The organism is Bradyrhizobium ottawaense, from assembly GCF_002278135.3.
Lineage (GTDB): Bacteria > Pseudomonadota > Alphaproteobacteria > Rhizobiales > Xanthobacteraceae > Bradyrhizobium > Bradyrhizobium ottawaense.
Genome location: NZ_CP029425.2, coordinates 5,341,597 through 5,399,267 on the forward strand (window position 1 = coordinate 5,341,597; position 57,671 = coordinate 5,399,267).

General features: G+C 61.0%; 50 protein-coding genes (2 of these 50 only partly in view). 12 read left to right on the plus strand and 38 right to left on the minus strand.

All coding sequences use genetic code 11. From position 1 onward, the window contains the following. From CIT37_RS25615 to CIT37_RS25645, 7 genes are all read right to left on the minus strand, one after another. A protein-coding gene (locus tag CIT37_RS25615; RefSeq protein WP_028143647.1) for a DegT/DnrJ/EryC1/StrS family aminotransferase crosses the window boundary here: on the minus strand, positions 1-50 show its beginning. Its footprint begins 1,129 nt before the window's first position; the window shows 50 of its 1,179 coding nt (coding positions 1-50); it begins with the start codon at positions 48-50; its stop codon lies off the left edge, out of view. Between the two features lie 97 nt (positions 51-147). After that, positions 148-669 (minus strand): acyltransferase, encoded by a 522-nt coding sequence (locus CIT37_RS25620; RefSeq protein ID WP_038970400.1) that lies wholly within the window; start codon positions 667-669, stop codon positions 148-150. Between the two features lie 31 nt (positions 670-700). Further along, positions 701-2,191: an oligosaccharide flippase family protein gene (locus CIT37_RS25625; protein ID WP_038974204.1), complete on the minus strand. Its 1,491-nt coding sequence runs from the start codon at positions 2,189-2,191 to the stop codon at positions 701-703. Between the two features lie 31 nt (positions 2,192-2,222). Next, entirely contained in the window at positions 2,223-3,284 is a 1,062-nt protein-coding gene (locus tag CIT37_RS25630; RefSeq protein WP_038974205.1) for a Gfo/Idh/MocA family protein, read from the minus strand. Between the two features lie 70 nt (positions 3,285-3,354). Further along, positions 3,355-4,617: a UDP-N-acetyl-D-mannosamine dehydrogenase gene (gene wecC / locus CIT37_RS25635; RefSeq protein WP_038970402.1), complete on the minus strand. Its 1,263-nt coding sequence runs from the start codon at positions 4,615-4,617 to the stop codon at positions 3,355-3,357. Further along, positions 4,610-5,734 (minus strand): non-hydrolyzing UDP-N-acetylglucosamine 2-epimerase, encoded by a 1,125-nt coding sequence (gene wecB, locus CIT37_RS25640; RefSeq protein WP_095426581.1) that lies wholly within the window; start codon positions 5,732-5,734, stop codon positions 4,610-4,612. The genes wecC and wecB overlap by 8 nt, the downstream gene beginning before the upstream one ends. Positions 5,735-5,737: 3 nt before the next feature. Further along, positions 5,738-6,532: a WecB/TagA/CpsF family glycosyltransferase gene (locus tag CIT37_RS25645; RefSeq protein ID WP_038974206.1), complete on the minus strand. Its 795-nt coding sequence runs from the start codon at positions 6,530-6,532 to the stop codon at positions 5,738-5,740. 178 nt (positions 6,533-6,710) lie between these two features. Here CIT37_RS25645 and CIT37_RS25650 point away from each other — a divergent pair, with 178 nt between their 5' ends. Continuing rightward, positions 6,711-7,598, plus strand: a complete 888-nt coding sequence (locus tag CIT37_RS25650; RefSeq protein WP_095426580.1) for a glycosyltransferase family 2 protein — start codon at positions 6,711-6,713, stop codon at positions 7,596-7,598. Here CIT37_RS25650 and CIT37_RS25655 read toward each other — a convergent pair. The 9 genes from CIT37_RS25655 to rfbC form a co-directional block, all read right to left on the minus strand. Then, a complete protein-coding gene (locus CIT37_RS25655) occupies positions 7,595-8,815 on the minus strand; it encodes a hypothetical protein (RefSeq protein WP_244611278.1) in 1,221 nt (406 codons plus the stop codon). The genes CIT37_RS25650 and CIT37_RS25655 overlap by 4 nt on opposite strands. A gap of 26 nt (positions 8,816-8,841) precedes the next feature. Next, positions 8,842-10,269: an HlyD family type I secretion periplasmic adaptor subunit gene (locus tag CIT37_RS25660; protein WP_038970405.1), complete on the minus strand. Its 1,428-nt coding sequence runs from the start codon at positions 10,267-10,269 to the stop codon at positions 8,842-8,844. After that, positions 10,266-12,470, minus strand: a complete 2,205-nt coding sequence (locus tag CIT37_RS25665; protein ID WP_095426579.1) for a peptidase domain-containing ABC transporter — start codon at positions 12,468-12,470, stop codon at positions 10,266-10,268. Before CIT37_RS25665 ends, CIT37_RS25660 begins: the two co-directional genes overlap by 4 nt. Beyond that, on the minus strand, positions 12,448-12,783 hold the full coding sequence (locus tag CIT37_RS25670; protein WP_038970406.1) for a hypothetical protein: 336 nt from the start codon (positions 12,781-12,783) through the stop codon (positions 12,448-12,450). Before CIT37_RS25670 ends, CIT37_RS25665 begins: the two co-directional genes overlap by 23 nt. Before the next feature lie 10 nt (positions 12,784-12,793). Beyond that, positions 12,794-19,459, minus strand: coding sequence for a DUF4082 domain-containing protein (locus tag CIT37_RS25675; protein ID WP_095426578.1), 6,666 nt, complete (start codon positions 19,457-19,459; stop codon positions 12,794-12,796). 87 nt (positions 19,460-19,546) lie between these two features. Then, a complete protein-coding gene (gene rfbA / locus CIT37_RS25680; RefSeq protein ID WP_081494267.1) occupies positions 19,547-20,449 on the minus strand; it encodes a glucose-1-phosphate thymidylyltransferase RfbA in 903 nt (300 codons plus the stop codon). Continuing rightward, positions 20,358-21,347 carry a dTDP-4-dehydrorhamnose reductase gene (gene rfbD, locus CIT37_RS25685; RefSeq protein WP_049801695.1) on the minus strand — a complete coding sequence of 330 codons (990 nt, stop codon included), beginning with the start codon at positions 21,345-21,347 and terminating at the stop codon, positions 20,358-20,360. The genes rfbA and rfbD overlap by 92 nt, the downstream gene beginning before the upstream one ends. A 7-nt stretch (positions 21,348-21,354) precedes the next feature. Next, positions 21,355-22,413 (minus strand): dTDP-glucose 4,6-dehydratase, encoded by a 1,059-nt coding sequence (gene rfbB / locus CIT37_RS25690; protein ID WP_028143637.1) that lies wholly within the window; start codon positions 22,411-22,413, stop codon positions 21,355-21,357. Between the two features lie 10 nt (positions 22,414-22,423). After that, a complete protein-coding gene (gene rfbC, locus CIT37_RS25695) occupies positions 22,424-22,981 on the minus strand; it encodes a dTDP-4-dehydrorhamnose 3,5-epimerase (RefSeq protein ID WP_028143636.1) in 558 nt (185 codons plus the stop codon). 298 nt (positions 22,982-23,279) lie between these two features. On the opposite strand from rfbC, the gene CIT37_RS25700 reads away from it, so the two are divergent. The 3 genes from CIT37_RS25700 to CIT37_RS25710 all read left to right on the plus strand — a co-directional run bounded on the left by CIT37_RS25700 (position 23,280) and on the right by CIT37_RS25710 (position 29,424). Then, on the plus strand, positions 23,280-25,613 hold the full coding sequence (locus tag CIT37_RS25700; RefSeq protein WP_095426577.1) for an AAA family ATPase: 2,334 nt from the start codon (positions 23,280-23,282) through the stop codon (positions 25,611-25,613). 95 nt (positions 25,614-25,708) lie between these two features. After that, positions 25,709-27,808 carry a hypothetical protein gene (locus CIT37_RS25705; RefSeq protein ID WP_095426576.1) on the plus strand — a complete coding sequence of 700 codons (2,100 nt, stop codon included), beginning with the start codon at positions 25,709-25,711 and terminating at the stop codon, positions 27,806-27,808. Between the two features lie 146 nt (positions 27,809-27,954). Further along, positions 27,955-29,424 (plus strand): exopolysaccharide biosynthesis polyprenyl glycosylphosphotransferase, encoded by a 1,470-nt coding sequence (locus tag CIT37_RS25710; RefSeq protein WP_028143634.1) that lies wholly within the window; start codon positions 27,955-27,957, stop codon positions 29,422-29,424. Positions 29,425-29,478: 54 nt separating this feature from the next. Here the strand turns inward: CIT37_RS25710 and CIT37_RS25715 are convergent, their stop codons facing one another. Then, the gene (locus tag CIT37_RS25715) at positions 29,479-29,853 is read right to left on the minus strand and encodes an H-NS histone family protein (protein WP_095426575.1); all 375 of its coding nucleotides are present in this window, start codon (positions 29,851-29,853) and stop codon (positions 29,479-29,481) included. A gap of 679 nt (positions 29,854-30,532) precedes the next feature. On the opposite strand from CIT37_RS25715, the gene CIT37_RS25720 reads away from it, so the two are divergent. Next, on the plus strand, positions 30,533-30,916 hold the full coding sequence (locus CIT37_RS25720; protein ID WP_028143632.1) for an H-NS histone family protein: 384 nt from the start codon (positions 30,533-30,535) through the stop codon (positions 30,914-30,916). A 128-nt stretch (positions 30,917-31,044) separates the two neighbouring features. Here CIT37_RS25720 and CIT37_RS25725 read toward each other — a convergent pair whose 3' ends face one another. The 3 genes from CIT37_RS25725 to CIT37_RS25735 form a co-directional block, all read right to left on the minus strand. Then, on the minus strand, positions 31,045-32,121 hold the full coding sequence (locus tag CIT37_RS25725; RefSeq protein ID WP_240536270.1) for a nucleotidyltransferase family protein: 1,077 nt from the start codon (positions 32,119-32,121) through the stop codon (positions 31,045-31,047). Next, entirely contained in the window at positions 32,108-33,319 is a 1,212-nt protein-coding gene (locus CIT37_RS25730; protein WP_244429138.1) for a serine/threonine protein kinase, read from the minus strand. The genes CIT37_RS25725 and CIT37_RS25730 overlap by 14 nt, the downstream gene beginning before the upstream one ends. Positions 33,320-33,433: 114 nt before the next feature. Further along, positions 33,434-33,655 (minus strand): hypothetical protein, encoded by a 222-nt coding sequence (locus CIT37_RS25735; protein WP_240536271.1) that lies wholly within the window; start codon positions 33,653-33,655, stop codon positions 33,434-33,436. Between the two features lie 679 nt (positions 33,656-34,334). Here CIT37_RS25735 and CIT37_RS25740 point away from each other — a divergent pair. Together CIT37_RS25740 and CIT37_RS25745 are read left to right on the plus strand one after the other, a co-directional pair. Beyond that, a complete protein-coding gene (locus tag CIT37_RS25740) occupies positions 34,335-34,550 on the plus strand; it encodes a hypothetical protein (RefSeq protein WP_038948928.1) in 216 nt (71 codons plus the stop codon). 773 nt (positions 34,551-35,323) lie between these two features. Beyond that, positions 35,324-35,521, plus strand: coding sequence for a hypothetical protein (locus CIT37_RS25745; protein WP_240536272.1), 198 nt, complete (start codon positions 35,324-35,326; stop codon positions 35,519-35,521). A gap of 31 nt (positions 35,522-35,552) precedes the next feature. Here the strand turns inward: CIT37_RS25745 and CIT37_RS25750 are convergent, their stop codons facing one another. From CIT37_RS25750 to CIT37_RS25795, 10 genes are all read right to left on the minus strand, one after another. Continuing rightward, positions 35,553-36,554, minus strand: coding sequence for a formate dehydrogenase subunit gamma (locus CIT37_RS25750; RefSeq protein ID WP_038948932.1), 1,002 nt, complete (start codon positions 36,552-36,554; stop codon positions 35,553-35,555). A gap of 39 nt (positions 36,555-36,593) precedes the next feature. Then, on the minus strand, positions 36,594-37,190 hold the full coding sequence (gene fdh3B, locus CIT37_RS25755) for a formate dehydrogenase FDH3 subunit beta (RefSeq protein ID WP_028143626.1): 597 nt from the start codon (positions 37,188-37,190) through the stop codon (positions 36,594-36,596). A gap of 13 nt (positions 37,191-37,203) precedes the next feature. Continuing rightward, a complete protein-coding gene (locus CIT37_RS25760) occupies positions 37,204-40,146 on the minus strand; it encodes a formate dehydrogenase subunit alpha (RefSeq protein WP_028143625.1) in 2,943 nt (980 codons plus the stop codon). Positions 40,147-40,158: 12 nt separating this feature from the next. Continuing rightward, positions 40,159-40,368: a twin-arginine translocation signal domain-containing protein gene (locus tag CIT37_RS25765; protein ID WP_028143624.1), complete on the minus strand. Its 210-nt coding sequence runs from the start codon at positions 40,366-40,368 to the stop codon at positions 40,159-40,161. Between the two features lie 29 nt (positions 40,369-40,397). Next, positions 40,398-41,177, minus strand: a complete 780-nt coding sequence (locus tag CIT37_RS25770) for a molecular chaperone TorD family protein (RefSeq protein WP_028143623.1) — start codon at positions 41,175-41,177, stop codon at positions 40,398-40,400. A gap of 145 nt (positions 41,178-41,322) precedes the next feature. Next, positions 41,323-41,958: a DUF3306 domain-containing protein gene (locus CIT37_RS25775; RefSeq protein ID WP_095426574.1), complete on the minus strand. Its 636-nt coding sequence runs from the start codon at positions 41,956-41,958 to the stop codon at positions 41,323-41,325. Further along, on the minus strand, positions 41,955-42,470 hold the full coding sequence (locus CIT37_RS25780; protein WP_028143621.1) for a DUF3305 domain-containing protein: 516 nt from the start codon (positions 42,468-42,470) through the stop codon (positions 41,955-41,957). Before CIT37_RS25780 ends, CIT37_RS25775 begins: the two co-directional genes overlap by 4 nt. Next, positions 42,467-43,474, minus strand: coding sequence for a DUF6352 family protein (locus CIT37_RS25785; protein ID WP_095426573.1), 1,008 nt, complete (start codon positions 43,472-43,474; stop codon positions 42,467-42,469). The genes CIT37_RS25780 and CIT37_RS25785 overlap by 4 nt, the downstream gene beginning before the upstream one ends. After that, entirely contained in the window at positions 43,471-44,010 is a 540-nt protein-coding gene (locus CIT37_RS25790; RefSeq protein ID WP_028143619.1) for a DUF6505 family protein, read from the minus strand. The genes CIT37_RS25785 and CIT37_RS25790 overlap by 4 nt, the downstream gene beginning before the upstream one ends. Next, positions 44,007-44,729 (minus strand): biotin/lipoate--protein ligase family protein, encoded by a 723-nt coding sequence (locus CIT37_RS25795; RefSeq protein WP_240536273.1) that lies wholly within the window; start codon positions 44,727-44,729, stop codon positions 44,007-44,009. Before CIT37_RS25795 ends, CIT37_RS25790 begins: the two co-directional genes overlap by 4 nt. A gap of 182 nt (positions 44,730-44,911) precedes the next feature. On the opposite strand from CIT37_RS25795, the gene CIT37_RS25800 reads away from it, so the two are divergent. Then, entirely contained in the window at positions 44,912-46,882 is a 1,971-nt protein-coding gene (locus CIT37_RS25800; protein WP_038970428.1) for a 4Fe-4S binding protein, read from the plus strand. Positions 46,883-46,934: 52 nt separating this feature from the next. Next, positions 46,935-47,234 (plus strand): hypothetical protein, encoded by a 300-nt coding sequence (locus CIT37_RS25805; RefSeq protein ID WP_038948941.1) that lies wholly within the window; start codon positions 46,935-46,937, stop codon positions 47,232-47,234. Between the two features lie 7 nt (positions 47,235-47,241). Here the strand turns inward: CIT37_RS25805 and CIT37_RS25810 are convergent, their stop codons facing one another. Then, complete coding sequence (locus tag CIT37_RS25810) at positions 47,242-48,531, minus strand: c-type cytochrome (protein WP_167456577.1); 1,290 nt, start codon at positions 48,529-48,531, stop codon at positions 47,242-47,244. Between the two features lie 483 nt (positions 48,532-49,014). Between CIT37_RS25810 and CIT37_RS25815 the strand changes: the two genes are divergently transcribed. The 3 genes from CIT37_RS25815 to CIT37_RS25825 all read left to right on the plus strand — a co-directional run bounded on the left by CIT37_RS25815 (position 49,015) and on the right by CIT37_RS25825 (position 51,192). Next, on the plus strand, positions 49,015-49,251 hold the full coding sequence (locus tag CIT37_RS25815) for a hypothetical protein (protein WP_244611279.1): 237 nt from the start codon (positions 49,015-49,017) through the stop codon (positions 49,249-49,251). A gap of 92 nt (positions 49,252-49,343) precedes the next feature. Next, a complete protein-coding gene (locus tag CIT37_RS25820; protein ID WP_275937768.1) occupies positions 49,344-49,466 on the plus strand; it encodes a hypothetical protein in 123 nt (40 codons plus the stop codon). 565 nt (positions 49,467-50,031) lie between these two features. After that, on the plus strand, positions 50,032-51,192 hold the full coding sequence (locus CIT37_RS25825; RefSeq protein ID WP_028143614.1) for an iron-containing alcohol dehydrogenase: 1,161 nt from the start codon (positions 50,032-50,034) through the stop codon (positions 51,190-51,192). A 92-nt stretch (positions 51,193-51,284) separates the two neighbouring features. On the opposite strand, the gene CIT37_RS25830 is transcribed toward CIT37_RS25825, so the two are convergent. The 7 genes from CIT37_RS25830 to CIT37_RS25860 form a co-directional block, all read right to left on the minus strand. After that, the gene (locus tag CIT37_RS25830; protein ID WP_049806587.1) at positions 51,285-51,896 is read right to left on the minus strand and encodes a TetR/AcrR family transcriptional regulator; all 612 of its coding nucleotides are present in this window, start codon (positions 51,894-51,896) and stop codon (positions 51,285-51,287) included. Between the two features lie 117 nt (positions 51,897-52,013). Continuing rightward, positions 52,014-53,018: an NAD(P)H-dependent flavin oxidoreductase gene (locus CIT37_RS25835; RefSeq protein WP_038970430.1), complete on the minus strand. Its 1,005-nt coding sequence runs from the start codon at positions 53,016-53,018 to the stop codon at positions 52,014-52,016. A gap of 22 nt (positions 53,019-53,040) precedes the next feature. Beyond that, entirely contained in the window at positions 53,041-54,228 is a 1,188-nt protein-coding gene (locus CIT37_RS25840) for an acetyl-CoA C-acyltransferase (protein ID WP_095426570.1), read from the minus strand. A 15-nt stretch (positions 54,229-54,243) separates the two neighbouring features. Continuing rightward, positions 54,244-55,374 (minus strand): acyl-CoA dehydrogenase family protein, encoded by a 1,131-nt coding sequence (locus CIT37_RS25845; RefSeq protein WP_095426569.1) that lies wholly within the window; start codon positions 55,372-55,374, stop codon positions 54,244-54,246. A gap of 24 nt (positions 55,375-55,398) precedes the next feature. Then, positions 55,399-56,580: an acyl-CoA dehydrogenase family protein gene (locus CIT37_RS25850; protein ID WP_095426568.1), complete on the minus strand. Its 1,182-nt coding sequence runs from the start codon at positions 56,578-56,580 to the stop codon at positions 55,399-55,401. Positions 56,581-56,593: 13 nt separating this feature from the next. Beyond that, positions 56,594-57,331 carry an SDR family oxidoreductase gene (locus tag CIT37_RS25855; RefSeq protein WP_038970433.1) on the minus strand — a complete coding sequence of 246 codons (738 nt, stop codon included), beginning with the start codon at positions 57,329-57,331 and terminating at the stop codon, positions 56,594-56,596. Positions 57,332-57,374: 43 nt separating this feature from the next. Continuing rightward, positions 57,375-57,671: the 3' end of a 2-hydroxychromene-2-carboxylate isomerase gene (locus CIT37_RS25860; RefSeq protein WP_095426567.1), read on the minus strand. The gene runs 333 nt beyond the window's last position; only the last 297 of its 630 coding nucleotides appear in the window; its start codon lies beyond the right edge, outside the window; its stop codon occupies positions 57,375-57,377.

Genomic DNA, 57,671 nt, shown 5'->3' on the forward strand with positions numbered 1-57,671 from the left:
TCCGGCTTGATTTGACAGTATTGGGCTTTCAGATCCAGGAAGGGTATCAAGATTCAAACCTTGGATTGGAGCAACCGTTATTAAATAATTAACTCGAATTATAATATTTAATCAAGCGCCATTTTCAAGAAAATAAATTCGGTTAATTCAATCTAGCCCGAAAGACCGGCGGACGGAGGCACGATCGGCGGTGGCCCTGCTTCCGACTGCGGACATGGTCCGAGCGGGTACTCCGGCGACGGTGGCACCCGGGGCAACATCCCTCGTCACGACGGAGCCCGCGCCGACGGTCGCTCCCGCGCCGATCGTGACACCACATAGGATTGTGGCGTTGGAACCGATGGCAGCCCCCCTGCCGACACGAGTGCGCTCCAATGTCCAGTCAGAAGCTTGCTGAGGGCGACCATCCGCGGTCGTTGCCTTCGGATATTTGTCGTTCGTGAACACCACGCCATGACCGATGAACACTTCGTCCTCGATTGTGACGCCTTCGCAGATGAAACTGTGCGATGATACTTTGCACCGCGCGCCAATCTTTGCTCCCGCCTGGATTTCGACGAAAGCTCCGATCCTGCTCTCATCACCCACCGTGCAACCGTACAGATTGACCAGTTCCGGGTGAACGATGCGGACATCGCGACCAAGTTCTACGTCTTGTGTGATAGGCATATCGCGCACTCCGAATGATGTCGTAGAACCGCTATGGCGCCGTCCGCGAGGGCCACAGCCCCGGCGCCATTCTCGCCAAGCCGGCTGCGGCGTAGTGAAACTGCTGCAGGAGCGGGTGCCCAGTGACCATCAGTCCAAGCCAACAACAGAGCACAGCGACGGAAAAGGCTGACGCCAGCCCAGCACCCGAGGTAAGGCCTCCAGCTTCCGTCAGCGCCGCGCAAATAGACACACCGGCAATCACCAGAACCGTTACAGCTCCGCTTCTCCATAGGGTGCGTACAAATTCGGCGGGCCGAAGGCCGAGTTGTCGTCCCAGAAAATAGAACGCAACCAACGCCTGAAATGGCAATGTCACAAGAGCGGATGCAGCAACGGCGTGCACGCCAAGGAACGAGGCGCCCAAGATGACCAGAAGTGATGGTGGCAGCGAAATCAACGACGAGATCAGCGCATCCTGAACCCTTCCGACCGCAACAAACATCGGGTAGGTCAGGCACGCCGCGAAAAGCGCAAGGTTTCCGATACAGAGCAGCTGCACCAGCGGGACGATCTCCAGCCACGTCGGGCCGAGCCAGATCAGAATGATCGGCCGCGCCATGATCGCCATAAAGACCAGGAACGGCCACTGCACGGCGGAGAGCAGCTGGATGGCCTCGAGATAGACGGCCTTGAGATCACCACCCGCTTTGCTTCGCGCAACAATTGCCGGCATGACGACCGGACTAATCACCTGCGTGACCAGCTTGTCGAATATCTGTGTCGAGGCGGTCGCGCGGCTGTAAAGGCCGACAGCGGTGAAGTCGAGCACTCTGGCCAGAAACAGCTGCGGCGCCAGGCCAAAAAACACATTTACGACGCTCACCGCGCCCGAGTAGAGGCCGAAACCGACGATCTCTCGGCAATCGATCAAGGATGGCCGCATCGCACCGAAATCTCTCCGCCATATCAGCAGCATCACGGCCAGCACCCCGTTGCCGGCCACCCCTCCCCAGAGCGGGGCCATGTAGCTGAAGTGGGCCATTGCGAGGCCGACCGAAACGACAGCGATCGTCGTACCAGCCGCCAGATTGCAGATTGCGAGCACGCCAAACTGCATCTCACGACGGAACAATGCGGCTATGGTTCCGGAGAACGGCAGCAAGAGAAGATTTAGCGAGGAAACCTCGATCCCTCGGCCCAAGCGGTCCAGCTCGAAGAAGCGCGCGATCGGCTGGGCAGACACGAACAGCACGAAAGCCGTGGCAGCCGAAATCATGAGGGTAATCGTGAACGTGGTCTGCACGCTCGCGCGCGACAACTCTCGCTTCTGAATCAGATAGCTTGCGCCCGCAAATTCCTGGAAGCAGGCCGCAATGATGGACGTGACGGCGTTCGCGACGGCATAGATGCCAAACTCTTCCGGGGACAGCAAACGGGCAAGCACGGCGGTCACAACAAAGACCAGCAGCAGGCCGACGTAACGGTCGAGCGCCGAGAACAGAATGGAGCGCTGCACGGACTTCATTGCGTCGTCTGTCATGTCGGTCAGGTGAGCTGGATCGCCGCGCGCGTCATGCTATCGCTCTGGCGCGCTGCCGGGTTCCGTAAGGCTCGCGCAGCAAGACGGGCGCACCCTGCTTTGCGATCGAGCACGATGCCGCCTCCAGAACCTCGATCACGTGGAGTCCCGAGATGCCGCTGGAAATCGGCTGGCCACCGGTGCGGATGCAATCGACAAAATGATCGACCTCGGTCTGTAGCGCCTCCATAGTCGAGATATGCGGAGCCCACATGTCGCCGGCGCGATATCCGATCCGGAATTGATGTGCATCTTCGGGAGGCGCGTCGAGCGTAATTCCCTTGTCATAGACCTTGATCTTTTCGGTCGGCTCGAGATCGTCGTAGACGATCATCTTCTTGCTGCCACCGATGAAAGTCTGGCGCACCTTGACGGGCGACAGCCAATTGACGCTGACGTGGGCCACGCATGCGTTGGCAAAGAACAGCGTGATATGCGCCATATTTTCCGGCGAGCCGACAACGTGGCACGAGCCGGTTGCCGAGACCGCGATCGGCGCTTCATCGAGGATATGGTGGATGATCGAGATATCGTGCACCGCCAAGTCCCAGATCACATTTACGTCCTTTTGGAACAACCCGAGACTCGCGCGCGTGCTGTCGTAGTAGTAAATGTCGCCAAGTTCTCGGCTCAGCAGGAGCTCCCGGATCTTCTGGACCGCCGGCGTGTAGAGGAAGGTATGATCGACCATGAGCGTCAACCCACGCCGATCTGCCTCTTCGATCAAGCGGGTCACGAGCTCAGCGCTCGGCGCGAGGGGCTTTTCGACCAGAACGTGCTTCCCGGCTCTCAACGCCGCAATTGCCAGCTCGTAGTGCGTATGCACCGGCGTGGCGATAGCGATTGCATCGATACGGACGTCCTTCAGCAAATCTTCGTAGCGAGAGGTCGTCTCTATCGCCGGGTAAAGCTGCTTCATCGCGCCGAGCCTGCCTGGGTGCAGGTCGCTCACGCCGACGACGCGGGTGGCAGGATTGATGGAGAAATTGCGAACGAGATTGGGTCCCCAATAACCGCAGCCCACGACGCCGATTCCCAGTTGACTGTCTCGCATGCTAACCTCGATGCATCCAGGTGATACGCCTCAAATCATCCCATTGCCGACGATCACTTCACGCCGGGCACTAGGTCCGCGCTGGCATGTCCTGCCATATGCCCCGGGTATCTATGACGTCGAGATGTCGGCGCTCCGATAGGGGCACCATCTTGAATTCGTCATGATCGACGAGGAGAACCGCGATTTCGCAACTGCGCAGAGCCTCCTCGATGTTCACGAAAGCGACACGGTGATCGGCCAACTGAGGCGGCAGGCGGCGAAGGTTCGGCTCAACGACCTTGACTCGTTCTCCGTACTTTGCCGCGAGATGCGTGGCGATCTCCATGGCGGGACTCTCACGCAAATCGTCGACATTGGCCTTGAAGGTCAATCCACAACAAGCGACGTTTGCATAGGGATGATCGTCGATCAGCGCCTCTGTACGTTCGATGATCTTCTGAGTTTTGGCGTTGTTGACTTCCCGGCTCGTTCGCATCACCCGAGCGAGGTCTGGTGCGGAGTCGATGATGAACCAGGGATCGACCGCAATGCAGTGCCCGCCTACTCCCGGTCCTGGCCGCAATACGTTTACGCGAGGATGGCGGTTGGCGATGTCGATCACCTCCCAGACATTGATGTCGAACCTGTCGCAAATCAACGAGAGCTCGTTCGCGAATGCTATGTTGGTATCGCGGAACGCGTTTTCCGTCAGCTTGACCAATTCGGCTGCCCGCGCTGTGGTCCCGACGCAGGCGCCGCGAACGAACATTTTGTAGAAGCGTTGAGCACGCCGCGTGCATGTTGGCGTAATTCCCCCAATGCACCTGTCGTTGTTGATAAGCTCTGTCAGGATCCGTCCCGGCAACACGCGTTCTGGACAGTAGGCGACGTAGATCGCTCCGTCTTCCTTGCCGTTGACGCCTATGTGCAGATCCGGCCTGCGTTCGACGATACGTTTTGCTATGGCCTCGGTCGTCCCGATCGGCGATGTCGATTCGAGGATGACGAGATTACCCGGCGCAAGGATGTCGACGATTTGGTCGACTGCAGCATTAACGCTTGAAAGGTCTGGACGGTTTTCGCGGTCGATCGGCGTCGGCACTGCGATGATGAAGACGTCCGCAGGCTGCGGCTTGGTGGCGGTCGTCAGGGCACCGCTCGACACGACCTTGGAAACGAGACCATCGAGATCGGGCTCCGCGATGTGAATCTTTCCGGATGCGACCGTATCGACGATACGCTCGTTTGTGTCGATGCCGACCACCTGCATTCCCCGGCTCGCAATCAGCGCTGCGGTCGGGAGCCCGATATAGCCAAGTCCAACGACATTGATCTTCTGAAATTCAGGCATCGAGAAGCACCTTCACGATACGCTCGCTCGCGTGCCCGTCACCGAACGGATTATGCGAACGGGCCATGGCGGCATAAGTCTCGTCATCGTCGAGCAAGCGAAATGTCTCGGCAACGATCTTGTCGTAGTTCGCGCCGACCAGGCGCGCCGTCCCGGCCTCCACCCCCTCAGGACGCTCGGTCGTATCGCGCATCACCAGGACTGGTTTGCCAAAGGTGGGGGCCTCCTCCTGCACGCCACCTGAATCCGTCAGGACCAAATGGGACAACGAGAGCAGACTCACGAAGTCCGTGTATTCCTGAGGAGAAATGAGGACGACCCTCGGGTGATCCGACAATCGGGACGCGAACAAGTCGCGGACGTTCGGATTCGGATGCACTGGGAGCACCACAGCAACGTCTTCCCTTTGCAGGATCGTCTCCAACGCGTTCACGATGTTGACGACACCGCCGCCGAAATTCTCCCGGCGGTGGCAGGTCACCAAAATGATGCGCCGATTGCCGTGTCGCTTCTTGATGCCGTCCCAGCGGCACGAAAGCCCCGGATCGGATTCGACCATGGCTTTCGCGAAGATGAGCGCGTCCACCACCGTGTTTCCGGTGACATGGATGCGGTCGTCCGAGACGTTCTCAGAGCGCAGCGCGCGGGCAGCGCGCTCTGTCGGCGCGAAATGCTGATCGGCGATCGACCCGACGATCTTGCGGTTCACCTCCTCGGGCCACGGAGCGAAGATGTCGCCGCTGCGCAGTCCCGCCTCGATGTGCGAGACCGGTATCCGGTGGTAATAGGACGCCAGCGCGCCGACCATGGCAGTCGCCGTGTCGCCTTGGACGATAACCCTGGTAGGCTTCACCTTGTCGAGGAGCTCACCGACTTCTCCGAGCAACCGGGCCGTTAGATGATCCAGCGTCTGATTGGCCGTCATGACGTTCAGATCAAAATCCGGAACTACCTTGGCAAGCTTGAGGACCTGATCAAGCAGCTGTCGATGCTGTGCCGTCGCACAGATCGTTAGCGAAATGTCCTTGCGATTCTCGGCCTTGAGTCGGTTGATGACCGGAAAGAGCTTGATGGCTTCTGGTCGGGTTCCCAAAAGGATGAAAAAATGCTTGCGCACGTCTCACCCTCCGATCCGGCTCGGGCCGGGCGGCACGGCGCCCGGCGTGCCAAATGTATGCCCTATCGCTTGCTTGGCGAGCGCTTGCAGCAGGATGCCCGCAAACAGCGTGTTCGTTGTGGCGTATCGCCACCACATCCGCCCGGGCTCTTGATAGATGCGGTAAAGCCATTCGAGGCCCAGCCCCTGAATCCGCGCCGGCGCGCGCCGAACGGTGCCTGCAAGGATATCGAACGCACCGCCCACGCCCATGATAAAGGGTACGCCGAGCTCGTCACGATGGGCGGCGAGAAAGCGCTCTTTCCGTGGTGTCGGCATGCCAATGAAGAGACAATCGGCCGCGCTGGACTGGATGTCCCGCACGACCTCCCTTTCCTGCTCCGGCTTGAAGTAACCATCGTGCCAGCCGGCGAAGACGAGTGAGGGATATCTCTCTCGCGCGCGCTGCATTGCCTGCTGCAGGACGGCGGGGGTGGCTCCCAGGAAGTAGGGCTTGTAACCTTCCCGCGCACATACCGCGAGCAACTCGGCCAGGAGATCGACGCCGGCGACTCGGGAGGTTGCCGGCAGCCCTAGGGCTCGGGCACCCCAGAGAATCCCCATGCCGTCGATGCTGACGATGTCGCTATTGGCGACATCGGCCGCGAGCATGGGATCCGATCGCATATTGACAAATTTGGCAACGTTCAACGCGACATGCTGCAGCCGTCGGCGGCAACGCATGGCGCCGCGCGCGAGCTCGACGGTTTCCGCCATTGTCAACAGGTCGATGGGGCAGGCCAGGAACGATGCACGCATTTGAACCGACCCTCCGAAACGCAATTTGTTTAAGTTGCATTTAAGATTATAATAACGATAATAATTGGCTACCATTTAATTGCAAGGATTAAATGCATCAACCTCCTTCAGAGACGCCAAAATAGCGCGCCGACAGATATGCCGCAGGCCAACGTGAATTAAATAGGGAATCACCAAAATGATCTCGGTCATTATTCCCCACCTCAATCAGGCTGACGCCCTGGAAGCCTGTCTGCGAAGCCTGGATGCGCAGACCCTGTCACGGGATTTGTTCGAGATCATCGTGGTGGACAACGGCTCGACCGTACCGCCGATAGACGTCATTGCCGACCATTCCGGCGTCAGGCTGGAGCACGAAGCGCTTCCCGGTCCGGGCCCGGCGCGAAACACAGGCGCAGCTTGCGCGAGAGGCGATATCCTCGCTTTTGTGGATGCCGACTGCCGGGCTCATCCGGACTGGCTGACCGCGATCCGTGAGGCGTTCCAGCAAGCCAGGGCGGCGACGATCCTTGGCGGAGAGGTTCGCATCAGGCCTGCCGCCGAAGGGCGTTTCACCGCGATCGAAGCCTATGAAAGCGTTTTTGGCTTTCGCAATCGCTTGTACGTCACCAAGCACGGCTACTCCGTCACGGCAAATCTGGCGGTTCGCCGCGCCGACTTTGCGAGGATCGGACCTTTCCCGGGCATACAGTTCGCGGAAGATATGCAATGGGGACAAATGGCCATCCGCGCCGGCTGCGAATTTCGCTACATTCCCGGGATGATCGTGTTCCACCCTGCGCGCCGCTCGCTTCGAGAGCTGTATGCGAAATGGGACCGCCAAATTGCGCACTACCGCAACACCGCACAGGCCGCGCGCGGCTGGCAGCTGCGCTGGTTTGCCACGGCCCTGCTCGTCCTGGTATCACCGGCGGTCGGCGCCATCACTGTACTGACGAGCGGACGCCTCCATGGGATAAGCGCGCGCCTCAAAGCGATTGCCGTTCTCTGCGCGGTTCGCAGCCATCGAACGACCAGGATGCTGGCCCTGCTCCGGAGAGAGGGCACGGTTGTCTGGAATCGCTAGCCGAGCGCGCTGCCGTTGCGCTGCGGCACGCCGCCGGCCGGGCCGGCTGGCTGTTCGAACGCGACGTTGTGACTGAGATCCTGCAGGTCGGTACGCCGACCGAATGACCACAAAATCCAACCGAGCTCGTAACTGCGGCACTCGAGCCGAACGCCCACATTTTGGCGGTCGATCAGCTCTCCCCCGCTCTCGCGCCAGACGTTCTTGATCGCGCGCAACACCCGCGGCGCCTTGGTCGTCAGTTCACCCTTGCGGACCTGCGAGCGGATCGTCAGGTTCAGTTCAGGCACGAGCATGGTCCGGCCCAGCTGGTTCTGACCGAGTACCCAGTTGAATCCCTTGACCAGCGCTTCCCGCGCTCCCCGTCGTCCAAAGCGCTCGGCCCATTCCAGCAGCGCAGGGGCCATTCCATACTGATGGACCGAATAGATCTCGTAGAAATCGAGGATGCGGCCGCTCGTCGCATCGAAGAACCACGGCCATTCACCTTGGGGACCTTGCAGCGCAATCAGATCGCGCACGCAAGTATCAGCCATGACGAGCGCGGACGCATCGCCGGTGAATTCGCCGTACTGATAGCAGGCGATGGAGAGATAGGTTTGCGTCGCAAATGATGCGAAACGGCGACGAAAACCGGACGGCGCGTCGAAGAACAATCCGGAATCGCCATGGAAACGTTCCTTCAGGAAACGGTAGAGCGGGCCGGCGAAGCATAGCCACTCCTTCTCGCCCTCCCTCGCCTGGGCGATGACACCCGTCAGCAGCATGCCCAGATCCTGCGCCCGGAAAGCGTGCCACCGCGACTGATCCGAGAGAACCGCTTTCAACTCTCGCCTGACTGGCTCCGGAATCGGGAGGCGGAGCTCGGCGGCGGCCCACAGCGCCATGCCGAATGCATATTTGCGCACGGGGAGCGCGGTAAGCTTCATGGCATTTCGATAGAAGATCTCCGGGAGATCAATATCAGCCGGAAGTTTCGCGACCCGCGACATCCCAAGCAAGACGTTGAGAGTGTAGAACACGTCGCTATGCGGCAGCGACTCGTGCGGCGAAGCGGGCCGGTCGAGGTGATAAACATGCGACCAACGACGCTCCGCAGGCAACCAGCAGCGTTCAAGCCCCTGCAACGCGTAGTTCACCAGGGGCGAGTTTGATAACGGCGCCTTCGCTCCAGCGGGCACTATGAATTTCACACCAGAATTCGGACTGATCATCATTTCCAGTACACCATTGTAAATTCGGCTCAGTACTCCCGGATGCTTTCATCCAAGCCGCGAAGCAGGGGATAGAGAAAATATGAAATCACCGTTCGCTGTCCGACCTTCATCTCGGCGGTGACCGCCATACCAGGCATCAACTGAACGCGCTCGGACGGCAGCCGAAGGTGCGTGTCCCGCAGATCGATCAGTACGCGGTAATAGGGAGCTGACGACCGGCGCACACCTTCGGCCTTCGCCTCTGGCGAGAATGAGTCCTGACTAATGACTCCGACCTCGCCAGTAGCGGTGCCGTACTTCTGAAATGGAAATGCCTCGAACTTCACTCGTACGGCCTGCCCGACCGCCACCTGCCCGATATCCCTACCCTCCACGTTGACCTCCGCCCGGAGCGTCTCGTCCCGTGGAACCAGCACAAACAAAGTCTCGGCCTCGCGGACCACCGAACCCACCGTCCGATTGGCAATGTCGAGTACCACCGCATCCGCCGGTGCATTCAGCACGATCAGCTGCCGACGGAGCTCCGCCTTTTTGAGCTCTTCGGCAGTGCCATCCCGCTTTGGCAACGTCTCGACAAGTTCCTGATAGGCGCCGCGGCGAAACTCGGCAGCGAACACCTTCTGGTCTGCACGGGCCTTGTCCAGACGATGCGTGTTGTCGACGATGCTGCCACGGACTCGCGCCAGGTTGCTTTCGACCTCCAACCGCGCATCCCGTGATAGCAGGAAGTTCAGTCTTGAACCGACCTCCTTGGCCATCAACGCGCTTCGCATGGCTTCAATGGACTGCATCGTGTCCAGCCGCTGGGCCAGGACCAACTCCTCGCTCTGAGCCGTTTTTAGATTGGCCTGTGCGGACGCAATCTGTGCGTCATAGTTCTGGATCTGAAGGTCGTAAGCCGCCTTCCTCTGGAGGAATACCCTTCTCTGCAGAGCTTGGTCGGCGTTCGCCGCCTCATCGAGGCCGTAGTCCGTGCCGTCCAACTCGGCTCGAAGCCGGCCGATGGAGGCGTCGAGACCCGCCAGGCGACCGCGCAGTTGAGCAAGATCGGCTTGAGAGAATGTCGGATCGAGGACCGCAAGCACGTCGCCGCGATTGACGGCGTCGCCGGCCTTGACGCGAATCTCCCGAATAACCGACGTTTCCAGCGGCTGTACGACCAGGTTCGGACGCGTCGTGATCAACTTACCCTGCGCAGTCACAATCATATCAACGCGAGACACGCATGCGAATGTGATCGCCGCAGCGATCAGGGCGACGACGCAATAGAGCGTGATCCGTCCCACACGCGGTGGCGTCTGCTGCTCGATCTCGGCTGCGTCTGATTGAAATTGCGCGACAAAGCGAGGATCTGTGGGCGCGGACCTCATGAGCCGGCGTCTCGTCCGTGAACCGGACGGAGACCCGGATCTGCCTGAGGCTGCTTCAGCTCTGATCTTTTCAGCCGCAGTCATGCGACCTGCCTCGTCTGCTGGTTCCAGAGATGCCTGTAGAAGCTGCATTTCGACAGCAGCGCGTCATGACGATCTACATCGACGACCCGTCCACGGTCGATCACCAAGATCTGGCTTGCGTCCGACAACATCGAAAGCCGATGCGATACGATGACGACGGTCCGTCCCTCCGCAATACGTCGCAGATTGCGCCGAATGATCGCCTCGCTCTCGGAATCCAGTGCGCTGGTGGCCTCATCGAGGATCAGGATACGCGGGTTGACGATCAAGGCCCGCGCGATCGCAAGCCGCTGCTTCTGCCCGCCTGACAGGTTCGATGCCTGCTCCTCGAGCATGGTGTCGAACCCCCTCGGCAACCGCTCTATGAACTCGTCCGCACCGGCGAGCTGAGCCGCCCGGACGACCTCCTCGAACGTGGCGTCGCGCTTCACGCATGCGATATTTTCGCGCACTGTGCCCCGGAACAGGAAACTGTCCTGGAGCACGATCCCTAGATTCCGTCGCAGATGGGCGAGATCGATCTCGCGCGAATCGTGACCGTCGATGCGCACCAACCCCTGCTGCACCGGATACATTCCCGCGATCAGGCGTGTCAGCGTTGTCTTGCCCGAACCGCTCCGGCCGACAATTCCGAAGATCGAGCCGGGAGCGATCGAGAACGACACGTCGTCCAGCGCCGGCGTTCCCTCCCCATAGCGAAACGTGACGTTTTCAAACTCGATCTGCCCGGCGAAGTCGGGCCGCACGCCTTCGCGACGACCGTCGCGTTCCAGCTCCGTGTTCATGACCTCGCCGAGCATCTTAACGGCGAGCGCAACCTCTTGATATTCATGCACCATGGTCACCATCTGCACCAGCGGCCCCGAAACGCGTCCCGCCAGCATGTTGAAGGCGACAAGTGCGCCGATCGTCATCTCGCCGCCGAAGACATCGAGCGCACCAAGTGCGACGATGCCGAGCGTCATCATCTTCTCGAGGAAACCGGTCAAGGCCTGAGCGCCCGCCGAGATTTTTTCGACGCCAAACCGCATCGATACCGACTGCGCGCAACGATCGTCCCATGTCCTGTTCTGGCCGGGCTCCATGGCCAACGACTTCACGGTACGCATGCCGTGCACGGTCTCAACGAGGAGCGCCTGGCGCCCGGCTTCGGCCTGATAAAGCTGGTAGAGCCGCCGTCGGAACGGTCCCATCAGAATAGCAATCACGCCCGCGCTGATGGCGGTGAATGCCAGCACGACGCACGTCAGCTTGATGCTGTAAAGCGCCAGAACAGGCAGAAAGACGAAAAGCGAAAGCGCGTCCAAGGCGGTCAGGAACAGTCGGCCGGTCAAGAACTCACGGATTCGTCCGGCCTGCTGCATGTGCTTCACCAACACGCCGGCCGAGATGCGCTCGAAGAAGGTTACCGGAAGTCCCAAAAGATGCCGAAACGTCCTGGTCGCGACCCGGATGTCGATCTTGTTCGTGGCATAGAGCAGCAGGTAGCGCCGCAAGAAGCTGAAGACGGCGTCGAAACAGAGCGCAAGGATCGCGCCAGCCGAGAGCACGTAGAGTGTCGTGAGGCTCTCATGGACAAGAACCTTGTCGATCACGAGCTGAAAGAAGATCGGAAGCGCCAGCCCGAGCGCATAGAGGAACACCGCAGCAATTGCGACGTCGGAAAGGAGCCGCCACTCCCGCAGCATTTCGGGTATGAACCAGCGCAGCCCGAAGGGCCTGTGGCCCTGCGATGGGGAACTCTCGCGCTTGAACAGAACGACCTTTCCGGTCCACCTGGCACAGAAGCGGTCCGCATCGACCAGCAGGTGCTCTCCCGTCCGCTCGGCCAGAGGATCAAAGACCGTTACAGCGTCGCATTCCGGGCCGGCGCCGACCACGAGGACCCAGTTGAGGTTCGAGAGCTGGACAAGAGCCGGATAGGCCTCGCCGAGCTGGCATATCGCCTTCCAATCGAGCTGCGCCGTGCGGGCGCGAAGGCCCGCATCATGAGCCATGCGGAGCAAGAGATCGGTCGAGATGCCGGTCTCGTCGACGGCATAGGCGTGCCGCAACCGATCAGAAGGCAGATCGATACCGTGATGGGCAGCGATCCTTGACAGGCATTCAAGGGCCGTTTGAGCAGCCCGACGCGGCTCGTCCTCAGACGACGGCGGTTCTGGTTCGAACCTCTCGATTTCAACGGAAGTTGGTTGAGGCATTGGAAGATCGCGGATTGTCCGAAACTGACGAGGCTGGCTCGACGCGCACACTCGCCTGTGGCGCGGCCATCGGCGTCCTGGGCCGAGAGCGCTGGACGACGCCGGCGTCGACCAGACCCTGAAGCGCGTTCTGCATCACCTCCACGGAGTTCGCGAACGACTCCGCCGAAAAGATCAGCCTTTGCCGAAAGACCTTCTTGGGCGCGTTGTTGGCATCACGTTCCGTGGGCGAGAGACTGACCAAGTCGACCCGCACGATCGACCCGCCAATTGTGACCTCGTCAATCCCGTCAGTATAGAGCTCTGTATGCATTGCGGTTCTCCTATGCTGCTAGCTGCGGCCTGAAGAGGACGTCAACCGCGTAGCTCGTCGCGTTGAAGGTGTTGGTGGGGAAGAGACTTCCGGATCCGTATGCATAGACGCCGTTTCCGCCACTGGACGCGGATGACGGAGCGGTCAATGGTCCGTTGGTTACCGAACTGGCAAATAGATTCGGATCGTCCGAGTAGTTTCCCGCAGTGTGGTAGGAGGCGACATAGGTCGTGCCCGCCGTGATCGTGACCGGCGTCGCGAAATTGACCTGCTGCCAGCCGCTCGCCGTCTCATTGGTAAATGTGGCCGTCGCTAGCAGGGTCCCGGTGCTGCTCCAAAGATCGGCGACGTGAGTGCCGGTATTGGATGGTCCCTTGTAGAAGCGCAGCCCCATGACGTCGCCAGTGGTGGACGCCTGGAACTTCATACCGAGCTCAACCGAATTCGGATCATTCACCGTCACCACGCTGGGCGTTGGATTCGAGCTGAACAGGCTTACGGTGCTTGCTGACGGCGCGTGAACGGTCACGGTCGCACTTGCGCTCGCCGTCCCGCCTCGACCGTCCGAGATCGTGTAATTGAACGAGGCCGGTCCGGTGTAATTGCTCGCCGATGTGAACGTCACCGTATTGTTCTGGGTGCTGAAGCTAGCGGTCCCGTTGACGGCCCCGCTGACCCCGGTGATTGTTAGCGCATCCCCGTTAGGATCGGTATCGTTTGCGAGGAGTGCCGAACCAGAAATGCTGAGTGGCACGTTTTGGGTGGCGTTGAAGCCGCTGTCGTTGCTGGCGATCGGCGGCTGGTTCGTGCCGCCACTCCCGTTGCTGAACAACACATCGACCCAATAGTTTGTCGCGCTGAATGTACTGGTTGGAAACAGATTGCCTGTTCCATAAGTGTACACACCATTGTTGCTCGCGGGAGCCGTGAGCGGCCCGTTCGTGCGTGCGGCGGTAAAGTAGTTTGACGTCGTCGCATAGCGTCCGTTGCTGTGGAAGCTCGCCACGTAGGTGGATCCGGCCGCAATCGAGACGGGGCTGCTGAATGTGAGGGTTTGCCAACCGCTGCTGGTCTCGTTGGAGAAGGTTGCGCTCGCGAGAAGCGTTCCCGTGCTGCTCCACAGTGAGCCGGTGTGAGAGCCGGTGTCGTTTGCACTCTTGTAGTACTTGATCCCGGTAATCGTGCCGGCAGCGGAGGATGTGAACCGTACGCCGAGATTGACCTGAGATGTGTCGGACGTCGAGAGCACCGAAGGCGTATCGGACGCCGAGAACAAGCTGACCGTCGAGGAGGCCGTGCCCACTGCTATGTTGAACGTCTCGCTGGCCGTGAGTCCGCCGAGATCAGTCGCGGCGGCCTTCACACCGAGCGTGCCGACGTCGGCCGACGCCGGCGTGCCACTGAAAGTCCGGGTCGACGCATTGAAAGCCAACCAGGCGGGAAGCGCCGAGCCGTCGGCCGCAGTTGCCGTATAGGCGAGTGAATCCCCGGAATCCACATCGGTGAAGGTGCCGGCCGGCAGCGTCAGCGAGAAGGCCGAACCAACCGTTGCAGTCTGGTTGCCGGTTTGGGCCGCCAGGACCGGCGCATCATTGGCGCCATGAATGGTGACTGTGAGCGTAGTCGACGATGTTGCGCCGGCGGCGTCACGCATCGTGTAATTGAACACGTCCGTCAGCGTGGTAGTCGATAGCCGCAAGGCTTGGACGGCAGAGTCAGTTTCATTGACGGTATAGGTGAAAGCACCCGAAGCATTGAGCACGAGACTTCCGTGCGCTCCATTCAGCGCCGAGCCCAGCGTGCCGGAAGTCGAACCGAAGCTGACCGCAGTCACGGCCTTCGTATCGCCTGCGTCCGGATCCGTGTCGTTGGTCAGAACGTTTCCCGTGGCGGGTGAGCCGCCGCTGCCGTTACTGACACCGCCCTTCTCGGTCGCGTCACCCGTGTCGGCGACGGCGGTTGGCGGGGCGTTCGCGGTCGTTGTCACGACAATATTGAACGTTTCGCTCGCGGTGAGGCTGCCGAGATCCGTCACAGCTGCCTTCACACCCAGCGTGCCGACATCCGCTGACGATGGCGTACCGCTAAAGGTTCGAGTTGATGCGTTAAAGGTCAGCCAGGTGGGAAGTGCGGAGCCGTTCGCCGCTGTCGCACCATAGGTGAGTGAATCGCCGGAATCGACGTCGGTGAAGGTGCCGGCCGGCAGCGTCAGCGAGAACGCCGAACCCACTGTCGCGGTTTGGTTACCGGTCTGGATCGCCAGCACCGGTGCATCATTGGCACCGTGAATGGTGACTGTGAGCGTGGTCGAGGATGTTGCGCCGGCGGCATCACGCATCGTGTAATTGAAGACATCCGTCAGCGTGTTGTTCGCAAGCCGCAGCGCCTGCACGGCGGGATCCGTCTCGCTGACCGTATAGGTGAAGGTCCCTGAGGCGTTGAGCACGAGGCTTCCATGCGCGCCATTCAGCGCTGAGCCGATCGTGCCGGGGGTCGAACCGAAGCTGACCGCAGTTACGGTCTTCGTATCGCCGGCGTCCGGATCGGTGTCGTTGGTCAGCACGTTTCCAGTGGCGAGCGAACCGCCGGTGCTGTTATTGACGCCGCCCTTCTCGGTGGCGTCGCCGGTGTCGGCCACGGCGGTCGGCGACCTGTTCGTAGCGGCGGATCCATTGAAGACCACGTCGACAAAGTAGTTGGTCGACTTGTAGACGTTGGCCGGGAAGACGGTCCCGGTTCCGTAGGCGTACACTCCATTCCCCGCCGCTGGCGCGGTCAACTGGCCGTTCGTAACTGAGCTCGTGAAGTAGTTCTGAGTGTCGGAATAATTTCCGTTGGTGTGGTAGGACGCGACATATGTCGTTCCCGCGGAAATGGCGATCGGGCTCGCGAAACTGACCTGCTGCCAGCCGCTGGCCGTCTCGTTCGCGAAGGTCGCCGTACCAAGGAGCGTTCCCGTCGAGCTCCACAGATGCGCGACATGGGTACCGGTATTCGACGATCCCTTGTAGAAACGAAGACCGGTTATCGTCCCGCTCACAGAAGCGGAAAACTTGACTCCGACCTCGACGGAGCTCGTATCACCCGAATTGGCCACGCTCGGCGCGGCGTTTGTGGCGAACAGGCTTTGCGCGGAGACGGGATAGTTGACGTTGAGGAGAACCTGGCCGGTTCCGGTGGCCTCGCTCGTGTCAGTGATCGTATAGGAAAATTGCGCCGATCCCGCGAAATTCGCGGTCGGAGTGAACGTCACTGTCTGAGCCTGAGCGTTGTAGCTTACGCTACCGTTGATTGGGCTGCTCACGCCGGTGATCGAAAACGACAGGCCGGCCGGATCCGTATCATTGGCGAGCAGCGCCGATGCCGGAATGGTCAGAACACCGTTTTCGGTTACGTTAAAACCGCTGTCATTGTTGGCCTGTGGCTGCTGGCTGGTATTTCTGAAGACGACATCGACCCAATAATTCTGAGCCTTCACAATCGAAACAGTGTTCGGGAAAAGCGGTCCGGGACCGTAGGCATAGACACCGTTGAGGCCGCTGCCTGTCGCCGTCAGCGCACCGTGCGTATGGCCGGCATTGTCGAAATAGAAGTCGGTCGTAGAGTACTGACCGGTATTCGTGTGATAGGAGGCGATGTAGGTGACCCCGGCCTGCACATGGACCGGTGTCGCGAAATTCACCTGTTGCCAACCACTCGCGCTTTCGTTGGTGAACGTGGCGCTCGCAAGCAGTACGCCATTCGTCGTCCAGAGATCGCCCAGATGCGTCCCCGTGTTCTGCGGCCCCTTGTAGAACCGGATGCCGGTGATATCGCCGGACTCGGCGGCGACGAACTTCACACCCAATTCTACAGCGCCGGCGTCGTTGGTTGTGACTACGGCCGGCGTATCGGTCGGATTGAAGATCGTCAGGTTCGACGAAGGCGTGACGGTGTAAGCAACGCCCTGGCCGGCCGTCTCGAGGTTCAGGCTGTCGTCCACCGCCCGGCTCTTGATGTTGTACTGGCCGGAAGCGCCAGCGGAGAATGTATACGACCAGGTCACATTCGCGATGCCGACTCTGCTGCTGGCGGGATGCCACGTCTGTCCACTGTCTGCCGAGACTTCAACACCGCCGATGACGCCGCCCGCATCGCTCGCCGATCCGGTGACGGTAACCGACTGGCCCTCCGGGATGCTGCTGGCCGAGACGTTCGTGACGGTGGATGTTGGAGCAGTGTGATCAGTCGATTGGGAAGCAATTACCAGACTCGCTTGCAGCGTCGCGGGTTGCACGCCCATGTCGGCGAGCACATTGACCGTTGCTTGCTGGACGTTCGGATCAATCGGCGTAGCGGACCCAACCACCTGGTCGTGATCGGAGGCGAGGCCCCACGACCAGAACACCGTGCCGGCCCCGAAAACAAGGGCACCGCTGACCGGGTCGCGAAACTCGACCAGATTATGAGTTGCTGTTCCGTTGCCCGTGGTGTTGCCGTAGTCCAGGAGATATTGGCCGGTGATCTGCAGCGTCGAAGACGACACATTTACCAGTCCAGCCGGGCGGAAGCCGTTATCAGGCGACGAATCCCACTCATAACCGAGCAGATTCTGTACAAGCGAGGCGGTTTGGCCCACCGGCGTATTGGCAACCGACGTATTGCGCCAGAAGCGCAACTTCGTCATGTCGTACGGAATCCGGATAATATCCGTGCGATCGGAGTCCACCTGAAATACCTGGCCGGTGAGGGCGTTGGAAGGGATTCCCGACAGGCCTCCAGTCGACGCAAAGCGCGCGTCCATGAAGGTGCCAGTCGCCGTTCCAGTTGGGTCGATCAACTGATTGGCGTGGGTGTCCTTGTACGAGATCAGGGTGCGGTTGGCCGTCTGGCTGGCATCGATACTGGGCGCGAGTCTCGTTTGCCAATACACTTCGTTGCCACTGAGAAACATCAGATTGACGCCGGCACGGCCGGCCGCCTGGACGTTGGAAAACTGGCTGTCGGTCCAATATTCATCGTGACCGACATCCATGTAGACTTGATGGTTGAGCAGGAGTGATCCGCTGGTCGCAGCGTCGATGCCGGAGATATAGGAGACGTCGTATCCGTTCTGCTCAAGCCAGTAGATCGCCGGATATTCCGCCGAGAACACCATATCGTTGGCGGTGCCGTACAGACCACCGTCACGCGTCGTAATGGGGCGGTTGTAGCTTACGGCATAGGCCGAACCGTTGATGCCAGGTCCGTTGCCGGTGTAAAGATTGGCTCCGCCCCAGGGGTTGTAGGCTTGCCATGTCTGATCGGCCGTCTGAAATACCACAGCGCTGTGCGACGCATCGTTGCGGATGACGAATGGAATCTGGAAGATCTGCGTTCCGTCGATGACGTTGGCGATGTACACGCCAGAAACGGCGTCAGTCGGTATGCTCCATGAGTCGGTCACGCTCCAGTTGCCGGCGTCGACGAGGCCCGTCGATGCGTTCTTCAATGGCGCCGGCTGCACAACCGAAGTTGCGGCCTGATGCTGTACGGTCGTAATCAGTCTGGCGCCGTTGCCGCCGTAATAACCCAGCCGGTAGATATCGATACGATAATTCGGATTGCCCGTCTGGTTGTTGATCTTGAATTGAACGGTGCCGCCGATGTTGGTACTTATCGCTGTCGTGAACCCCTGGATTTTCGTTGAGTCCGCGCCAGGGTCGATCTGCCAGATATTTGGCGATGTGCCTTGTTTCTGATTTTCCAGTACGATCGGGTTCGTGACTGGGTCTGCAACGAGCGTGCCGCCCTGCCCATCACTTGCAAAGGTCCAGTTCGTATCCTGGCCGGAGAACAGCAGAGTGACATTGCCGACTCCATTGCTGAAATCGACTGTGCTGATGTTTGAGCCCAGGTCGTAATGAACGGAGGCCGACATCGTCGACGTGAAAGCGAAATCCCTGAGGTCGATCAGATTGCCGGTTGAAAGCGGTCGGTCCGGCGACGAGCTCCCGATCAGGCCATGAAATTGGGCGGAGCGATCGAGAACCAGGGTGCCGACGTCCGTCTCGAACGAGACGGTTATTCCGTAAAACGAACCGTTCACGAGCTGTCCGGAGACCGAGCCTCCGATCTCGAGTGCCGATTTGTCGGAAATCGCGAAGGCGCCCGACCCGCGGACATCACCTTTGAAGTCCGCTGCGGCAACCCCCTCGCCGCCGGGTGATCCGACCTTGATGCTCCCGTTATTTATGGCGTTACCTTCCACCACGAACGACGAGTCTTCCCCGAGCGCGATCGTCACACCTGCTTCAACGATCAAACTGCCCACATCGACATTGGCTCTGGTCGTGACAACATAGGATCCAGGCGCGCCAATGAAGGCGCCGTGCGCCGCCGTCGGAATACCCGCACTCCAATTCGTGGCGACATTCCAATAGCCGCCGCTCGAACTTATCCAATGTGTCGTACCGGCTCGCGAACGCGAAGACGCGGCCACCGCTCGCAGATCGGAGCTTGAGGAGAGTAGCGAGCCGAGGCTGTCCGGGCGCGTCAGGGTGCTGGTCGTCCTCCACAGCCAAGCAGCGTCTCTGCTCCGGATCGCATTCCAGAGGGGCGCACCGAGCAAGTCAGCATCTATCTGGCCGAAATCACCCTCTTCCGGGAGGAGCGGCCTTGCCGGCCGATGGAAGACGCTCGCCTTTTGATTCAACATGGCCAGCCCTCGAGCTTCGCAAGCGAAGTATTTAATTTAAAAGAACCGCGCCGGTCAATTAATTAAATCGTAAATAATAATTTTAAATCAGCCATCGATTGCGACGCCGGAGCGCGCCCCGGGCAACCGCAGGATTTCATTGAGGTATCTGCCGTATCCGCTCTTCTCCAGCGGCTGAATCAGTTCAAGAAGCTGATCTTCATCGATGAATCCCTGCCGAAAGGCGACCTCCTCGAGACAAGCCACCTTCATGCCCTGTCGTTTTTCAAGCGTCTGCACAAAGGTCCCTGCGTCGAGAAGCGACTCGACCGTGCCCGTGTCCAACCATGCAAAGCCCCGTCCCATGCGCTCGACGTGGAGAGCGCCGGCCGCGAGATAGCGCATTTGCAGATCGGTGATCTCGAGCTCTCCCCGCGGCGACGGCTTGACACGGCGGGCATATCGCACGACCCGGTTGTCGAAGAAATAAAGACCGGTGATCGCCCAGTTCGATGTCGGCTTTCTCGGCTTTTCCTCGATTCGTAGTGGGCGGCCCGCCTCGTCGAACGTAACGACGCCATATCGTTCGGGATCGCGCACGTGATACGCGAACACGGTTGCGCCTTCCTCGCGGGCTGCCGCCCTTGTGAGAAGTTCGCGCAAGCCGCCGCCGAAGAAGATATTGTCTCCGAGCACCATTGCGACGCGATCGGTTCCGATGAAATCGGCACCTACGATGAAGGCTTCCGCCAGGCCGCCGGGACGAGGTTGCTCCGCATAGCTGAGGCTAATCCCCCACTGGCTTCCATTTCCGAGCAATCGCTCAAACTGAGACCGGTCTGCCGGGGTCGTGATCACCAGGATTTCGCGGATTCCTGCCAGCATCAGCGTCGACAGCGGGTAGTAGATCATCGGCTTATCATAGATGGGCAGCAACTGCTTGCTCACCACACGCGTGATCGGATAGAGCCGCGTTCCGCTGCCGCCAGCCAGGACTATTCCCTTCAGCATCGGTGTCTCCTTTTCCGACAAGTTGGTCGAGACAGGTTTCGAGAGAGTGGCGCCAGGCCGGCAATCGAATTCCAAACACGCGCTCCACTTTGGACGAGTCCAGGCGGGAGTTCAGGGGCCTGCGCGCAGCGCAGGGGTACTGCTCAGTCGTGATCGCTTCCAGCGCCGGCGGCCGCACTCCACGACGGGATAAACCATCGAAAATTGCCTCGGCGAAGCCGTGCCAGCTCGTTGTTCCCTGGCCGGACACATGGAAGATGCCTGCCGCGATGCGGCGATCATCTGTGATCGACCGCTCTGCGATCTTCAGGAGCGCTGCGGCCAGCTCCGCTGCTGACGTCGGGCTTCCGTGTTGGTCGCAGACCACCCTTGCGATTGGGCGCGTTTCGGCCAGCCGCAACATCGTCCGAACGAAGTTGCTGCCTGTTGCGCTGTAGATCCAAGACGACCTGACGACAGTCGCGAGAGGATGCGCCGCCAGAACGGCCGCCTCGCCGGCCAACTTTGACGCGCCATATGTGTTCAACGGCGCCGGAACGTCGGTCTCGTCGTAAGCCTCGCTCTTGGCACCGTCAAAGACGTAATCCGTCGATAAATGCACAAGCGGAATGTTTCTCTGCCATGCGACATCCGCTAACGCAGCTGCACCATCGCGGTTGACACTGAAGGCTTTTCCGACTTCCGACTCTGCCCGATCCACAGCCGTATAAGCCGCGGCATTAATGATCATGCAGGGGGCGATCGAGGCGACCGTCCTGTCGATCCCGTCCCGGACTTCTAGGTCGAGCTCCTCACGTCCGAGGGCCACTGCAGATAGGCCGCTAAGCGCAGCGAGATCACGAAGGCAACTGCCCAATTGGCCGTTTCGACCAGCAATCAGAATCGGTCGTTCGATCATGGCAACCTCAGTGGCGGGTGGCTGGGAGACCAAGGCGCGCGCCGTCGTAGACCATATTGCGAGCCCGCGCCCACCAGGCGCCGCTGGCCAGATACCATTCCACCGTGTCGGCGAGACCTTGTTCGAAGCTTCGGGTCGGCTGCCATCCCAGCTCGCTGCGCGCTTTGGACGCATCGATTGCGTAACGTGCGTCGTGTCCCGGACGGTCCGGCACAAACGAGATCAAGGATCGCCTCGCTGTCGGCCCCGGACGTAGTCGATCAAGCACGTCACAAATCTGGGTGACTACCTCCAGGTTCGAGCGTTCGCTATCGCCGCCGAAATTGTACTTCTCTCCGGCCCTGCCCTCGAACAGCAGCCTGATCAGGCCTGCGGCGTGATCGTCGACATGAAGCCAATCGCGCACATTGCTGCCGTCGCCATAGACAGGCAACGGCTTGTGCTCAATCGCGTTGAGAACCGTCAGGGGAATGAGCTTTTCCGGGAATTGGAATGGTCCGTAATTGTTCGAACAATTGGAGACGATCACCGGCAAGCCATAGGTCTTATACCAGGCGAGCGCGAGGTGGTCCGAGGCGGCCTTGCTCGCCGAATAGGGTGAACTCGGCCGGTAAGGGGTATCTTCCCGGAAGCAGTCGACCGGCCCCAATGAACCGTAGACCTCGTCCGTCGACACGTGAATGAACCTGAACTGACTTCGCCTCTGGCTTGAAAGCCCGTCGTAATATCGTCTGGCAGCTTCCAGTAGAGTATAGGTACCGACGATGTTGGTGCTAACGAACGCTGCCGAGCCTGTAATCGACCGATCGACATGGCTCTCCGCTGCCAAGTGGATGACTGCGCTTGGCTCCCACTCGTGAAACAAGCGAGTGACCGCCTCCTGATCGCAGATGTCATGCTGCTCGAATCGATAACAGCTGGTACCTTCGATGGATGCCAGCGAGGCCAAATTGGCCGCATAGGTCAACTTGTCGACATTGACGACCGAGGCACCGGCTTCCAGCACCAACTGTCGACAGACCGCAGACCCGATAAATCCCGCTCCTCCGGTCACCAGGACACGCATGCCACGCCCTCTATTCAAACACTGAAGCAAGCTGGTCGAAACGGGGAAGCGCCCGATCCTTCGGTGAAAGCTGGGCCGCCGAGGCCCTCACCGGCCACTCGATAGCCAATTCCGGATCGGCCCAATGGATGCCGGCGTCGTGGTCCGGAGAGTAGACCTCGTCGACCTTGTAAAAGACCGTAGTTTGAGGCTCGAGCGTACAGAAACCGTGAGCGAACCCTTTTGGAACGAGCAACTGCTCGTCAGTCTCGCTATCCAGTTTGACCGAGACGTGCCGGCCGAATGTCGGCGACCGCCGCCGAAGGTCGACCACCACGTCAACGATCGCTCCCCTTAACACGCGAACCAGCTTGGTCTGCGCGAAAGGAGGCTGCTGGAAGTGCAATCCGCGAACCGTCCCGACTCGCTCCGAGCAGGATTGATTGTCTTGGATGAAATCGTGAGAAATTCCTCTTTCGGCGAAAGCAGAGCGACGAAACGTCTCGCAAAAATAGCCGCGCGTATCGGAAAAGCGTTTCGATCGGACCAGCTTGACATCCGGAATCGCCAAACTTCGCACTTCCAGCATGACCGCACGCTCCGATAAGCGGCGCTAGCGCCCGGACGGTCGGCCTATTCTCCCCATGTCCTCCCAACTGAGCGGCGCAGCAGACCAAGTCCGCCTCGCTCAGTTCGCGACAAATATCGGGTTTAATCGGACGCCGGCCCTTCATCGAGTTAATTTCCAGACAATTAATGCCTGAGCCAGATTTAATTGGCAATACAAAATTTATCAGATATATTATTTTAAATACGGCCGCGGATTCGAATTATCGCCTACGGCCCCGTGCTCCCGCGCGACTGTCAATAGCCGAGAGAATTGTCCGATGCTTCAGACCAATACGCTCCAAACCGATGGGGCACGTCTGCCCTCCTCCATGCCAATGCAGGCGGATCGCCAAGACGCCGCGGGCATCGGCGAGCTCATTAAATTGGCGCTCGTCTTTATAAGGCGGCAATACCTCGTCATCATTTTCACCACCGTCCTGGCAGGTGCCGCCAGCCTGATATATCTCCGACTGGTTTCGCCGGCCTACACGGCGCAGGTTCAGGTCCTGTTCGAAAACCCGAGGGCACAATTCCTCCAGAAGCAATCGTTGCTCTCCGAACCGATCGTCGATGTCACTCAGATCGAAACGCAGCTGCAGATCATCAAGTCGCAGGCAACCGCTGCGGCCGTGATCAAGCAGCTAAAATTGGGCGATCATCCGGATTTCAAGGAGTCCCGGTCGCTGCAGTCCTGGCTACTGAGCTGGCTTCGACGATGGCGATCGAATGCGTCGGAAGCTGCGCAATCTGCCGCGCCAGAGCAACTCTCAGAAGCCGCCATTGCGAGCTTTCTGGATCGCCTATCTGCAGGTCGAGTTGGCTACAGTCACGTTATTGAAGTCAACTTCACCTCGAGCGATCCAGCGCTAGCGGCGGAAATCGCGAACGCAATTGCCAAAGCCTACATCAACGATCAGCTCGACGCGAAATTTGAAGCCAGCCGCACTGCAACAAATTGGCTGCGGGAACGGCTGCGAAACCTCGGTGAGGAGGCGTTGACCGCCGAACGTGCCGTTGACGCTTACAAATCTCAGAACAACATCGTTTCGCCCGGTGGAAAACCGATCGACGAGCAGCAGATCACGGAACTCAATACTCGGCTGGCTACCGCCCGTGCGCAGAGTTCGGAGGCTGCGGCCAAGCTGTCCCGCTACGAAACTCTCCTCGGCACCGACCCGGCAAAACCATCCGCGATAAGCAATCTGGATGCCATCGGCTCCGACGCGATGAACAGTCCAATCATTACGTCGCTACGCCAGCAATATCTCGAACTCTCCAGGCGTGAGGCCGAGTTATCGGCACGCGTCGGGCGCGACCATCTGGCGGTCGTTAACGTCCGAAACAGGCTCCGTGAATTTCGGGTCTCCATTCTAGACGAGGTGAGGAGACTTTCCGAGATCAGCCGCAGCGAAGCCGAACTCGCAAAGCAACGGCAGCAGGAGATCGAAAAACGTCTGTCCGTTGCCATTGCGCAGTCGCGCCTCACGAACTCGGCAGAGCTGACGATAAGAGATTTGGAAAGTCGCGCAAAAAGCCTGCGGGCCCTCTACGATACCTTCCTTCAGCAGTACATGGGCTCGACGCAACAGGAGACCTTCCCTATCTCTGAAACCCGGGTCATCTTCCCCGCCTCCGCCGCTCAAACCAAGAGCAAACCGAAGACGAAGGTCGTGCTGAGTTTCGGTCTTCTGGGTGGCCTCGCGCTGGGACTACTGCTCGGTTTCGTGAGAGACGTAATGGACCGCGTTTTCCGTACCTCTTCCCAGCTCGAGGCCGCGCTGGAACTGCCGTGCCTGTCTCTCGTGCCAATCCTGAACTTACCCAAGCCGCAGAGGCCGTCAGCCCGGCTTCAACAGACGCAGGAAGACTCGAGCCAACGAATACTTTCGACCGCTCCGGACATTCATCGCGCCGTCGTAGGCATGCCCCTGTCTCGGTACACGGAGGCCATCCGTGCGATCAAGATTGCGATCGATCACAGCCCGGCAAAGACCCCCAACCAGGTGATTGGCCTGACGTCAGCTCTCCCAAACGAAGGCAAGACCACGATTGCTGCTTCCGTGGCGCAACTTATCGGACACAGCGGGAAGAAGGTCATCATAGTGGACTGCGATCTCCGGAATCCATCGCTCTCGGCCCGTCTCGTCCCGAAGGCGGTGGATGGCATTATTGAAGTCATGAACGGTGATCGCCCACTCGAGGAGGTGGTATGGCGGGATCCGAGGACAAATCTTGCCGTTCTTCCGGCCGTTCAACGCGGGCCCGTACTTCACTCGAGCGAACTTCTGTCCGACAGCGCGATATGCAAGCTCTTTGATCGCCTGCGACAAAGCTATGACTATGTCATTGTAGATCTTCCGCCGCTGAGTCCGCTTGTCGACGTACGGGTCACGGCGCCTCTGATCGATTGTTACGTTCTCGTCGTCGAGTGGGGACGCACCAAGATCGAGGTCGTTCAGCATGCACTGCACACTGCCCCGACGATCTCGGACTCGCTGATCGGCGCAGTCTTGAACAAGACGGACATCAAGGCAATGGCGCGATACGACACCCATCGAAGCGACTACTACGACGACAGTCACTATGTTCGTTACGGTCTTTCGAGCTCTTGAGCGGCCCCCTCGCCGCGCACCATCACGATTTGCGCGTTAGACGGTCTGCCGATCGGAGCATCCGGAGGAACGTCAAGCCAGAGAGGTGACGTGGTATGCTCGTCAGGTTCCTGATGCTGGCACTCGTTGTGTCCGTCGCAGCAGCTTTTGCAATGCCCGAGATCCCGCAGCAGCGAGCTCTATCCTCTGCTCTCCTCGCGACGGCGGTGCTGGCAACCGCAATCTTCGCCTCATCCTCCGCAATCGCGAGTCTGGTACGGCGGTCGGGACTCGTTCTCATCCTCATTCTCGCTGTACCGGCGATTTACATGGCCGTCCAGCTCGCGCCAGTTCCTGTCCACGGCCTCGGCAATCCGATATGGGAAACGGCATCGGCCGCCTTGAATGCTCCCCTCGCCGAACGGCTCACGGTGGACGTCCGTGCAACCGTGCAGGCATTCTTGCACTACAGCACTGCCGTCGCCCTCGCGCTCATCACGACCGTCGTCGCGCTGGACAGACAGCGTGCGTGGCAACTCCTCTCCATGCTGGTCGCGATCTCGACGATCGTCAGTGCGTACCTGCTGTTGCGGCAGACGATCGGAGCGGACGGTTTCTCGCGCGGCGATACTCCTGTCCTCGCAGCGACCGGCGCAGTCCCGGCAGTGCTGGGGCTGGTGCTGTCCGCAGCGATGATGACCCGTGCGTTCGAGGACCGCCGCCGTGTCAAGCAACGCCCATTTCGAGTGGCAACGACCCCTTGGTTCGCACTCCTCGCGACACTTCTCTGTCTGTCGGCAATCCTCGCCAGCGGAGACGGGATGGGAACGGCCACAGCGGCATTGCTCGGAGTGGGAATCGTGCTCGCCGCGTTCGCGATCCGGAACTGGTTCTCTGGGGTTTGGGGTATCGCGAGCGTCCTGGCCACGGCTGCCGTGTTGTTTCTGGCGGCCTTCACCCTCATGCCGATAAGGCCTAATGCCGATCTGACAGTCGCCCTGTCCGAGCACCCCCCGGGGGCGACTGAGCGGATGTTGCAGGATGCCGGCCATGCCGGCTCCGGCGCGGGAACCTACGCGGCATTGCTGCCAATCCATCGCGATATTGCCGCGCCGTTGTCACGAGAGCGCCCGACGGCTGCCGCGGCCATCGCAATCGAGATGGGCCGCCCCTTTCTGTACGGCGTGTTGATCGTTGCGGTGGTTGGCGCCGGGGCCTTGCTCAGATGCTCCCTGCGGCGAAGGCATGACTACGTCTACGCGGCCATTGGCGCCGGCGCTGCGACTTCGTTGGTTGTGCTGGCCTTGGTCGAAGACGGCATTCTCGAGTTCGGCGCATCGCTGTTGGCTGCCGCGCTGTTCGGACTTGCGGTCGCCCAAAGCCAGCGTGATACAGGCGCCGTAACCGAGCAGTCGCGGTCGGCGCGGCCCGTCGTTGGACTGGATAGTCCGGGCCCGGCATGCGCGCCAATACGCTCATATGGGATTGGCAATGCATCGATGCGTGTTGGATTGGGCACCATCGCAGTCGCGCTGATCGCGCAAACGGTCTGGCTGCTCGCTCAGCCGTCGTATCCCGGCGGTTTGCCGGTTGAAGCGCTCGTTCCCAATGATGCCTCACGCCAAGCACTTCTGAGAGTGCTGCCGCAGAACTCACTGCGCAGTGATGGAGATTTGCGGTCTGGGAGACCCGCTGCCGCCCCACAGCCCGCGGCCAATGGAGCAGCCGCCTCAAGACCGGAGTTCGGAGTCCATCCTGCCGCGCCGACTGTACTGGCGCAGGCACTGCGGTCCTCGCCATTACGAGGGGATCTTTGGCTCATGCTTGCGGCACTGTCGAGGGAACAAAGATCGGTCGAATACGACGTCGCGGCCTTGCTGAAACTCTCATACTACACAGCTCCAAACGATCTGGCCCTGCTTCCGCTACGACTGACTGCCGCTCTCGGCGAGGCTTCGGTCGTCAGCGATCCCGAATTGCGTGAACTGGTGCAGCGCGACGCCAAGATTGCCTTTGCTAGGCAGCCCGCTCTTCGACCCGCTCTCATTGCTGCCTATCAATCGGCGTCGGCGGAGGGGAAGGCCCTGGTGGACAATCTGATTTCGGAATGGGATTCAGCAGCTCTTCAAAGCATGCGCAAGGAAGTCCCGATCCCGGGACCTAAAACGGATCCACCTTTGCCGAGCCGGACATGGGGTCGAGGGGCGGCGCGGTAGTTCCAAACCCGTTCCGCTTCGATGGGCAGTTCTTCGAGCACGCGCCAGATCCGAAGAGCGTCATTTGGTATCATTTAAATGAAGATATTTTGCTTGATATATTCAATATTAATAATAAATTAAATGCGAATTCCGAGTGCCCCGCCATGAACTTCGTGAACCGGCACCTCCCCGATCGAAACGATACGGCTCGTGTCAGCCTCGAGCCGTCGGTGTCCTCCAGGCATAAATGGCCCCTCCGTTATGACTGGATCGAACCTGTTGCACTCTGTGCCGATATCGCGACGATTTTGTTGGCCAGCATCGTCTCCACATTACTGTACCGGCTCCAAAACGGGCAAGCTGAGGGAGACCATGGCAACGCATTTGGCTTAGCGCTGGTCAGCGCAGCTTGCGTTGCATCCGTGCTGAAGGCTCAAGGTCTTTATCGCCCGATTGAGCTCCTCGTCCTCAAAAATCAGGTTCGGGCCGTCTGCGTGACGTGGGCGTCATTACTGCTCTTGATTTGGGCCGCCGACGGCTTTGCAATTCGGCCGGGCGTATCTCAGGAAGCAGGCCCGCTCTTCGCCATCCTTGGCCTGGGGTTGCTTGTAGCCGAGCGATGGGCTGTCAAATCGCTGCTGATAAGAGGCCTGAGCGAAAGAAGATTTGCCAGCACGAATATCGTTCTAATCACGGACCAGCCGCTTTCGAAAAATGCCGGCCTACCGGAAACCTTGGCTATGCATGGATATTGCATCCAGGGGCGGTTCAGCCTGCCGCCCATTGGGTTCGGTCCCGCCGGTCGCAAGCGCCTCACGTCTCGCGTAATCGACCACATTCGCAACGCCCGGCTCGACCAGGTGGTGGTCGAAGCCAGCCCGGAGCGATGGCCCGAGCTTCGGGCATTTGTTGCCGAGTTGCGGGTATTACCGTTTCCGGTCATATTCGTGCCGGTCGGCACAACAGCCGAATTGCTACGACATCCTACGCGCAGCCTTGGTAGTGCCGTTTGCGTAGAATTGCAGCGCGGTCCCCTTACCCCGTTCGAGTGCGCGGCCAAGCGAATCATTGATATCCTTGGCGCGGGGCTCGCCTTGGCGATATCCGCACCGCTGCTTGCGCTTGCCGCAATCGCAATCAAGCTGGATTCTCCCGGCCCCGTGTTCTTCCGGCAACAACGCTGTGGTTTTAATGGTCGGACATTCTTGATCCGCAAATTTCGGACCATGCACGTGCTCGAGGACGGCAGCGTGATAGTTCAGGCCACCCCGGTCGACCAACGCATCACCCGCGTGGGCAGATGGCTGCGTCGGTCTAGTTTCGATGAACTGCCGCAACTGCTGAATGTGCTCGAGGGCAGCATGTCGCTGGTGGGTCCGCGCCCCCACGCCTTGGCCCACGACGGACAGTTTGACAAGCTCGTGCGAAACTACGCGTTTCGTCGCAGGGTCAGGCCAGGACTGACTGGATGGGCCCAGATCCACGGCTGCCGCGGCGCAACACCTACAGCGTCCATGATCGAAGCACGTGTACAGTACGACCTCTGGTACGTCGACAATTGGAGCCTTCGGCTGGATCTCGCAATCCTGTTGCAAACTCCGATGGAGGTCTTGCGGGGCCGCAACGCCTACTAGGCTCGGTCCCCGCTCAAAGTGCCAAGCTGCGCCGACTGCTGGCGTAACGACGTCTCACGCCCGCTGCCGAAGCTTCGGAGTCGCTGCCCCTATGCGAAACTCCTCGATCCGTCGGCCGGATTTCATGGCAGCAACCAACCACCGCGGCCGCTTGCCACGTCCTGACCAGGTTTCAGAAGTCTGGGGGTTGCGGTACTTCGGCAGCACACGCGGATATTTGCGCCTCTGCTTGCCGGTCGGGGAGACGGCCGGCCCGCCTGTTTCGCCTGTTTCGAACACGGCCATTCCCCCTCCGAGAACCGCCAGGCGCTTCTCCAGTTCCTGCTTTTCCGCCTTGATCCGATCCGACAAAATGCCGCTAATTTCCTCATGAAGCGACCATAGATCGTCCAGAGACATCGCTTCTAGTTCGAGCTTCTTGGTCGACATGCTAGCATCCTGTAGTTGCGCCCATTTAATATTGTCCCGGTCGGCTAATCAAGAACCAAGTGGTCAGCTTAAACAAAAATATGTGGAACTGAACGGCAAGTTCGTGCTCCACATAACTGCGCCGCTGGTTCTAATCAAGTCAAAAAAATGAACTTATCCGCTCAATTTAATAGCGGCCAAAGTAACATTACGCGCCTTACGTGCACCGATGCCCCGACTCAAGTGAAGAACGACACGTTAAGCCGGGCCTGGGATCAATCTGCCACGCCGCACTTTCGACAAATATGCTCGGCATCCGAGGCCGCGTTGCATCGTTCTTACCCTCGGCAACAGGGAGCGTACGACTCAGTTACCCTCAGCGCGAGCCATCGCAGCTGGATTTGTGGCTTCAAGCCTGGATATCAATCAATCTAGCCGCGGCAGCGATGAACCGGCTGATTGCTTCCTGAAGGGCGCCCCAGAGGGCAATCGTAACATCCAATGTTTCTCGTCTGGCTCGCATTAAAAACTGATGAAAATAATCCTCGCAATTAATAATTAAATAATATATTATTATTTATTGTCACGCCAATTTGAAAGACCAGCCTTGGACCTATCCGTATTTTGCGCTCGAAAACGATACTCGGCGTGGAGATGACAAGGTAGTCGGGAGCGTGAGTTGAACGGTGACGAGAATGCTATGCGCAGGCAAGATCTCGAAGCCATGGATTTTGAAGAACTATGGCTCCTCCACGAGGAGCTAACAAAGATTCTTGCTGAAAAGATCACGGCCGAAAAGCGGGAGCTGGAGAAGCGCCTGGCGCAACTCAATCAACCGGAACAGGTCGGTGGGCCCGAAAGCGGGGCGGCAGAGATGGGCCTAGGCCAGCCTCCCCGCCGCAAATACCCAAAGGTCGTACCGAAATACTTCAACCCTCTCAAACCGACAGAAACTTGGTCCGGGCGTGGCAAACAGCCGCGCTGGCTGGTCGCCGCACTACAATCCGGGCACACATTGGAGGAGTTCAGGATTCACGAGAACGGTGAAGCCTCCAACCAGAATGCTGGTGGTCAGGGGCACTGATTGCCCTACCACTGCAAATCCCCGCATGCGCAAAGTCGTTGGATCCAGGGAAGCTGGCGCCCGGTCGGAACCGGCCAATTGAGGTCGTTCGCTTCGGAGCTACCGCCCTAACGGAGCGGCTTGTGATTTTAGGCCTTCCCTGCGCGCACCGCGACGGCCGCCTTCAACAGAAACTGCAGGGTTCCCATCCTCGGCAGGGACCACAATCCACGCCGGCGCGCAGTGGGTTGGATGGTGTCATTCGCTACCTTCCGGTAGTTTCCGAGATCCAGCATCATCATTGCGAGGAAGGGCACGCGCGTGGCTGGAAATCGTGCTTGCATCAACTGTCGCATGAACTGCAGACGGGGAATCAGCCGAGAGCGCAACTCTTGCGGAATCTCGACGCCAAGCAACTCAGCAAGAGCAAACAGCTGGGTTTCAACCGCGTTCTTCATCAATTCGCCCGAGACAAGAGAGGCAAGCTCTTTCCAATCCAGGCCCTCGGCGGAATTGCTCATATCGCGCAATTCAACTAGGTGCCGCAGGTCGAGGTCGCCCAGCCAATAACCGTAGTCTTGAAATTGATCATGGATGATCAACATGAGCGCCCGGTAGGTAGGCGCGGGGATATACACGCGTCCGCGCCCCAGCGGCGCGGGCACACAATGGTTCAGCGGGTGCCCGAAGCTCCGGTAGAGGTACGCGGGACCTGGAGCTGCCCGCTGCAGGTCGATGGTCCCGACATCCTGCGAGCGATTCAGCTCGACATGCCATCTGTGGCTTTCGGGAGGGGTCTCATAGTCAACATCGTAGCCAATTGCGCATAGAGCGGAGACTGCCATTCTGGCTTCGTCCGGCATAACCATAATATCCAGGTCGGACATTAGCCGAACGCCTCGTCGCTCTTCAGGCGCGGTCACCAGCGTCGATGCCCCCTTGAGCATGATTGGCGTAATTCCCAGGTCGTTCATCGCAACGACGGCTTCTTCGAGTTGAGCGACGAGCCGATTGTTCCGCAGCACGTTTCGGCCGTGGATCTGGCGAATATATCCGCAGACGTCCTCCGACAGGACCGGTGCAAATTTGTCGACAAAATCGATGAGCGCCGGTGTCGTCAGAGTCTGATTTGCGAGCCCGATTACGGACGTCCATTCGACATCGACAGGTGGCATGCCTTGCAGGCAATTGCAGAGGCTCGTGAGCGCCGCGCTATGCCTTGCCATTGCATAGATCCATAAGCACGCGGCGAGCCTCCACGGCCTCGCAATAGGTGAGTTGAAGCGATGGCGCGCCCGCGACGATCCGCTTCAAAGCGAAAAAGCCGGCCTGCGAAAGTCTTCCGTCAGCAGCAAATCCGTTGTCGATGAGCCGCTTCATCGAATCCAGTTGATCTATCGCGGTTAGTTCGGCCGGACCGCTCGCGACACGGTTCAAGAAGATGATCCAGCCTGCGGAAAAGCTTTGGTGGTACGCATCCGCAATGGGTACGTATCGCACCAGAACGCCGTCGGAGCGGCGATGCGTCGCGTCGTACCGGCCGCCATGTAGTCGCGAGAGCAAGTCCCACGACCCCTCCTTGAGCGTGAGAGCAAACGGGATGCCGCAGATCGCTCCGTCAGCGCCAACCAGCGCAACGTCATCGCCGGCGTACCGAAGTCCGGCATCCACCAGCTGCAATGTGAGGGTAGACTTTCCGGCTCCCGGCTGGCCGCACAACAATAGTCCCATACCGTCCTTCACAAGAGAAGCGGCATGAAGGGAGAAGGTCCAGCGATCGCTTCGAATAAGCCGCTCGGTGATGTGAGCTTTGATCGTTGGGGCAAGTGCTTCGACTTGACATCTGGAGATGCTGGAATCCTCTCCGCGCAAGAGCACTTGCTCGTCCAGCATCATTGCCTCGATCGCAATGTCGTCGTCGCCGCCGGCGCTCTGGTCCGAAACACAAAACAGCGAACACAGCCGCCTCAAGAGGTCCCGATTTGCAGCCCGGACCCCTATTCGGTGCCGGCCTAGTACCGCCGAGAAGGCAAAATCGGTCGGCATTCGCCAGTCGACCTCGAGCAACGCTCGATCGATCCAGACATCTACGACCTGTCGGGTGAACTGGCGCGCGGTCTGCTCGTCGATGCCTAGGGTCCCAAGCCCCTTACAGGTGTCTTCCAGAGAGGCGCCTTGCGCCAGCTTACACCAGATGAATGCCCCTACTCGGTCCAGTTCAAAGATCTTCTGCCCTGCTTCGCTAAAGAGCATTGATCGACCGTCCAGCAGCGCGAACACTGCATCCGAAGCCGGTCTCAATACCATCTCTGCCGACGATCTTTCCAGCACGGTTCCAACCAATGTGAAGACATCTGCCTCGTCCTGTGCCGACGAAGCGACGACAGCGCCCGGGATGCTAGCGTCGCGGCCCTCGGCAGCCACGAAGTTCAATCTGAACCGTCCGCGGCGTGGCAATTCCCGTCTGCCGGGCACAAGTGACCCAATCGGTCTCGTTTCGAAACGACAATCCGGTCCGGCACGCCACAGCTGACGCCCCTACCCCCTCCCTCCGGAGAAATGTTCAACACCTGCTCTCAAAGAAAGCGCGCTCGCACTCAACCGATGAGCATCCAGGAGGTACCGATAGGCTTCGCGATCGGCACTGCGTTCCCGCAGAATGCGCTCCTTCTCGCCAATACCTACCAATTCGGCACGCATCTGGGCCAACTGCGGCGCATCGGGGGCGAAATCGTACTCGCTAAGAGTTAAATCCCACATTGTCTCCTCCAGCCGAACAAAACCTGGACGAGCTTAGCTTACGTGATCGGCAGCAATTAACAACGATATTTACATCAGTGCCATATAATCAAAATTTATTTCATATTTGAACCGAACCTAACCACCCGTTTACCAAAGCCAAATCGCAGCGCGCGCCGAACTGATGGCAGGTGGCGAGGGATAGGCTGAGCGTACGAAAGGGCCCGCCGCGACAGCCCGCAAAATAAATCGGTCGAGAGTCGCAAACCGGACCGACAACGCGCATTTAATTGCGCATTAAATAAAAAAACGATAATGTTGACGAATTGCGTGAGGGGGGAGTGAGACCAGTGATCCGGTTGGCTGATCTGTCCGTCAAAGGGAAGATATTGGCTTCGTTGCGAGCGGAATATTCGGCACGAAGCCGCAGGGATTTGAACATGCTAATTGTGAGGGGCCTCCCAGAAGCCTTCGGTTGAAGCCGAAGCCTCATTTCATAGGCCTGCCGGCCAAAGCCGGCGGTATCCCCGAGAATTCGCCAAGCAGGAATCCGGTCGGTTGGAGAAGCGTCGTCACGAGCAAGCTGCCCTTTGCTCGACAACGACACCAGGTGCGATGCCCCCCCAAGTAACCCGCACCGACGAGAGCGCACTCCAGCCGACCGGCCCCTTTTTCAGCCGTATGTTTCTGGGAGGCTCACATGGGTATGGTCATGGTCGAGTGTCCGCAAACGGGTCGCGCGATTCCTACCGGCATCAAATCCGATCGCGAGACTTTCCTGCGGAGCATCGTGTTTTTCGGCAATACTCGTTGCCCAATCTGTGAGGCCAATCATAACTGGTTCGCCCGCGAGGCCTGGGTCGAAGAGTCAATCATCCGGACGGTGGATATCCTTCGTGCGGCTCCTTCGCGCTGACATAAATGCCAAGGCCGTTTGAAAGAGCGCGTCCAAATTCCCTTTTCCGATGCGAGCATTTTGGTGCAATGCACTAGAGTGCTCGAAAATATTTCTGCGTATCGTCGTAAAGCGAACGGACGGCTCCGGGATCCATTGCTTACAAATTATTGGCACGTCGTCACAAATTCGATCTTTCCGTCACGGCTTCGGCAAGGCCTGTTGGGGTATTATAGTGAGTAGTGGGTTTTGCAGCCTGGCTGTTCTGCATCATACAGCGATCGAGCTCGTTAGCCTGCTCGCTCAATTGAAGCGGCTCCGGGAGAGAGTACGAAGGGCGGAAGCACGGCGCTCGGGAGAAAGACGGCAATCGGCGTCGCGTGCGCGAAGGCCCCGAGCAACGAGATATCGCACGCGAACGATTCCCAGGTCAGTGCAATTCTGATCATCATGCTGGCTGAATCAAGGACCAGCATGGATGCGCAAGGCCTATTCACCGCAAGCGTGCCGTGTTCTCTCTAGCCCGCTTTCGACAGGCGCTGGCCGGCATACATCGCAGGCTTGAACCCTGATTCCGGCTTTCATCACGACAAAGCCGCATCACAACAGACGGCGCAGAGCGCGTTGGCGCGAGTCCGATCGAGCTCTTCCAGTTTCCTCGCTTCATACTTCCGGCTTCGTTGGACGGAACGCATCGACGACTTTGGAACCGCTGGCTGTGAAGTGGCTCACATTGCGCAAGACAATATACGTGTATCCGTCGTGCTGGGTGGACATGGCAGACGGAGATGCGCATGAAACGCCTCATGCTCTCGCTCATTGCAGCCTTGCTTCTCGCCGGAGCGGCCAACAGCATGCTCAGATCGCACGCACTGTTCGACCAGAGCGGCATGCCATCCATCCAGGAACTGCAGACAGGTCAGGCAAACAAGCTCCCTGAACAGGAGATGCAGGACCGTTCGATCTTGTTTGCGAAAGAACCGGCGCAATAGAGCGAACCGCCCGCTTTCCCGGCTGTCCGTCTTACTCGGCCGCCTCGGTTGCGGGTCGTGACTGTCCGTCGTTTGGCCCCGCTCGTGCCGTCTCCTGGTCGAACCAGAGGCTATGGTGCTCGCGAGCCCAATTGACGTCGACCTCACCCGTGCCCATGGCCTCGAACGCACCTTCCATTCCGATCGTGCCGATATAGATGTGCGCGAGCATCGCCGCGACAAACAAGACGGCCACGACGGAGTGCACCACCTGGGCAATCTGCATGCCCTCGATCCCCGTGCCGTAGAACGGAAACATCAGCGCATAGCCGGTCGCGGCGACGAGCCCGCCGCCGATCACGACGATCCAGTAAATCGCCTTCTGCCCGCCATTGAAGCGATTGGCCGGCGGATGGTCATGCCCGAACAAGCCGCCGCCACGTTTCGCCCATTCGATATCCACCTTGTTGGGAATGTTGCCGCCAATCCACATCAGGAAGATCAGGACCACGCCGAGCGTGAACGGGAAGCTCAGATAATTGTGGGCGTACTTCGCCCATTGCGACCATTCGGAAAAGGCCTCGAAGCCGATCAGCGGCAAGAGCAGCGGCCGGCCGAAGGTGATGTTGAGGCCGGAGATCGCCAGGATGATGAAGCAGGTTGCCGTCATCCAGTGCACGAAGCGCTCGAAGACGTTGAAGCGCACAATGGTACGACCCGATCGGCCACTTTCCAGCCGGACCATGCCGCGGGTGAGATAGAAGATCATGATCAGGGCGGTCATCCCGATGATCGCGATGCCACCGATCCAGCGCAGCGTGACATCGCGGAACTCGCGCCACTCACGTCCCTGTGGCTGCTCCAGGACGCCGGACCGCTGGTCCGGAATGCTCACCCGGCCCTGGATCCGGTTCAGCTCCTGCAGAAGCTGCTGCTCCTTGACCGAACTTGCAGTCGGATTGACCTGTTGAGCACTCGCGGGCGCCGCCATCACTAAGAGAAGCAGCGTGCAGACGCCGAAAGCCAGGCGAATGAACATTCCAAATGACGCCATCACGTCCTCCCCGGTATTGCGCGCCCTCGGCTGCCCACCTCAAGATTCGATCGTCTCGCGATAGGCGGTCTTCCAGCCCCACGCGCCCGAACCATAGCCGCGCTTCATGACCCGCTCTTTGTAGATCTGGGCAATGATCTCGCCGTCGCCGGCGAGCAACGACTTGGTCGAGCACATTTCGGCGCAGAGCGGCAGCTTGCCTTCGGCCAGCCGGTTCGCACCGTATTTCTCGTATTCTTCCTTGCTGCCGTCGGCCTCGGGGCCGCCCGCGCAAAAGGTGCATTTGTCCATCTTGCCGCGCGAGCCGAAATTGCCAACCTTCGGATATTGCGGCGCCCCGAAGGGACAGGCGTAGAAGCAATAGCCGCAGCCGATGCAGAGATCCTTGGAGTGCAGCACCACGGCATCCGCCGTGGTGTAGAAACAGTTCACCGGACACACGGCCGCGCAAGGCGCGTCCGTGCAGTGCATGCAGGCCATCGAGATCGAGCGCTCGCCCGGTTTGCCGTCGTTGATGGTGACGACGCGGCGCCGGTTGATGCCCCAGGGCACCTCGTGTTCGTTCTTGCACGCCGTGACGCAGGCGTTGCATTCGATGCACCGGTCAGCGTCGCAAAGAAACTTCATTCGAGCCATGTTCGTTGCTCCCTCAAGCCGCGACGATCTGACAAAGCGTGACCTTCGGCTCCTGCATGCCCGTCGCCGGGTCGTAGCCGTAGCTCGTGATGGTGTTGGCGCTCTCACCGAGCACGATCGGGTCGGTGCCGGCCGGATAGTTCTTGCGCAGGTCGGCGCCGCCCAGCCAGCCGCCGAAGTGGAACGGCATCCAGGCCACGCCCTTGCCGACACGCTCCGTAACCAGCGCCTTCATCCGGGCGCGCGAATTGTTTTCGGCGCCGCTCACCCAGACCCAGCCGCCGTCCTTGATGCCGCGATCGGCGGCATCGGCGACGCTGATCTCGATGAACATGTCCTGCTGCAATTCCGCGAGCCAGGGATTGGTGCGCGTCTCCTCCCCGCCCCCCTCATACTCCACCAGCCGCCCCGAGGAGAGGATGAGCGGAAACTGCTTTGCGATCCCCTTTTCGACCGCCGCCTTCTGCACGGAGAAGCCGATATTGGGCAGACGGAACTGCTTGGCGTCAGGCAGGGTCGGATACTTCTCCACCAGGTCGACGCGCGGCGTATAGATCGGTTCACGATGCACCGGAATCGGGTCCGGCAGACCGAACGCGTTCATGCGCGCCTTGCCGTTGCCGAAGGGCACGCAGCCGTGCTTCAGCGCGACGCGCTGGATGCCGCCTGAGAGGTCGAGTGCCCAGGATACGGCATCCGGATTAGCCGCGTTGACCTTCTGGATCGTCGCCATTTCAGCCTCGGTGAGATCCTTGTCCCAGCCGAGCTTCTTCAGGCTTGCCAGCGTGAACTCGGGGTAGCCGTCCTCGATCTCCGACCCCTTGGAAAAGGATTTGTCGGCAAGCAGGCTCACCTTCCGCGTCGTGCCGTCCGGCAGTTTTTCCTCGCGCTCGATGCCGAAGCGTGGGCGGAAAGCGCCGCCGCCGTCCATGACATGCAAATTGTTGTTGTAGAGCAGCGGCGAGCCGGGATGTTTCACCTCCGGCGAGCCCCAACACGGCCAAGGCAGGCCGTAATAGTCGCCGCCGACCTCCGGATCGTCCTTCGGCGCGCGCATCGTCACCAGATCGAATTTGTTCTGGTTCTTCATATGCGCCTTGATGCGCTCCGGCGACTGGCCGCAATAGCCGGTCGACCAGCTTCCGCGGTTGATCTCGCGGAGCACGTCCTCCGCGAGCGGAAGGTTGTTCTCGACCTTGATGTTCTTGAACATCTTGTCGGCGAATCCGAACTTCTTCGCCATCAGGTAGATGACCTCGAGATCGTCCTTGGATTCGAAGATCGGCTTGACGATCTGCTCGCCCCACTGCATCGAGCGGTTGGAGGCGACGCGCGATCCCGAGCATTCGAATTGCGTGGCGACAGGCAGGATATAGACGCCGTCCTTCCGTCCGGCCTCGACCGCGAGCGACGCCCAGGTGGTCGGGTGCGGATCCGCGATCACCAGCAGGTCCAGTGCCTTCAAACCCTTCATCGATTCCGGAATGCGGGTGATGCTGTTGCTGGCGTGGCCTTGCACGAATACGGCCTTGACGTTGTCCTTCTGTGCAACGTCGGCCTTCGGCAACAGCGCAGCATCGAACCATCGCGTCAGCGGGATGCCTGGGGTCTCCATCTGCTTCTTCTCGTCGAAGCGGGAGACCAGGTACTCGTAGTCGACCTCCCAGACCCGCGACCAGTGCTTCCAGGCGCCTTCCGCAAGGCCGTAATAGAACGGCAGGGTCACGATATCGAGGCCAACGTCGGTTGCGCCTTGCACGTTGTCATGGCCGCGCAGGATGTTGGCACCGGCGCCCGCCTTGCCGACATTGCCGGTCATCAGCAGCGCGATGCAGCTCGCCCGCACATTGGCCGTGCCGACGGTGTGCTGGGTCTGCCCCATGCACCAGATGATGGTCGCGGGCTTCACGGTCGCGAACATCTTGGCGACGCGTTCGAGCTGCGCAGCGGGCACGCCGGTGACGCGTTCGACCTCCTGCGGATTCCACTTCTCGACCTCCTTGCGCAAATCGTCGAAACCGTAGACGCGCGAGGCGATGAACTCCTTGTCCTCCCAGCCGTTCTTCAGGATGTGCCACATCATGCCGTAGAGCACGGGAATGTCCGTGCCGGGACGGATCCGAACATATTCGGTGGCATGGGCCGCGGTGCGGGTCAGGCGCGGATCGAAGACGATGAAGTTCGCCTTGTTGAGCTCCTTCGATTCCAGGAGATGCTGCATGCTGACGGGATGCGCCTCCGCGGCATTGCTACCGATGAACAGCATCGTCTTGGAGTTGCGCATGTCGTTGATGCTGTTGGTCATGGCACCGTAGCCCCAGGTATTGGCGACGCCCGTGACCGTGGTGGAATGGCAGATACGCGCCTGGTGGTCGGTGTTGTTGGTCCCCCAGAACGCGCCGAGCTTGCGGAACAGATAGGAGCCCTCGTTCGTCATCTTGGCGGAACCGAGCCAGTAGACGGAATCGCTGCCCGATTTTTCGCGAACCTGTAAGAGCAAGTCGCCGATCTCGTTCACCGCGGTGTCCCAGGACACGCGCGTCCATTGGCCGTTCACAAGCTTCATCGGATAGCGCAACCGCCGATCACTGTGCACGAGCTCGCGTACGGAGGCACCTTTCGCACAATGTGAGCCGCGGTTGATCGGCGAATCCCAGCTCGGCTCCTGGCCGATCCAGACGCCGTTGAGCACTTCCGCGGTCACCGTGCATCCGACGGCGCAATGAGTGCAGATGCTCTTCTTGACGACGGCCCCGGCCGCGAGCGGTCCGGCCACCGCGGCTTCCGCCTTGCGCACACTGCCGATCGGCATGGTGCTGAGTGCCGCAAGCGCGCCGCCGGCAAGGCCGGACCTGCGCAGGAAGGAACGGCGATCCAGACCGCCGGCCTGACCCGCAAGGGATTCAGCGACGGAGCCGCGACGATCGGAACGCTGGTGTGTTCGCTTGATAAGCACGGGAAGCCTCCCTCAAGCCGGATAGCGATTGACGCGGTAATAGGTTTTTACGTGGTCGGATTCCTTGTAGCGCGCCTTGCGCTTCTCATCGTTGTTCTCGCTGTCGGCTTGTGCCGGCCCGACCAGCGGTGTCGCGAGCGTCGCGCCGGCGCCGACCGTGCCGATGCCGACCTTGCGCAGGAAATCGCGGCGTCCCACCTTGGCTTTCGTCTCGTCACTCATCGCATCTCTCCCGCACCGACGCGCGTCGGTCAGTTGGCGAATGTGAATGCTTCCGTCTCGATCTCGATAAAGGCACGGCCGAGCGCCCCCACGACCCGATAGAATCGGGCGTTGTCGGTGCTTTCCATGTCGGCGAACAGCCGCCCGATCCAGGGCGACACGTGTTTTTCAAAAAAGGCGCGTTGAGCCTCCGGCGAGGCGTCGAGGCTGCCGTCGGCAAAGCCCGACATGATCTCGCAGAGGATGGCGGCGTGATCCTCGGGCTCGGAATTGTTGGCGACCCGCTCGATGCCGAGCGCGGCCATATCCGCGCGCAGCCGTGACAACGGCCGCTCGTTGAGGAAGCCGGTGAGGTAGTACGAGGCATAGGGCAGCAATTCCCCGCGGCCGAGCCCGACGAACAGGTCGAAATATTCGCGCTCGGCTTTCGCCGCGACAGCGCTTGAGGCCGCCTCAGCCAGCGCAACATGCGCGCGCCCGAGCGGCGTCGCGTCGCCCGTCAACATGGAAAGCTGGTCGAGCAATCGTCGCGACGGTGGCGCAGATAGAAGCGTTGCCAGAAGCGCGTATTCCTGCGCGCGCGCCGCATCGACGGGATCGAGTGGTTCTGCGGAGAAGGCCTGTTCGCTGTAGAGATCGGGCCGCAGATCGTTGCGAGCTACGCCGGTGGCGGCTTCGACTGCAACCACCCGTTGTGCGGGTACCTTGGTCCAGTTCGAGACGGATGGCTGGCTGATGCCGATTTTGCGCGCAAGCTCGGCTATGCCGCCCGCGGCATCGATCGCGCGATCAAGACCGTCATCCCGCACGTGGACCTCCCATCCGAGTCCCGTCTGCCTAGTCCCACCTGCTCGATTATTCTTTTGTTACAAAGCAGTATGGAGGGTAGTCCTGGTTCCACGGACGGTCAATCGCTTGGCCATAGCCGGAGGCTATAGCCTTTCGTCGCGCTGCTCAGGACGGCAGTGCACCACCATGCGTGCGCGGCATGACGGGCTCGGCAAAATCCGCGTTTCTCTCCGCCACGATCGGTTGCGCTGCAACAGGGGCTGTTGGCAGTTCCGGCGCATTCGCCTGCTCAGGAGCCTCGAGGGCAGCGCTCGTGTCGGCTTGATGCAATTCCTCCGAAGAATCCGCTGATTCACCAAGCGCATCGGGCAATGACTCTGCCACTTCGCGCACACCGCCAATGACGCGATCGACGAGAGCCGCCAGTTCTTCCGAGGTACAATCCAGCGGTCCAAATCCCGGCATTGCGGTCGGGTCGTTGAAATCCCATGCGTTCTCCGCAAGCCCGACGAAGTCGCGGATGGCAGGATCGGCGACCCAAGCGCGGCGAAGGGCCGCACGGCTCAACTCCTGTGGAATACCCTTGCGCAGGAACGCGGTGACGTCGGTCGCAGCGTTGATCTCGTCGATCGATGGCAGGCTTGAGAGGTCGAACTCGCTCTCGCCGTCCTTCGCAACGTCCTTTGCACCATCCTTGGCCTCGGGCGGCGGCGCGGGCTGCGCCTCGGCAGGCTTCGCCGGCTCTGGTCGCGACTCGCGCTTGCGGCGGGACCAACGCGCAAGGAACTCTTCCTCGCTCATTCCTGTCCGCCTTCATGTTCGCGCCGGGCGAGCGCCTCGGGGTCAGCCCGGCGCCGCTTGCGCTTGACGAATTCCCGCTCAACATGGTGCTCGACAATGAAGCTTTCAATCGCCTCCCTCAGCACCTCCGGCATCGGCACCGCCTCGACGAGATTGTCGGCAGCCTCGGTAAAGCCCTCGCCTTCCGAGGGATCGGCGGTAACGGTCGTGACGACATAGGGCCACACGCCTTCCGAAGGGGACAGCACGGTCCAGATGCTCGGACTGCCGGAGGCGAGATTGTCGCGATAGCGCGCCGTCTCGGAGGGATAAAGATCCACGGTCGCGCTTCCGGCATAGAACAGCGTCGTGCCGTCCTGCTCGCGAAGCACGGTCCAGGGTCTCATGGCGGGCTCGTCCGGCAGGATGGCGACGCCACGCCAGATGAAATCGACCCAAGGGGAGTCGGCCTTGCGCCGCTCGACCACGACACCGACCGGAATCGACAGCAATGGCAGCGCCGCGGGGCTCATGTCACCATCTCCAGACGTTTGACCGGCAAGCCTGTCAGCAGATTCTGGGGCTTCATGCGCAGTTTTTGATCCGCCGACATCGACAGGATCAGGTAGACCGGCTCGTCCTCGACATCGTCGAGCGCGAGCATTGAATCGACGAAGGTGAGGCGGAAGAGCGCGAGCACACGCTCGGCGCTGGGCCCGTCGAGGTCCTCGCCGTGCCAGAGACGATCGCCGAGCCTTGTGGCATCGGCATCGAGCCCGACATACCAGGTGAGCTTTGCGTCCTGCAGTGCGCGCAGCGGTTCGATCGTGACGTCCAAACCGAGCAGATGAGAGAGCCAGCGCCTCATCACCTGCGCCAGGGCGGTCGGCCCCAAGCCGTCGGCCGTGAGGTCGAAGGCCATGTCGAACTGGTCGCTGCGCTGCCAATAGGCAGCAACATTCTCCGCGTTCAAGACATCGACCACCGCATCGGTTGTGGCGCCCAGCATCGACATCAGCGATAGCACCGGAGTTGGGCTAATTCCGCCGACAATCTCCTCGTCGCCGAGCAGCAGGGCCTGCTCATGCGGCAGAATCCGCTGGGCCCGGAAGAACAGTTCGGCCGCGCGCAGCACGAACGGATCGTCGCAACCGTCGAGCGCATTGCGCAGGATGACGTGCACGAGCTGATTGACGAACAGCGGCGGCAGATCGTTCGCGCCTGCGCGCACCGTTGCAAGATAAGCAGCTTCGAGCGTCGGATGCCGCAACAGGAGATCGCGAAAGGCCAGCACGAACTGCCAGTTCTCCCGGGCGTCGGGATCGGCAATACCGGCGATTTCGCCGGCGCTGACCGGTTGGCGCGGATCGGAGAGCAATTCCCGGTGCAGCCGGCGTTCGACCTGACACGCATCCTCCGGCGGCATCAGTTCGGGACGGGCAAAATAGGCCTTGAGGAATTCGTCGGTAACGCGGAGCCCGCCGCCCTCGTCGCGATCGAGCAGATGATGGCCGCAGGCAATCCAGAAATCGTTCATCTGGCAGTTGGCCTCCGGCCCAGATCCACAAGCTTGAGATTGCCGTCAGGCTCGATGTCGTCCTCCATTTCCATGAACGAGAACGCCTTGCCGTGCCCCTGCCCTTCGCGCAGTTGCAGTCGGCGGAAGGACTCGCGGACCTCGCCGTCGCTTACGGCCCGGTGCACCGCAACAAGGGAGCTGATCGGATGGCTGCAGAGCGACTGCGAAAACGCCACCTCCTCTTCTGCGGCGCTCTTCGCTGTCGCCATATCCGGCGCGCCGAAACGATCGACCAGTTGCCCGGCAAGGAGATCGACCAGGTTGCGGTAATCGTCCTCGGTGGCCGGAACGATCTGCGCCAGCGTCGACCAGCCCCAGGACTGCACCCCGAGGAAACCGCCGCGGAAGGCCGCGCGCGCCTTGCCCTCGAGCTTCGCAGGATCGCAATCCCAAAAGCGGAAAACGCCGGAGACGGCCCATTCGCCCGGCTCTGCCGCCACGTCAAACACGAATGTGTCGGAGGGATCGAGCGCGATGGTACGCAGGAGCTTCACAGCCGCGGCCCCCCGAGTGCCGGATCGAGCCAGGATGGGGTCGCAAGCGCCTGGACGAGGTCGCCACGCTCGATCGCGCCCGCCCCAACCCGGCGCGTCAGCAGATCGCCGAGATCGTCGATGCGCCGCACGGTCTGTCGCTCGCGCGGCATACGCGAGACATAATCGCGCGCGACACCGTCAAAACCGTCTGCCTGCCAGCCGTCAATCACCAGCATCAGGTGCCGGGCAAAGCTCTCTGTCAATTGCTCGGCGCCGGCCTCACCAAACCCTTCCTGGTCGAGCGCCGAGGCAAGCGGGTGAACGCCCGGCTCGTCGTCGTCCATGGCAACCGTCCGGATCATGGCGCCAAACACCAGCCATGGCGGCGGTGTGTCTTCGTCGGCGTCGCGTGGCCATCCCAACCGTCCGCCGCCGACCAATCCCCCGTCGACCCTGACCGCGTCAGGCCAATCGATGGTGATCGGCTTGCTCGGCGGCGCATAGGCGCGCAGCGCATCGGTGAGTGCGACCATGCCGGCGTAGAACGCGCGACGCGCGCTGCACAGAGGCTCTCGGGGCTCAAGGACCACGGCAAACTCAGCAAGATCGAAGCGGCCGACATAGACCAATGTGCCCGCACCACTCTCCGGTGCAATGCGGCATGCATGGGCAAAAGCATCGCCACTCTCGCGCAGCCGCACCAAGGTGAACGGCGGCGGCAGGCGGATCGGTTCCACCGGGGAAACGTGGCTGACTGGGGTCGACGGCAGGCCGTCCTCCGCTTTCCTTTTCTTCCCGATGGATAATGTCTATACGAGGCAAAGGGCCGGCGCGAGTCCACAGTCGGCGCCCGACTAGCGGAGGGATTAACCTGTCGCAGCCGTCGAAGACCGTCTTGATCTGCTCGTGCGAAGACACGATGCGTCTCGACATGGCCGCGATCCGGCGCGGATGTCCGAACAGCGAGATCAGAGGCTTTCGCCATCTCTGCGGGCCCGAACTCGATCATTTTCGCAAGGCAGCCGCGGAGACTGGCCCGCTGACGGTCGCCTGCACGCAGCAGGCCGCGCAGTTTTCGGACGAGGCCGGCGAACGGGCCAAGGCGATCAGCTTTGTCAATATCCGTGAGACGGCCGGCTGGTCACACGAAGGGGCGCGCGCCGGCGCGAAAATGGTCGCCCTGTTGGCGGCCGCCTCCATCCCGGCGCCCGACTATCCGCTGGTCACCCTGTCGAGCGACGGCGTGATCCTGATCTATGGGCGCAACGAAGCTGCGATCGAGGCCGGCCGGCTGCTTGCGGATCACCTCGACGTCACGGTCATGCTGAAGCAGATCAGTGACACCGTGCCGCAGGCGGCAACGGTCTTCCCGATCGTGAGGGGCACCATCCGCTCTGCAAAAGGACACTTTGGCGCCTTCGAGCTCATGATCGACGACTATGCCAGGCCCCGCCCCTCCTCGCGCGATCGCTTCGTGCTTGACGCTTCCCGAGACGGAGTGACGTCGCACTGCGATATCGTGCTGGACCTTTCGGGCGGGATGCCGCTGTTTCCCGCACACGACCTGCGCGACGGGTATCTCCGCGCCGACCCGAACGATCCCGCCGCGGTGCTGCGCGCCGTCTTGACCGCACGCGACCTCGTCGGCAGCTTCGACAAGCCGAAATATGTCGACGTTACGCCCGGTCTTTGCGCCCATTCGCGCTCGAAGCGCACGGGGTGCCATCGCTGCCTCGATCTCTGCCCGACCGGCGCAATCACGCCCGCCGGCGATCATGTCGCTGTTGATCCGAACATCTGCGCGGGCTGCGGGCAATGCGCCGCCGCCTGCCCGACTGGCGCTGCATCTTACACGTTACCGCCCGCCGATACGCAGCTTCAAAGACTTCGCGCCATGCTGCTCGCCTACCACGCGGCCGGCGGCGCCAACGCGGTGCTGCTGTTCCATGACGGCTCGCACGGCACACCGTTGATCGAAGCTCTGGCACGACATGGCGACGGTCTTCCCGCGAACGTGCTTCCCTTTGTCGTCAACGAACTCACGCAGGTCGGGTTGGAAGCGATCGTCGGCGCATTCGCTTATGGTGTAACAGCCGTGCGCTATCTGCTGCGCGCAAAGCCGCGCCACGATGTGACCGGACTATCGCAGACGATCGGCATGGCCGATGCGATCCTTGGCGGTCTCGGCTTTGATGGCCAGCGCGTCGCCACGATCGAGACCGACGACCCTGACGCGCTCGGCAGCCATCTGACCGGCATCGGCCCGCTTGCGGCGGTCGCAACACCGGCGACCTTCAGAACCGTCGGCAAGCGGCGCGACCTCCTGCGCTTCGGCCTCAGCGAGCTGCATCGTCTTGCGCCAAAGCCGGTGGACGTGATTGCGCTGCCGCAGGGCGCTCCAGTCGGCGCGATCAGCGTCGACACGGACGGGTGCACGCTGTGTCTCTCGTGTGTCTCCGCCTGCCCGACCGGCGCGCTGCGCGACGATCCCGAGCGGCCGGTGCTGAAATTCATCGAGGACGCCTGCGTGCAATGCGGCCTGTGCCAGACCACCTGTCCGGAAAAGGTCATCACGCTCAAGCCGCAGATCGATTTCCGCGCCGCCCGCGCTCCCGCCGCGGTCATCAAGGAAGAGGAGCCCGCGCTCTGTGTCCGCTGCGGCACGGCGTTCGGGGTGAAGAGCACGATCGACCGGATCGCCGCCAAGCTCGAGGGGCGGCACTGGATGTATCCCGCCGGCGACAAACGGATCGAGGCGCTCAAGATGTGCGCCGACTGCCGCGTCATCGTCATGAGCGAGCAGCAGTTCAATCCGTTCAAGGGCATTCCCGAACGCACGCCGCCGCGAACGACGGACGACTACCTACGTCAGCGCGAGGGCAAGGACTAGACAAGACCAGCAGACATCTACGCAGGGGCAGGAAACCAGGGGAAGCATCACCATGTCTCGTTTGATCACAGCTCTGTCGACGTGCTTGATCTCCATCGCTTTCGCCGGCACAGCGGCCGAAGCTGCCGCTCCTCCACTGACCAAGGCACAAAAGGTTGCCGTGAAACAGGCGATCGCCGCCTGCAAAGCCGAGGCCAAGGGCAAGAAGATCGCATGGCTGTCGCGTCGCAAATACGTCAATCACTGCGTCGCGGAAGCGCTCAAGGAGCACCCCAGCATCGACGTCATTCAGATCCTCAAGCAACATCCGGAGATGAGGGATCTTCCGATGGACAATTGGGATTCGATCTGAGAGGCAGCTATCGCGACGTCACGCGGCCAAGGAAATCGGTGAGCGCGCGGCGATCCTCGGGCGAGCCGATGCGCTGCTCGGGCATCTTGGTACCGGGGGTGTAGGCATTCGGTCCAACCTCGAACAGCTTTGCAACCGTCTCCGGCGTCCAGACGATGTCCATCGTCTTCAGGGCATCCGAGAAGCGGTAACCCGGCAGCGATGCGATCTTACGGCCAAACAATCCGGCAAGCGTCGGGCCTGCGCGCTGGACCTCCTTGTCCGACAGCGTGTGACAGGCAACGCACGCCCGGAATACGTCGGCGCCATGATCGCCGGCATAGGCAGCGAGCGGATCGGCCGGAGAGCCCATCCGACTCGAGCCGACGGGATCGCCGGTGCGTGCATTCCACCGCCTGATCTTGCCGTCCGCGCCCCCCGTCATCAGCGTCTCGCGATCCGGAAGGAAGGCAACCGACCACACCGGCAGCCCGGGCCCGACCAGCGTGCGTAGCAGGCTGCGCGACTTGCGATCGATGATCGCAACTGTGCCGCCGATGCCGGCAGCGGCAATCAGCTTGCCGTCGGCCGACATGGTCACGGCCACCACTGGTGTTGGGCCGGCCGATATCTCGCCGCTGACCTTGCCGTCCGTGGTCAGCATCCGCAGCATGCCGTCGACCGCGCCTGTGACGATTTCACCGTCCGGCGCCACGGCTACTGCGTTGAGCGGAGCCGGCAACGTCACGACTTCAGGCTGGCCGCCCGACAACCGCCAGATGCGCAACGTAAGGTCATAGCCGGCGCTGACGAGCGACCTGCCGTCCGGCGTGAAGGCGACGCCGTTGACGTTCTGCGAATGCCCTTCGAGCACGCGCGACACGCCGTCCGACAGCGACCAGAGCCGCACCGTCCGATCCCATGAAGCCGATGCGAGCAGTGCGCCGTCGGGGGAGACCGCGAGTGCGACGATTGGACCGACGTGTCCCTCGAACACCCGGTCCGGCTGCCGCCGGCCCGCCGTCCAGACCGCAATTCGTGCATCGGCACCCGCCGTGATCATGCGGCCGTCGTTCAGAAAGGCGACGGCATTGACCGCATCAGCATGATACCGCAGCACCTCCTCCGCTGTCTCCGCCTTTAGCGACCAGCGAATGGCGGCTGAGTCGAAGCTGCCGGACAAGAGGCCGTCCCCATCGGGGGAAATAGCAAGAGCCCGCACGGAGCCGCCGTGTCCCGCCATGTCGGCGTGCACGGATGATACGGCCAAGATGGCCCACAAGGCTGCGGCGCCGCCCGCGCAGAAAGGTAGTGTCATTGACCCTCGCCGCGTCCCGTTCACGCTCTCAAGATTGCCAGAAGAGCCGACGGAGGAGAATATCCGAACCGATCTATTTGGCTGGTGCCGTCGTGGTTTTGGACGATCCTTGAGGCGCGGCCTGCATTCCAGGCGGACTCTGACCCTGGGGACTTTCGGCGGGCGCGCCACCCGAGCCTGTATTGATGGGGCCCGTCCAGCCTTGCGGCTGTGGTTGGCCCTTCTCCTCGGGAGGGGTTGGTGCCGCAGACGAGTTGGTTTGCGCGGGTTGGGCGGAGGCGCTCTGGAAGAAGCAGAGTGCCGCGAAGCACAAGATCGTTGTTGGCAATTTCACGTCGGATCCTCCGGTGCGTGTACTAAACAGGGCAACGCTGCCTTCCGTTCCGGAGCGTGCATTGCAACAACCTGACTTCGCTCATCCTCCGCTTGAACGCCGGTGGTCCGAAGACTAGTCTCGCGCTGGTCACGTCAAGGACGACTGGCATGCAGGGGCCAACGCGGCCATTTCTGCGGATGATGGCGCGGCTGCGCGCTGTCCGCGCGCTCGATGGGCCGCAAGATCCCATTTCCCGAGAAGCCTCGCCCTTCCTGATCCTCGTTGCCATCGTGCTTGCGCTTCTTCTTGCGATATTAGAAGTCGATCTGAATAGCGCGGCGCTTCGGTCCGTAGGCTTGCTGGGCGATGGATTTTCCATCGATCCCATCTTCAAGAGCCCATAAGATCGCCTGTGCCTTGGTGCGATCAACGAGTTTGCTCGCGGCAAGCCGTGTCGTATAAAACACCTTGACGTTTCGATCGAAGGAGGCTGCGGATGAAGGCTTTTCTTCTTGGCTGCGTCGCGGCCATGGTGATCGCGATTGCGGGAATGGCGGCCTTGAATCGGGTCCAGGAGCCCGTCGCCCAGGCGTTTGCTACGACCGGCGTGCGTCTCTAAGACACTCAAATCCCGCAGAGCGTTAGGCCCCGTCGGCCGGTGCCATTCTCCACGCTTCCGCGTGCGAAAGACCCCACGATCGTCTCGGCTTTCGAGACCGTCGGGGCATCCTGTATCGGCAAGACGACACGCGAGGAGTTCGAGAGCATCGAGCAACTTTCGTGCACGGGCCTTGGCGTTTGCGGTGCAAGGTATGCTGCAAACGCCGAGGGTGTGGACCATCGCAGCGTTCGGCGTCAGCTTTTCTCGACTAGCCCTACCCGTTTTGGCCTTTCGGTGCATACGAAAGCCGGAGTGCACATCCGTGTGGCCTTCACTCAATCGGCATCAGGAAACTGGCGCGTCGGAGCCCGCTACAAGACATTGATGCGACTGAGGCTTTCCGACGGCGCAAGGCGAAGGATGGGTGACCGCGAAGTCAGCAAGCCAGGCCGGTGCTTTGCGTGGAACCCGGCGAAGGCCGTAAAACCCTGAGTTCGTGCAATATTTTTGGACAGCTATTGCATGATAATCATAATATAAAAGACTATCTCCGCTTCGACCGCAGTTCCGATGGGAGGATAAAATGCGCAGGACTGGTGCACACAATTTTCCGGCAATTGATCGCGTGATCTATGGCAAACCGGCGGCTGAGGCCATCAACGAAGAAGCGGAACGACTGAAGGCAACGCGCGTCTTCCTTATCGTCAGCCGCACCTTGAACACCCAGACCGACGAGATTGAGAAAATCCGGCACACGCTGGGCGACAAACATGCTGCGACCTTCGACGGAATTGCACAGCACACCACGCGCAAGCAAGCTGCCGAAGTTGCGCTCCACGCCAAGGAAGCACACGCCGATCTCGTCGTGGCCGTCGGCGGCGGTTCTGCCGTTGACCTCGCCAAGATCGTCATCATGGCGATGGAGCACGATATCCGCGATGAAGCCGGCTTCGATCCGTTCCCCATGGGCCCGGGCGTGAGCCATTCCCCGTTCCGCACGCCTGCAGTCCGACAGATCGCCGTGCCGTCAACGCTGAACGGCGGCGAATACAATGCCGCAGCGCTTGTCACCGATGAGCGCAACAAGCTGAAGCAAATATTCTTTCACCCCCACATGATGCCGGTGGCAGTCATCCTCGACCCTGCCCTCACGCTTCATACGCCTTCGAACCTCTGGATGGGATCTGGCACTCGCTCCATGGATCACGGCATCGAAGCATTGTGCTCGCCAGCTGGCACCCCCCTTGCTGACGAAGTGGTTCTGGCGGGTATCCGCACGCTGCGCGATGGAATGCTCCGGACCCTGCAACAACCTGACGATTTCGAGGCGCGCCGCTTGTCTCAATACGGCTCATGGCTTGCGTCCTTTGGACTGCAGGCACGCGTTCCCATGGGCGCAAGCCACGGCATCGGCCACGTGCTTGGTGGGACTTTCGGGGTTCCTCACTATTATTGCACGCCCGTCATCATGCCGAGCCTTCTTCGCTATAACAAGCCGTTCACCGATGACGCGCAGAAGCGTTTGGCGGCAGCTTTGGGTGCTCCCGGTGGGGACGCGGCAGACGCCTTTGCGGAGTTCGTCAGGCAACTTGGACTACCGGGCCGCCTCGCTGAGGTCGGCATCGGCGAAGACAAGTTCGGCAAGATCAGCGAAATCGCGATCAACCATCGCTTCGTCAAAGCCAATCCGCGCCCCTTCAACGACCAAGCCGAAATCGTCGATCTGCTGCGAATGGCCGCGTAGCTGCCATGGCGGCGGCCGATGGTAGAGGCACGGCCGCTTGCCTCCGCCATCGCCCCGCTCCGCCCAGAAGCCAACGTCAGTTAAGCCGTGTCTCAATTGTCGGCCGAATGCGTTCTCTCGCAGTCGCTCGCGACCGGGCTGCCCAAAGCCTGCCGTCCGGCCTCCAGCAGGAGGTCGGACAAACGCTTGTCGTCGACCGCACGCGCCAGCACGACCGCACCGACCATGGTCGCAATTGCCCCGGCGGCCCTCTGTCTCACATCCGATGACGGCCTCGCCGAGGTCAGCCGCGCGATGATATCGATCATCTTGCTGAGCCCCCGTTCAAGGGTGCGCCGCGCCTCCGGACCTGAACGTCCGATGTCGGCGGCCAAGGCCGGCAACGCGCAACCGCGCCCCGGATCGTCACGGTGGAGAGGACCCAGGTAAGACTCGACAAGTGCGTCGAATCCCTTCCCGGCGGGCAGCCCCTGCGTGAGGCTGAGCCAATGCACGATCGTTCGATCCATGGCCAGGGCGAGCCCTTCGACGACCAACGCGTCGCGCGATTTGAAGTAGGCGTAGAAGCTGCCATGCGTCAGATTGGCGAGCTTCATCAGGTCGGCCACACTCAGGCCATCGGCGCCGGCCTGGCGCAGACCGCGGGAAGCGCTTTCGACGATGCGTCTGCGGGTATGCTGCCCATGGTCTTTCGGGTAACGCATCGCCTGCTCCGGGATGGCACAAGATATTCGCTGTTGACGATCCCATCACGGCCGGAGCTTCCAGCCCACGCAGAGACGACGAAATGTCGTCTGCAGCGCGGGTCGCAAGCCGTGGCTTCACGCGACCTTGAGATTGGCCCCACTGTCGGCATCAAGGAATCCCGTCAGCCTGCCCCTGATCAATCGCTCGGCGTCCGCCATGATGCGGTCGATCAACTCCTTCACGGTCGGAATATCGTGAATGAGTCCGACGACCATGCCGCAGCTCCAGGCGCCCGCGTCCATGTCACCGTCGATCATCACCCTGGGATAGACGCCCGCTACCTGATCATGGATGTCGTCGATCTTGAGGCTCTTGCCCTTCTCGCGCTCGACCTCGAGCAGATGCTCGACGCCCTTGTTGTTCAGGACCCGCTCGGTGTTGCGGAGCGCGCGCATAACGAGCCTGGTGTCGAGCTCGGACGCCGCGACCAGCGCCTTCTTGACGTTCTCGTGCACCGGCGCTTCCTTGGTGGCGATGAACCGCGTACCCATGTTCATTCCCGCCGCTCCCATCGCAAGCGCCGCAACCAGGCTGCGCGCGTCGGCCATGCCGCCGGATGCCACGAACGGGATCTTCAGTTCTTCGGCCGCACGCGGCAGCAGGATCATGTTGGGCATGTCATCCTCGCCCGGATGGCCGCCGCACTCGAAGCCGTCGACGCTGACGGCATCGCAGCCGATCTGTTCGGCCTTCAACGAATGCCGGACCGAGGTGCATTTGTGGATCACCTTGATGCCGCCCGCCTTCAGGGCCGGCATGTATTGTTCAGGGCTACGTCCGGCCGTCTCGACGATCCTGACGCCGCCCTCCCTGATGGCAGCGATATACTCCGGATAAGGCGGGGCGCTGAAGGTCGGCAGGAAGGTCAAGTTCACGCCGAACGGCTTGTCCGTCATGTCCCGGCAGCGCGCGATCTCCTTGGCAAGCAGCTCCGGCGTCCGCTGGGTGAGGCCGGTGATCAAGCCGAGCCCGCCGGCGTTGGATACCGCGGCTGCCATTTCGGCGAAGCCGACATAGTGCATTCCGCCCTGGATGATCGGATGTTCGATACCGAACAGTTCAGTGATCGCTGTCTTCACGAATGATCTCCCCGCGTTTCCGTCAGTGGATGATTTCAAACAAGCCCGCGGCGCCCATGCCACCACCGATGCACATGGTCACCACGCCGTATTTCGCCTTGCGCCGCCGTCCCTCGATCAGGAGGTGGCCGGTGAGCCGCGAGCCGGTCATGCCATAGGGGTGGCCGATCGCGATCGAGCCGCCGTTGACGTTGAGCTTGTCCGGATCGATGCCGAGCTTGTCGCGGCAATGGATTACCTGCACCGCATACGCCTCGTTGAGCTCCCAGAGATCGATGTCGTCGATCCTCAAACCGTGGCGCTTGAGCAGGCGCGGGATCGCAGCGACCGGGCCGACGCCCATCTCGTCCGGCTCGACCCCGGCGGCGACGAAGCCGCGGAAGATACCGAGCGGCTTCAACCCCTTGCTGGCTGCAAACTTGCCGCTCGTGATCACACAGGCCGAAGCACCGTCCGAGAGCTGGCTGGCATTGCCCGCGCTGATGGTCTTGCCCTCGAACACCGGCTTGATCTTGGCGAGGCCCTCGGCCGTGGTTTCCGGACGCGGGCCCTCGTCTTTCGTGAGCGTCACCGGTTCGTAGGTGACCTCCTTGGTGTCCTTGTTGACGAGCGCCATCATGGTCGTGAACGGCACGATTTCATCGCTGAAGCGGCCGGCCTGCAGAGCGGCGCCGACGCGGCGCTGGCATTCGAGGCTGTACTCGTCCTGCTTGTCGCGGCCGATCGTGTACCGCTCGGCGACGACCTCCGCCGTATCGAGCATCGACATGTACATTTCGGGCTTCATCGCCATCAGCTCGTCGTCAACGGCGTGGAATTTGTTCATGTGCTCGTTCTGCACGAGGCTGATCGACTCGATCCCGCCGCCGATGGCGACCTCGACCCCGTCCAGCATCACCGAGCGCGCGGCAACGGCGATGGCCTGCAGGCCGGACGCGCATTGCCGGTCGATCGTGGTGCCGGCCACCGTCACGGGCAGGCCAGCGCGGATCGCGCCCTTGCGCGCCACGTTCATCACCATGGTGCCTTGCTGCATCGCGCAGCCCATCACCACGTCTTCCACCTCGCCCGGCGTGATGCCGGCGCGCTTCACGGCTTCGGCCATCACATGCCCCGCCATGGTCGGGCCGTCCGTGTTGTTGAGCGCGCCACGATAGGCCTTGCCGACGGCCGTGCGTGCGGTGGAAACGATGACTGCTTCAGTCGTCATGCTGGCCTCTTCTCTTTACGCGGCCGCATCCAGCTGCGCGTAGCGCAGCACGTGGAACGCGGGATCGCCGAACTGGATGTTGATGGAGGAGATTCGCTTGAAATAGTGTCCGACGTTCAGCTCGTCGGTCATTCCCATGCCGCCGTGAAGCTGCACCGCCTGGTCGGCTACGAACTTCCCGGCATAGCCAATCTTTGACTTGGCCCCGGAGGCGAGCCGCGACAGGCCTGAATCACCGGCGTCGAGGCTGAGATTGAGATGCTGCATCAGGGAGAGCGCCTCCTGATGGGCAATGAACATGTCGACCATGCGATGCTGCAACACCTGAAAGGAGCCGATGGCGGTGCCGAACTGCTTTCGGGTCTTTGAATAGTCCAGCGTTGCGGCATTCAGCTCGCCGATCGCGCCGACGACCTCGGCGCAGAGCGCGCCGATCGCGCGGTCACGACAGGTTTCCAGCGCGGCAACGCCCTCGCCTTCTGCTCCCAGCAATTGCCCGCGGACCTCGCGCAAGCTGATCTCGGCCGCGCGGCGTCCGTCGATCGTCTTGAAGCTCTGGAGATTGACGCCCGCGGCATGGCGGTCGACCACGAACAGGCTGACGCCGCCGCGGTCGCGATTGTCGCCGGCGGTCCGCGCCGAAACGATCAGATGATCCGCCCACGGTGCTGCCATCACCATGGTCTTCTCGCCGCTCAGAACGTAGTCGTCTCCCTCACGCCGCACCTTGGTCGCGATATTGGCGAAATCGAACCGGGAGGCCCTCTCGGTCCAGGCCAGCGCCCAGATCCTGGAACCGTCGATGATGCCTGGGATGAATGCCTGCTTCTGCTCGGACGTACCAAGCTGCTCGATCAGGCCGCCAGCAAGCACCACCGTTTCGACGAAAGGCTCGACGACGAGGTGACGGCCGAACTCCTGCATGACGATCATGGTCGACAACGGACCGCCGCCGAGGCCGCCGGCATCCTCGGAAAACGGTGCCGCGAGCAGGCCGAGCTCGGCGAAGGCCCTCCACCGCGTCCGGCTGAACCCCTCCTCGCTCGCCACGATCTTGCGCCGCGCCTCGAAATCATACTGGTCGCGCAGAAGGCGCTGAACGCTGGATCGCAGTAATTCCTGCTCTTCCGTGAACTGAATATCCATCCGGTCCTCCCGATCCGCCGTGGCTTAGAGCCCGAGCACGGCTTTGGCGATGATGTTTCGCTGGATCTCGTTGGATCCGCCGTAGATGCTGAGCTTGCGCGCGTTCAGATATTTCTCGGACGCGGTGTGGCCGTAGTCCGGACCCGGCATGAAGTGGTTGTCACTGACCGGATGCTCGCGGATGGCAAGACCATAATTGCCGATCGCGCGGTGCGTGAGCTCGGTGATGTCCTGGAAGATCTCGGTGCCGCGGACCTTGAACAGCGACGCCGCCGGACCGGGATCGACACCACGCGCCATCTGGGCAACCACGCGTAGTTCGGTCGCCTCCAGCGCCAGTACGTCGAGCTCGACGCGGGCGATGTCGCGTAGAAATTCCAGATGCGCCGGATCGTCGGCCGGTATCTCGGCCTTCACGATCTGCTTCAGCTTCCGGAGATAGCGGGTGGACCGGCCGATGCCCGCCATGCTGGTGCGCTCGTTGCCGAGCAGGAATTTGGCGTACGTCCAGCCCTTGTTCTCCTCGCCGACCAGGTTCTCGACGGGCACGCGGACGTCCTCCAGAAAGACGTCGTTGACCTCGTGACTGCCGTCGATCGTGATGATCGGCCGAACGGTGACGCCGGGCGACTTCATGTTGATCAACAGGAAGGAGATTCCCGATTGCGGCTTCGCATTCGGATCGGTTCGCACCAGGCAGAAGATCCAGTCGGCGTGCTGGGCCAGCGTGGTCCAGGTCTTGTGCCCGTTGACGACGTAATGGTCGCCCTCGCGCACCGCCTTGGTTCTAACCGTAGCAAGGTCAGAGCCGGAGCCCGGCTCGGAATAGCCCTGGCACCACCAATCCTCGCCGGACAGAATTCGCGGCAGAAACTTCCTCTTCTGCGCCTCGTTGCCGAACGTGTAGATCACCGGCCCGACCATGGTCACGCTGAAGGCAAGCGGCGGCAGCGTTCCCGCCCGGGAGGTTTCCTGCTCAAAGATGAACCGCTGTGTGACCGTCCAGCCCGGCCCGCCATACTCCTTGGGCCACAGCGGCGCGATCCAGCCCTTCTTGTGGAGGATCCGGTGCCAGAGCAGTGACTGCTCCTTGGTCAGGTCGGTCTCCGGATTGGGCACGCGCATCTCCGCCGGATAATTGTCCGCGATGAAGGCGCGCACTTCATCGCGGAAAGCCGCGTCATCGGCAGACAGCGCAAGCTCCATCGTAAGGGCCTCCTTACCACTTCTCGCCGAAGGGACGGATTTCCAGCTCGAATGTCCACGCGCTCTTCGGCTGCTGATAAAGCTGCCAATAGGACGCAGCGACGGACGACGGCGGCATCAAGAGATCGGGATCGTCGAGCGCATTCGGACCGAGTGCCTCGAGCCGGCGCTGCCGCACCCATTCCGTATCGACGCCGGAATCGATGATGAGATGCGCGACGTGAATGTTCTTGGGGCCGAGCTCGCGCGCCATCGCCTGGGCCACCGCCCGCAGGCCGAACTTCGCGCTGGCAAAGGCGGCATAGCCGCTGCCGCCGCGGAGCGACGCTGTCGCGCCGGTGAAGAAGATCTTGCCGCCGCCGCGAGGCAGCATCAGCCGCGCGGCCTCGCGGCCGGCGAGAAAGCCGGAATAGCAGGCCATCTCCCAGACCTTGCGGAAGACCCGCTCGGTCGTATCGAGGATCGGAAAGTTGACGTTGGCGCCGATGTTGAAGATGCAGACCTCGAGCGGCGCATGCTTGTCGGCATCGGCGAGGAAGGAGATGACCTCCTCCTCCTTGCGGGCATCCAGCGAGCATGCATGGATTTCGCCTCCGGCGGCCTCGATCTCCTTGACGAGCGGCTCGAGCTTGGCCCCGTTCCGGCGCCCGGCGAACACCGTGAAGCCCTCCGAGGCGAACTTCTTGGCGATCTCGCCGCCGATATAGTCGCCTGCACCGATCACTGCGACGGTTGCATTTCTCTTTTGCATGGATCGTCTCCCGGTTGGATTGAACTTCGTTAGCTCGGCGGCTCTATGCCGTCCTTGCGACCGGCCTCGTTTGCTCGAGGATGGACTCCTCGACGTCACGAAGCTGATCCTTGCCGAAGAACATCTCCTTGCCGACGAAGAAGGTTGGTGACCCGAACGCGCCTCGGCTGACGGCATCGTTGGTCAGATCAATCAACCTCTTCTTGACGTCGTCCTGCTGGGCGCGAGCGATCAATCTGTCGATATCGAGCCCCGAAGCCATGAACGCGTTCCGGAAGATTTCGACGTTGTCCATCTTCTTCGGCTCCTCCCACATATGGTGATAGGCCGCACGAAAATA

Bases quoted from the DNA above. Each gene is read 5' to 3' on its own strand.
- CIT37_RS25620 (WP_038970400.1), bottom strand. From the start codon at position 669: ATGCCTATCACACAAGACGTAGAACTTGGTCGCGATGTCCGCATCGTT.
- CIT37_RS25625 (WP_038974204.1), bottom strand. From the start codon at position 2,191: ATGACAGACGACGCAATGAAGTCCGTGCAGCGCTCCATTCTGTTCTCG.
- CIT37_RS25630 (WP_038974205.1), bottom strand. From the start codon at position 3,284: ATGCGAGACAGTCAACTGGGAATCGGCGTCGTGGGCTGCGGTTATTGG.
- wecC (WP_038970402.1), bottom strand. From the start codon at position 4,617: ATGCCTGAATTTCAGAAGATCAATGTCGTTGGACTTGGCTATATCGGG.
- CIT37_RS25645 (WP_038974206.1), bottom strand. From the start codon at position 6,532: ATGCGTGCATCGTTCCTGGCCTGCCCCATCGACCTGTTGACAATGGCG.
- CIT37_RS25650 (WP_095426580.1), top strand. From the start codon at position 6,711: ATGATCTCGGTCATTATTCCCCACCTCAATCAGGCTGACGCCCTGGAA.
- CIT37_RS25655 (WP_244611278.1), bottom strand. From the start codon at position 8,815: ATGATGATCAGTCCGAATTCTGGTGTGAAATTCATAGTGCCCGCTGGA.
- CIT37_RS25660 (WP_038970405.1), bottom strand. From the start codon at position 10,269: ATGACTGCGGCTGAAAAGATCAGAGCTGAAGCAGCCTCAGGCAGATCC.
- CIT37_RS25665 (WP_095426579.1), bottom strand. From the start codon at position 12,470: ATGCCTCAACCAACTTCCGTTGAAATCGAGAGGTTCGAACCAGAACCG.
- CIT37_RS25670 (WP_038970406.1), bottom strand. From the start codon at position 12,783: ATGCATACAGAGCTCTATACTGACGGGATTGACGAGGTCACAATTGGC.
- CIT37_RS25675 (WP_095426578.1), bottom strand. From the start codon at position 19,459: ATGTTGAATCAAAAGGCGAGCGTCTTCCATCGGCCGGCAAGGCCGCTC.
- rfbA (WP_081494267.1), bottom strand. From the start codon at position 20,449: ATGCTGAAGGGAATAGTCCTGGCTGGCGGCAGCGGAACGCGGCTCTAT.
- rfbD (WP_049801695.1), bottom strand. From the start codon at position 21,347: ATGATCGAACGACCGATTCTGATTGCTGGTCGAAACGGCCAATTGGGC.
- rfbB (WP_028143637.1), bottom strand. From the start codon at position 22,413: ATGCGTGTCCTGGTGACCGGAGGAGCGGGATTTATCGGGTCTGCGGTC.
- rfbC (WP_028143636.1), bottom strand. From the start codon at position 22,981: ATGCTGGAAGTGCGAAGTTTGGCGATTCCGGATGTCAAGCTGGTCCGA.
- CIT37_RS25700 (WP_095426577.1), top strand. From the start codon at position 23,280: ATGCTTCAGACCAATACGCTCCAAACCGATGGGGCACGTCTGCCCTCC.
- CIT37_RS25705 (WP_095426576.1), top strand. From the start codon at position 25,709: ATGCTCGTCAGGTTCCTGATGCTGGCACTCGTTGTGTCCGTCGCAGCA.
- CIT37_RS25710 (WP_028143634.1), top strand. From the start codon at position 27,955: ATGAACTTCGTGAACCGGCACCTCCCCGATCGAAACGATACGGCTCGT.
- CIT37_RS25715 (WP_095426575.1), bottom strand. From the start codon at position 29,853: ATGTCGACCAAGAAGCTCGAACTAGAAGCGATGTCTCTGGACGATCTA.
- CIT37_RS25720 (WP_028143632.1), top strand. From the start codon at position 30,533: ATGCGCAGGCAAGATCTCGAAGCCATGGATTTTGAAGAACTATGGCTC.
- CIT37_RS25725 (WP_240536270.1), bottom strand. From the start codon at position 32,121: ATGGCAAGGCATAGCGCGGCGCTCACGAGCCTCTGCAATTGCCTGCAA.
- CIT37_RS25735 (WP_240536271.1), bottom strand. From the start codon at position 33,655: ATGTGGGATTTAACTCTTAGCGAGTACGATTTCGCCCCCGATGCGCCG.
- CIT37_RS25740 (WP_038948928.1), top strand. From the start codon at position 34,335: ATGGGTATGGTCATGGTCGAGTGTCCGCAAACGGGTCGCGCGATTCCT.
- CIT37_RS25745 (WP_240536272.1), top strand. From the start codon at position 35,324: ATGAAACGCCTCATGCTCTCGCTCATTGCAGCCTTGCTTCTCGCCGGA.
- CIT37_RS25750 (WP_038948932.1), bottom strand. From the start codon at position 36,554: ATGGCGTCATTTGGAATGTTCATTCGCCTGGCTTTCGGCGTCTGCACG.
- fdh3B (WP_028143626.1), bottom strand. From the start codon at position 37,190: ATGGCTCGAATGAAGTTTCTTTGCGACGCTGACCGGTGCATCGAATGC.
- CIT37_RS25765 (WP_028143624.1), bottom strand. From the start codon at position 40,368: ATGAGTGACGAGACGAAAGCCAAGGTGGGACGCCGCGATTTCCTGCGC.
- CIT37_RS25775 (WP_095426574.1), bottom strand. From the start codon at position 41,958: ATGAGCGAGGAAGAGTTCCTTGCGCGTTGGTCCCGCCGCAAGCGCGAG.
- CIT37_RS25780 (WP_028143621.1), bottom strand. From the start codon at position 42,470: ATGAGCCCCGCGGCGCTGCCATTGCTGTCGATTCCGGTCGGTGTCGTG.
- CIT37_RS25785 (WP_095426573.1), bottom strand. From the start codon at position 43,474: ATGAACGATTTCTGGATTGCCTGCGGCCATCATCTGCTCGATCGCGAC.
- CIT37_RS25800 (WP_038970428.1), top strand. From the start codon at position 44,912: ATGCGTCTCGACATGGCCGCGATCCGGCGCGGATGTCCGAACAGCGAG.
- CIT37_RS25805 (WP_038948941.1), top strand. From the start codon at position 46,935: ATGTCTCGTTTGATCACAGCTCTGTCGACGTGCTTGATCTCCATCGCT.
- CIT37_RS25810 (WP_167456577.1), bottom strand. From the start codon at position 48,531: ATGACACTACCTTTCTGCGCGGGCGGCGCCGCAGCCTTGTGGGCCATC.
- CIT37_RS25815 (WP_244611279.1), top strand. From the start codon at position 49,015: ATGCAGGGGCCAACGCGGCCATTTCTGCGGATGATGGCGCGGCTGCGC.
- CIT37_RS25820 (WP_275937768.1), top strand. From the start codon at position 49,344: ATGAAGGCTTTTCTTCTTGGCTGCGTCGCGGCCATGGTGATCGCGATT.
- CIT37_RS25825 (WP_028143614.1), top strand. From the start codon at position 50,032: ATGCGCAGGACTGGTGCACACAATTTTCCGGCAATTGATCGCGTGATC.
- CIT37_RS25830 (WP_049806587.1), bottom strand. From the start codon at position 51,896: ATGCGTTACCCGAAAGACCATGGGCAGCATACCCGCAGACGCATCGTC.
- CIT37_RS25840 (WP_095426570.1), bottom strand. From the start codon at position 54,228: ATGACGACTGAAGCAGTCATCGTTTCCACCGCACGCACGGCCGTCGGC.
- CIT37_RS25845 (WP_095426569.1), bottom strand. From the start codon at position 55,374: ATGGATATTCAGTTCACGGAAGAGCAGGAATTACTGCGATCCAGCGTT.
- CIT37_RS25850 (WP_095426568.1), bottom strand. From the start codon at position 56,580: ATGGAGCTTGCGCTGTCTGCCGATGACGCGGCTTTCCGCGATGAAGTG.
- CIT37_RS25855 (WP_038970433.1), bottom strand. From the start codon at position 57,331: ATGCAAAAGAGAAATGCAACCGTCGCAGTGATCGGTGCAGGCGACTAT.